The following is a 55,863-nucleotide window of genomic DNA, read 5'->3' as shown; positions in this document are numbered from 1 at the left end:
CGCCCCTGCGGTCCTTACGGCGGCCGCGCGTCCCGGCCCGCACCAGTTCGCTGGTCCTCAGCAGCAGCTCGCCGACCTCCTGCCGGTGGACACCCACGTCGAGGGCGGCCAGTTCCTCAGGCGTCCCACGGGTCAGCCGCTCGACGCGCTCCAGAGCCCGGCGCAGGTCGGCGTGGGCCGGGCGGGCCGCGGGAAACGTGAGCGCCTCGGTCAGGTGGCGGAGCAGTTCGTGCAGATGGCGGACGACCGGGAACACCTCGAACATGCGGCGGGCGCGCTCGGGCGGCCCCGCGCGCCAGTCCTGCCCGCCGAAGGTGACCTGCGAGACCTTCTGTCCGGCGCCGAAGCAGTCGTAGACCGTGCAGCCGGCGAAGCCCTTCTGCCGCAGCTTCGCGTGGATGCCGCACCGGTGGTCGTCCTGGAGGTTGCGGCAGGGCGTGCCGGCCTCCTTGCCGATGGCGAAGTCGGCCGAGCGGGCGAAGGGCAGGGCGACGCAGCACAGCCCGAAGCACTGTTCGCAGTCACCGCGCAGACCGGCCTGGTCGGTGGTGTCGTCTCGCATGCCGCCAGCCTACTGACCTGCCCCGGCCCGACCTGCGCGGACGAGCCGCCGGGCCGCCGCGCGGAGCTGTGTGCGGCGACCCGGCGCGGGTGGTCAGTACCGCTGGGCCTTGGCCAGCCGGGGGGTCAGGACCGGCTCGGCGGGCTTGCGGCTGATGGCGAGCGGCTGGGCCTGGTCACCGGGTGCGAGGTCCTCGGCGCCGACGTACCGGGTCTCCACCACCTTGCCCGCCGAGTCGAGGAAGTCGACCTGCACGGCGTACGAGGCCGTCTTGCCGGTCTTGTTGGTGATGGTGACGAGGACGGCGAGCAGTCCGCCGGTCGCCGACCGCGGTTTGCCGGTGATGGCCACCTCGGACGTGGCGTTGCCCTGTCCGGCGACCTTCCCGAGCTCCGTCTGCGCCGCCTTGTTGGCGCGGGCCGCCTCCGCCGACACGGAGGCCTCGAAGGAGGACGCGGCGGCCGAGGCGGAGGACGCGGCCGCCGAGAGCGAGGCACGCGCCGACGCGAGGGCCGAGGCGGCCTTCGACTTCAGGCCCGAGGGCGGCGTACCGGAGAAGGACGCCGTGTCGGGCGTGGCCGGCCGCGTGGTGGTGGACGGCGAGCCGCCGTTGTCGTCCGTGCTGCACGACAGCAGCGTGAGCGAGGCCGCCACGGCGGCCACGAGCAGTGTCGGGACGGCCGGCCGGGGCCGGCCCGCGCGTCCCCTCGGGCGGGGTGACGGCTGGTTCATCGGTGACGTCCCCTGTCTCCTGGACCGGCGGATCAACGAAATGAACCATATGTCGGGAAACAGGGCAGGGCATGCCGGCCCGGGCCACGCGGGTCAGCGGGCAGAGCGGGACTGGGACGGGCCGGGGCGTCTCCTCAGGCCTCGTCGCGGGTCAGGGCCAGCAGCCGGTCCAGGACGCGGGGGCCGCCGGCCCGTACGCCGTCGTGCTCGAACTCGTCGGTCACCCAGGTGCGCAGACCGCGGATCGCGCGGGCGGTCCGCAGGGAGTGGCCGGCGTCGACGTACATGTCGTCGTGGTACACGGCCGCCGCGACCGGGACCTCGTTGGCGGCCAGGCGCTCGGGGTCGTACAGGGGCTGCCAGTCGGTGCGGGCGGCCAGCAGTTCGGCCGTCTCTCGCAGCGGGCGCAGGGCCGGATCGCAGTCGAACATCCAGGGGTGCACCGACTCGCCGGTGAACAGCAGCGGGCCGTCGCCCGCGAGGGTCTTCGCCGCGTCGAACTGCGGGAACTCCGCACGGACGCGTTCGGCCGACCAGGCCGTGGGGCGCCCGTCCTGCGCGTAGACCGCCTCGTGCACGAGGGCGTACAGGGGGTGGCCCGCGTACGACAGGAGGCCCTGGACCTCCTCCTGGAACGCGTCGGACAGCGCGAGGCCGCCCGGGGTGCGGACGAAGGCGTGTTCCAGCAGGTGGTGGAGGCGATGGCTGCCGTCGCCGCCGCCCAGGACGATGCCCAGGGACTGGAAGGCCTCGGCCGTGAGACGGTAGCCGTTCGGCAGCACCGGTTCGTGCCGGAGAACGTGCTCGGCGATCTGCCGGGCGCGTTCGATGTCCTGCGGGTAGCGCGCGTAGTGCGCGGCGACCTTGCGTTCGATGCGCGGGTAGGCGGCCCGGTAGACGTCGTCGGCGTGCGCGTCGAGCGAGGGCAGGCCGCCGGTGACGACGGCGGCGGCGAGACCCTCCGGGGCGGTCGACAGGTAGTGCACCGCGCAGAAGCCGCCGAAGCTCTGGCCGAGCACGGTCCAGGGCGCGCCGCCGGTGACCTCGGGGCGGATGGTCTCGCAGTCCCGCACGATCGCGTCGGCGCGGAAACGGGCGAGGTAGTCGGCCTGTTCGGCGGGGCCGCCGCGCAGCGGGAGCGTCTGCCGGCCGGCGGGCGTGGAGTGGCCGGTGCCGCGCTGGTCCAGGAGCAGCACGCGGTACTCGTCGAGGGCGCGGTCGAGCCAGGACTGCCTGCCGACGAAGCGGGGGGCGCCGAAGCCGGGGCCGCCCTGGAGGTAGACCAGCCACGGGAGGTCCTGGCCGTGGCCCTGACGTGCCTTGTCGCTCGCGACGACCTCCCGGCCGTAGAGCTCGATCGTCTCGCCCGCCGGGTCGGTGTGGTCGAGGGGCACGGTGAAGCGGCGGTCGGTGAGCACGACGCCGGGCTGACGGTAGGTGAGACTCAACAGGGCTCCCGGGACGGACGGATTGCTGGCCGCATCCCAGTTCAGCACAGGTTCGTCCGGTGGCCGACCCCCGGGATCATGAAATCTTACTGAACCCGCGGTCAGCGCGCCGACAGGCTGGAGCGGCGTACGACGAGTTCGGGCTGGAGCACCACCCGCCGGTGCTCGTGCCCGCGCGCCCCGCTCTCCTCCTCCGTCTCGGTCTCCTCCAGCAGGAGTTCCGCGGCGAGGGCGCCCATGGTGACGGCGGGCTGCCGGACCGAGGTCAGCGGGACGGCCGCGGCGGCCGCGAACTCGATGTCGTCGTAGCCGACGATCGCGAGGTCGTCGGGAACCTTGACGCCGGCCGCGTACATGGCCTGCAGGACGCCGAGGGCGAGCAGGTCGTTGGCGCAGAACACCGCGGTCGGCCGGGCCGCGAGGCCCAGCAGCCGGGCTCCGGCGTCGCGGCCGGCTGCCACGTCGAGCCGCTCGGTGGGCAGCTCGCGCAGGGCGTCGGGGCCGAGGCCGGCCTCGGCGAGCGCGTTCAGGGCGCCGGTGCGCCGGTCGCGCACCTGGTTGAAGCCGGGCGGTCCGCTGACGTACGCGATCGAGCGGTGCCCGGCGTCGATCAGGTGCCGCACCGCGAGGGCGCCGCCCGCCACGTCGTCGACGGACACCGAGCACTCGGTGGTGCCCTCGGCGACCCGGTCGACGAGGACGAAGGGGATGTTGTGGCGCCGGAACGACTCGATGTTGCGGCCGGTGGCGTCGGCGGGGGTGAGCAGCACCCCGCGCACCCGCTGCTCGGCGAAGAGCGACAGGTACTCGGCCTCCTCGCCCGGGTTCTGCGCGCTGTTGCAGACCATCACGCCGAGGCCCGCGTCGCGCGCGGCCCGCTCGGCACCGCGCGCGACGTCCACGAAGAACGGGTTGCCCATGTCGAGGACCAGCAGGCCCATGATCCGGCTGCGGCCCGCGCGCAGTTGGCGCGCGGACTCGCTGCGGACGTAGCCGAGGCGGTCTATCGCGGACAGCACCCGGGCCCTTGTCTCGGTGGCGACCGTGTCCGGACGGTTGATCACGTTCGAGACCGTGCCGACGGAGACTCCGGCGACACGGGCGACGTCCTTGATACCCACCGACTGCGCCATCAGGCAGAGACCTCCGGGGCTGGTGAGGGGGGCAGGCAGGCGTTCACACTACCGGCATGCCGTCCCGCCGCGACCCCCCTCACGCGGGCAGTCCGAAGTCGACGACGTGCAGGGCCGAGGGCGTCGTGCCGCTGGACTTCTCCTGGTACATCACGGACAGCACGCCGTCCTGCGCGATCCGCGTCTCGTCGATGACGACCTCGCCGAACGCGTTCAGGCCGCTGCCGTCGTACAGCAGCTTCCAGTCGGTGTGGCCCGAGGACTTCGAGGCGCCGGCGATCCGGCCGAACGGCAGGACCGCGTAGGCGTTGTCGTACCGGTCGAGGACCAGCTTGGTGCGCTGGCTGGAGCCGGGCGCGACCGGTATCTCGGTCTTCAGCCAGCTGCCCGAGGCGTTCCTGCGCAGGTGGAAGGCGCGGCCGTTCGCGGTGCGGTCGGTGACGTAGTTCGTTGTGCACTGGCCGAAGCGGCCGGGCACGTAGCTGATGATCGCGTGCGGGAGGCCGGCGGAGTCGGTGAACTGGCTCTCCTGGTTCATCAGCGAGTGGTCGGGGTTGAGCGCGTCCACCACGAGTCCGCCGTCGGTGACCGCGACCTTGTCCGAGCCGCCGGTGGTGCCGACCACGGTGCCGGCGTCGTTGCGCCAGGTGCGGCCGCGGTCGTCGGAGTAGACGTATCCGGTGTCGTGGTTGGTGATGCCGCCGCCGTTGCACATCACGGCGGCGTTCTGCTCGCGCCAGGTGAAGAAGGAGTGCAGCCGGCCGGTGCGGTCGTAGTCGATGCCGTGCAGGTACATGTTGCGGGCCGTGCTGGATCCGTGCTCGCTGGTGTAGGTGCCGGTGGACGCGCTCCACTCGCCCAGGTCGCTCCACGCGGTGCCGTCGTACTCGGCCAGCGCGTTGCGTCCGTTCCCGGAGATCCCGGCGCGGTAGCTGAGCTGCAGCTTCCCCTCGGGCGTGGAGACGAACTGGGGGTAGGTGAACTGCGAGGTGAGCGCGAGCCCGTCCAGGGTGGACTGCGGGGCGCCGAAGCGGGCGGCGGTCCAGCTCAGCCCCGCGGGGTCGTCGAGGAGCCCGGCGACCGACTTGACGTAGGTGAAGCCGTCGCTGTGGGAGTCCATGTTGAGGTGCAGCCGGCCGTCCGTCTTCGAGACGCCCATGGAGATGACGTTGTGCGAGTCACCGGCCTTCAGCCTGTGGCCCACCTGGACCGTCGCCCAACTGCTCGCGCCGAGCGCCCGGCGGGCGACGACGGCGTTCTTGTCGGCGGTGTACCAGACGGCGTACTGGTGGCCCTTGTAGGTCAACAGCCCGTTCTTCTGGAACGAGTTGTTGTTGACCAGGCCGTCGTAGGAGACGAAGAAGACTGCCTGGGCGTCGAGTTGCGTGCCGCCGACCGGGGTGACGGACGGGCCGGGGGCGGCCGCCCGAGCCGTGCCGGCGGCGAGGGCGGAGGTGCCCGCCGCACCGAAGAGGGTGGCGGCCAGCAGTGTGCGTCGTCTCATCTCGGGGACTCCGTTGTCGGGCGAGGCGGAACGGGGCGGGGTGGCCCGGAAGAGAGGTTCCGGGGAGGGCGCCGGCCTCGGGGACGGGCCGGGTTCGGGGGAAGGGCAGGCCCCCAGGAGGGCCGGCCGGGGGTCAGGCGAGGTGGAAGACCTCGGTGAGCGGGGTCATCGCCTCGTCGGGGCGGGTGCCGTCGAGGGACTCGAAGAACGGGGCCATCTCGCTCTGCCAGCGGGCGTTGACCTCGGTGGCCTCCATGCCGGCCCGGGCCGCCTCGAAGTCCTCGGTCTCCAGGTAGCCGACGAGCAGACCGTCGTCGCGCAGGAAGAGGGAGTAGTTGTGCCAGCCGGTGGCCGAGAGCGCGGCGAGCATCTCGGGCCACACGGCGGCATGACGTTCGCGGTACTCGGCGAGCCGGTCCTGGCGGACCTTGAGCAGGAAACAGACGCGCTGCATGAAGTACCGCTCCTCCCAAGGGACTTACGTGCCTAGAAGTTGAACTGGTCGATGTTCTTCGCGTCGAAGACGGTCGGCTTGCCGAGGCTGATCACGCCGTCCTTGCCGATGGTGAACGAACCCATGTCACCGGCCTTGAACGTCTCGCCCTCCGCGCCGGTGATCTGCCCCGAGACCATCGCCACGGCCGTGCGCGCCGCGAGCTCGCCGAGCTTCGCCGGGTCCCACAGCTCGAAGCCCTCGACGGTGCCGTTCTTGACGTACTTGCGCATGTCGTTGGGGGTGCCGAGGCCGGTCAGCTTGACCTTGCCCTTGTACTTGGAGCCGGACAGGTACTGGGCGGCGGCCTTGATGCCGACGGTGGTCGGGGAGATGATCCCCTTGAGGTTCGGGTGCTCCTGGAGCAGGCCCTGGGTCTGCTGGAAGGACTGCTGGGCGTCGTCGTTGCCGTAGGCGACCTTGACCAGCTTGATGTCCTTGTACTTGGGGTCCTTCAGCTCGTCCTTCATGAAGCCGATCCAGGTGTTCTGGTTCGTCGCGGTCTGCGCGGCGGACAGGATCGCGATCTCGCCCTTGTAGCCGATCTGTTCGGCGAGCAGCTGCACCTCGGTGCGGCCCAGGTCCTCGGCGCTGGCCTGCGAGACGAAGGCGTTGCGGCACTCGGGCCTGGTGTCGGAGTCGTAGGTGACGACCTTGATCTTGTTGGTCATGGCCTGCTTGAGCGCGGTGCACAGGGCGCCCGGGTCCTGCGCGGAGACGGCCATCGCGTCAACCTGCTGCTGGGTGAGCGTGTTGACGTAGGAGACCTGGCCGGAGGTGTCGGTGGAGCTGCTGGGGCCGACCTCCTTGTAGCTGTTGCCCAGTGCTTTCAGCGCCGTCTCGCCGCCCTTGTCGGCGGAGGTGAAGTAGGGGTTGTTGACCGCCTTCGGCAGGAAGCCGACGGTCAGGCCCTTCTTGAGCGCGGCGTTCGGGTCGGCCTTGCCGCCCGTGGTGTGGGAGCCGCTCTCGCTCTTGACGTCCTCCTTGGTGGTGCCGCCGCAGGCGGTGACGGCCAGGGCGAGGGAGGTGACGGCGGCGAGGGCCGCACAGGTACGGCGGATGGACGACTTGCGCATGGCGGGGATTCCTTTACGAGGATGAGCGGAGCGGGTCACGAGGTCGGAGTCGAGGCGGCTCTGCGGCCCGCCCTCGCTACGGAGATCTGCCGTGCGACCCGGGGGCCGAGCACGGAGACGACGAGCAGAACGCCGGTGACGACGATCTGCGACTGTGCGGAGACGTTCAGCAGGCTCATCACGTTCTGCAGCGCGCCGAGCAGGAACACTCCCGCGACGGCGCCGCCGAGCGTGCCCTTGCCGCCGTCGAAGTCGATGCCGCCGAGCAGGACGGCCGCGACGACGGACAGTTCGAGTCCGGTGGCGTTGTCGTAGCGGGCGCTCGCGTAGTGGAACGCCCAGAAGACGCCGGTGAGCGAGGCCATGAAGCCGGTGGCGGTGAACAGGATCAGCTTCTGCCGCCGGACCCGGATGCCGGCGAACCGCGCGGCCTCCTCGCTGGCGCCGACCGCGAACGCCGAGCGCCCGAAGGGGGTGGCGTGCAGCACGACCACGGCGATGGCGAGCAGCACCAGGAAGGGCGGGAACACCTGGGGGATGAACGTGTCCCCGATCCGGCCGGCCGCGAAGTCCAGGTACTGGGTGGGGAAGTCGGTGACCGCGTCCGAGCCGAGGAGGATCTGGGCGATGCCCCGGTAGGCGGCCAGCGTGCCGATGGTGACGGCGAGGGACGGCAGGCCGAGCCGGGTCACCAGCAGGCCGTTGACCAGTCCGCACGCCACACCGAGGAGCAGGCAGACCGGGATGATCGTCTCGATCGTCATGCCGTGGTTCCACAGGACGCCCATCACCGAGCCCGACAGGCCGGCGGTGGAGGCGACCGACAGGTCGATCTCGCCGGCCACCACGAGCAGGGTCATCGGCAGCGCGATCAGCGCGATGGGCAGGGTGTTGCCGATCAGGAAGGACAGGTTGAGGGCATTGCCGAAGCCGTCCACGAACCCGAACGACAGCAGCAGCACGACGAGCAGGAGGACGCCGACGGCTGAATCCCACCTTTTCAGGGCGGACCAGCGGACGGCACGCGCGAGAGCGGAGTCAGCCATGGCGGGCGTTCCTCTTCTTCAGGGCGGCGGCCACGCGCAGCGCGACGACCCGGTCGACCGCGATGGCGAGGACCAGCAGGATCCCGTTGATGGCGAGCACCCAGACGGAGCTGACGCCGAGGGCGGGCAGGACGCTGTTGACGGAGGTCAGGAGCAGGGCGCCGAGGGCGGCGCCGTAGACACTGCCGGAGCCGCCGGTGAAGACGACGCCGCCGACCACGACCGCGCTGACGACGGTGAGTTCGTAGCCGTTGCCGGTGCCCGAGTCGACGTTGCCGAACCGGGCCAGGTAGAGGGCGCCGGCGAGTCCGGCGAGGGCCCCGCAGAAGGTGTAGGCGGCCAGGATGCGCTTGCGGACCGGGATGCCCGCGAGGCGGGCGGCCTCCGGGTTGGAGCCGAGCGCGTACAGCTCGCGTCCGCTGCCGAACTGCTTGAGGTAGTACGCCGTGGCGACCAGCACCGCGAGCGCGATCATCGCCAGCCACGGCACCGCCGAGACGCCGCCGGAGCCGAAGTTGATGAAGCCGTCCGGGAGGTTCGCCGCGGTGATCTGGCGGGAGCCGACCCAGATGGAGTCGATGCCGCGGATGATGTACAGGGTGCCGAGGGTGACGACGAGCGCGGGCACCTGGCCGAGGCTGACGAGCAGTCCGTTGACCAGTCCGCAGCCGATGCCGAGGAGAACGGCCAGCACGATCGCCACGACGGGGTTGCCGCCGCCCTGGAGGTAGACGCCGGCGGCGAAGGCGCTGACGCCGAGGGTGGAGCCGACCGACAGGTCGACGTTGCGGGTGATGACGACCAGCGACTGGCCGGTGGCGACCAGCACCAGGATGGTCGCGTTCAGCAGCAGGTCCTTGACGCCCTGTTCGGACAGGAACTCGCTGTTGCCGGCCTGGGTGATGCCGATCATCACCAGGAAGACGACCAGGATGGCGAGTTCGCGCATCCTGAAGACGCGGTCCACCAGCCGGGTGCCACTGGACCTGTGCACCTCGGCGGCGGGGGCGGGATTGGGTGCGGTCACCGTCATGCGGCGGCCCTCCGGGCGGGGTTCGTGGTCCTACGGGCTGTCATGCGGCGGCCCTCCCGGTGGCCGCGGCCATCACGGTCTCCTCGGTGGCCTCGGAGCGCGGGAGTTCGGCGGTCAGGCGCCCCTCGTGCATCACGAGCACCCGGTCGGCCATGCCGAGGATCTCGGGCAGGTCGGAGGAGATCATCAGTACGGCCACGCCGTCGGCGGCCAACTCGCTCAGCAGCCGGTGCACTTCGGCCTTGGTGCCGACGTCGATGCCACGGGTGGGCTCGTCCACGATCAGCACCTTGGGCCCGGTCGCCAGCCACTTGGCGAGGACGACCTTCTGCTGGTTGCCGCCGGACAGCGTGTTGACGGAGTCGGCGATACGGGCGTACTTGACCTGGAGTCTCACCGCCCAGTCGAGGGCGCGGCTGCGTTCGGCGCCGCGGTCGACCAGGCCGGCCCTCACCGTCGTGCGCAGGCCGGTCAGACCGATGTTGCGCTCGATGGACATGTCCATCACCAGGCCCTGGGCGCGCCGGTCCTCGGGGACGAGGGCGAGTCCGGCGGCCATCGCCGTGGAGGGGGCGCCGTTGGTCAGCCCGCGGCCCTCGACCTCCACCTCGCCGGCGTCCCAGCGGTCGATGCCGAAGACGGCCCGGGCCACCTCGGTGCGGCCGGCGCCGACGAGTCCGGCGAGACCGACGATCTCACCGTGCCGTACGTCGAAGGACACGTCGGTGAAGACGCCCTCGCGGGTCAGCCGCCGCACGCTGAGCGCGACCGCGCCGGGCTTGACGTCCTGCTTGGGGTAGAGCTCGTCGAGGTCGCGGCCCACCATGCGGCGGACCAGGTCGTCCTCCGTCATGCCGTCCAGTTCCTCGCTGGCGATCCAGGCGCCGTCGCGCAGGGTGGTGACGCGCCGGCAGATCTGGAAGATCTCCTCCAGCCGGTGGGAGATGAACAGGACGGCGGCGCCCTGGTCGCGCAGGGTGCGGACGACGCCGAAGAGGCGGGCCACCTCGCTGCCGGTGAGGGCGGCGGTGGGCTCGTCCATGATCAGGACGCGGGCGTCGAAGGAGAGGGCCTTGGCGATCTCGACGATCTGCTGGTCGGCGATCGACAGGCCGCGGGCGGGGCGGTCGGGGTCGAGTTCCACGCCGAGGCGCAGCATCAGGGCGGCGGTGGCCGCGTGGGTGGCCTTGTGGTCGATGCGGCCGAGAGCCCGCCGGGGCTGGCGGCCCATGAAGATGTTCTCGGCGATCGACAGGTCGGGGAAGAGCGTGGGTTCCTGGTAGATCACGGCGATGCCGGCGTCGCGTGCGTCGCCGGGGCCGTGGAAGACGACGGGCTCACCGTCGAGCAGCACCCGGCCGGCGTCCGGTCGGTGCACCCCCGCGAGGGTCTTGATGAGGGTCGACTTGCCCGCGCCGTTCTCGCCGGCGAGGGCGTGCACCTCGCCGGGGAACAGTTCCAGGGAGACGTCCCGCAGTGCGCGGACCGCGCCGAAGGACTTCGATACGTCCTCCAGCGACAGGACGGGGGCCGGACCCGTGTCGGACGGGTGGGTCATGGGAGCTCCTCGACGACGCCCGTCAGGCGGGCCTCACGGTGTCGTGAAAGGTTTCAACTTGGTTGCCGGGACGTTAGGCATGCGGCCCATGTCACGTCAATGGGTCCGTATCGAAAAACTTTCAATGCCCGTAGGTCACGGCCGGGTCACGAGCAACAGCCTGGGCCGGAGGGCTTGACACCCCTTCGGGAGGCTCATAGCTTCCCATCTTGAATCGTTTCACACGGAACGTGTTTCCCCGTCTTCCGACCCGACGTCACAGGAGCCCCGAAGTGACCGAGCTCGCCGCGGTGAAGACCGCACTCAGGACCCAGGCAGTCGAGACACCGTCATGGGCGTACGGGAACTCGGGGACCCGCTTCAAGGTGTTCGCGCAGCCCGGCGTACCGCGTACCCCGCGGGAGAAACTGGACGACGCCGCCCAGGTGCACGCCGTCACCGGGGTCGCGCCGACCGTGGCCCTGCACATCCCCTGGGACAGGGTCGAGGACTACGCCGCCCTCGCCAGGCACGCCGAGGAACGCGGCCTGAAGCTGGGCGCGATCAACTCCAACACCTTCCAGGACGACGACTACAAGCTGGGCAGCGTCTGCCACCCGGACGCGGCGGTACGGCGCAAGGCGGTCGGCCACCTCCTGGAGTGCGTCGACATCATGGACGCGACGGGCTCCCGGGACCTGAAGCTGTGGTTCGCGGACGGCACCAACTATCCCGGGCAGGACGACCTCCGTGACCGGCAGGACCGGCTGGCCGAGGCGCTGGCCACGGTGTACGACCGGCTCGGCGACGACCAGCGGATGCTGCTGGAGTACAAGTTCTTCGAGCCGGCCTTCTACGCCACCGACGTGCCGGACTGGGGCACGGCCTACGCGCACTGCCTCAAGCTGGGCCCGAAGGCGCAGGTCGTGGTCGACACCGGCCATCACGCGCCCGGTACCAACATCGAGTTCATCGTCGCCACGCTGCTGCGCGAGGGGAAGCTCGGCGCGTTCGACTTCAACTCGCGCTTCTACGCGGACGACGACCTGATGGTCGGCGCGGCGGACCCCTTCCAGCTGTTCCGGATCATGTACGAGGTCATCCGGGGCGGCGGGTTCACGCCGGAGGTCGCGTTCATGCTCGACCAGTGCCACAACATCGAGGCCAAGATCCCCGCGATCATCCGCTCCGTGATGAACGTGCAGGAGGCGACGGCCAAGGCGCTGCTGGTGGACCGGGACGCGCTGAGCGCCGCGCAGCGCGACGGGGACGTGCTGGCCGCCAACGCGGTGATCATGGACGCGTACAACACGGACGTACGTCCGCTGCTGCGCGAGCTGCGTGAGGAGTCGGGGCTGGACCCCGACCCGATGGCCGCCTACCGGCGCTCGGGATGGGCCGAGAAGATCGTCGCCGAGCGGGTCGGTGGGGAGCAGGCGGGGTGGGGGGCGTGAGCGTCCACGGGTCACGCGGTCCACGGTCCGCGCGCCGGATCTGAGCGTCCACCGGATCGCACGGACCACGGACCCGACCTGAGCGTCCACCGGATCGCACGGACCGCGGCCCGCGGGCCGCGGTCCGGACGCGGCTGATCGCGCCGTTCCCCGCGCCCCCTCGGGCGCTTCCCTCGTCTCTGTGCAAGAAAGTAGGAGAAGAACATGGCACCGCATCCCGAAGCCGCCGCTCTGCTGGCCCGCTCGCACCGGCTCGGCTCCGATCCCCGCAACACCAACTACGCCGGCGGCAACACCTCCGCGAAGGGCACCGACACCGACCCCGTCACCGGCGGTGACGTCGAGCTGATGTGGGTCAAGGGGTCCGGCGGCGACCTGGGCACCCTGGCCGAGGGGGGCCTGGCCGCGCTCAGGCTGGACCGGCTGCGCGCGCTCACCGGCGTCTATCCGGGCCTCGACCGCGAGGACGAGATGGTCGCCGCCTTCGACTACTGCCTGCACGGCAGGGGCGGCGCGGCCCCGTCCATCGACACGGCGATGCACGGACTCGTGGACGCCGCCCACGTCGACCACCTGCACCCCGACTCCGGGATCGCGCTCGCCTGCGCGGCCGACGGGGAGAAACTGACGGCCGAGTGCTTCGGCGACACCGTGGTGTGGGTGCCGTGGCGCCGGCCCGGTTTCCAGCTCGGGCTGGACATCGCGGCCGTCAAGGAGGCCAACCCGCGGGCCGTCGGCTGTGTCCTCGGCGGGCACGGCATCACGGCGTGGGGCGACACGTCCGAGGAGTGCGAACGCAACTCGCTGCACATCATCCGCACCGCCGAGGCGTTCCTCGCCGACCGCGGCAGGCCGGAGCCCTTCGGGCCGGTGATCGAGGGCTACGAGGCGCTGCCCGAGGCCGAGCGGCGGGAGCGCGCCGCCGCCCTCGCGCCGTACGTCCGCGGCCTCGCCTCGCGGGACCGGGCCCAGGTCGGCCACTTCACCGACTCCGACGCGGTCCTCGACTTCCTGGCCCGCGACGCGCACCCCCGGCTCGCCGCGCTCGGCACCTCCTGTCCCGACCACTTCCTCCGGACGAAGGTGCGGCCACTGGTTCTCGACGTGCCGCCGACCGCTCCCCTCGAGGAGGCGATCGCCCGGCTGGACGAGCTGCACACCGCCTACCGCGAGGAGTACGCCGCGTACTACCGGCGGCACGCCACTCCCGACTCCCCCGCGATGCGCGGCGCCGACCCGGCGATCGTCCTCATCCCCGGCGTGGGCATGTTCAGCTTCGGCAAGGACAAGCAGACCGCGCGGGTGGCCGGCGAGTTCTACGTCAACGCGATCAACGTGATGCGCGGGGCCGAGGCCGTCTCGACGTACGCGCCGATCGAGGAGTCGGAGAAGTTCCGCATCGAGTACTGGGCGCTGGAGGAGGCCAAGCTCCAGCGGATGCCGAAGCCGAAGGCGCTGGCCACGCGGGTGGCGCTGGTGACGGGCGCCGGCAGCGGGATCGGCAGGGCGATCGCCCACCGGCTGGTCGCCGAGGGCGCGTGCGTCGTCGTCGCCGACCTGGACGCGGAGAACGCCGCGCAGGTCGCCGAGGACCTCGGCGGGCCCGACAGGGCGGTCGCCGCGATCGTCGACGTGACGTCCGAGGAGCAGATCGCCGAGGCGTTCAGGACGGCGGCGCTGGCCTTCGGCGGGGTGGACCTGGTGGTCAACAACGCCGGCATCTCCATCTCCAGGCCGCTGCTCGAGACCTCCGCCGGGGACTGGGACCTCCAGCACGACATCATGGCCCGCGGCTCCTTCCTCGTCTCGCGCGAGGCGGCCCGCGTGATGATCGCCCAGAAGCTGGGCGGCGACATCGTCTACATCGCGTCGAAGAACGCGGTGTTCGCCGGCCCCAACAACATCGCCTACTCCGCCACCAAGGCCGACCAGGCCCACCAGGTGCGGCTGCTGGCCGCCGAACTCGGCGAGCACGGCATCCGCGTCAACGGCGTCAATCCCGACGGTGTGGTGCGGGGCTCCGGCATCTTCGCGGGCGGCTGGGGCGCGCAGCGGGCCGCCGTGTACGGCGTGGCGGAGGACAAGCTCGGCGAGTTCTACGCCCAGCGGACCATCCTCAAGCGGGAGGTGCTGCCCGAACACGTCGCGAACGCCGTCTTCGCGCTCACCGGCGGGGAGCTGACGCACACCACCGGGCTGCACGTCCCGGTCGACGCCGGCGTCGCGGCCGCGTTCCTGCGATGAGCACCGCCAACGACCCGGGCGTGCGGTCGTACGCCGCGGTCGACCTCGGCGCGTCCAGCGGACGCGTCATGGTCGGCCGCGTCGGCGCCGACGCGCTGGAGCTGACCGAGGCCCACCGCTTCCCCAACCGGCCGGTCCGCCTGCCCGAGGGACTGCGCTGGGACGTCCTCGCGCTGTACGCGGGCGTCCTGGAGGGGCTGCGCGCGGCGGGCGCGCGCCTCGGTGGGCGGCTCGACTCCGTCGGCATCGACAGCTGGGCCGTCGACTACGGCCTCCTCGACGCCGACGGGGCCCTGCTCGGCAACCCCGTGCACTACCGCGACACCCGCACGGACGGCGTCGCGGAGAAGGTCTGGGCGACCCTGCCCGCCGACGAGCTGTACGCGGCGACGGGACTGCAGTACGCCCCCTTCAACACGCTGTACCAGCTGACCGCGGCGCGCGGCTCCGCCCAACTGGAGCACGCCCGGCGCCTGTTGCTCATCCCCGACCTGCTGGCGTACTGGCTCACCGGGGAACAGGGCACCGAGCTGACCAACGCCTCGACCACCCAGCTCGTCGACCCCCGCACCCGTGACTGGTCGTACGACACCGCCGACCGGCTCGGCGTCGACCTCGGCCTGTTCGCGCCGCTGCGCCGGCCCGGCGACCCGGCGGGCGCGCTGCGGCCCGAGGTGCTGGAGGAGACCGGGCTCACCGGGCCGGTGCCGGTGACGGCGGTCGGCTCGCACGACACCGCGTCCGCGGTGGCGGCCGTCCCCGCGACGGGCGGGCGGTTCGCGTACATCTGCACCGGCACCTGGTCCCTGGCCGGACTGGAGCTGGACGCGCCCGTCCTCACCGAGGAGAGCCGGGCCGCGAACTTCACCAACGAACTCGGGCTGGACGGCACCGTCCGGTACCTGCGCAACATCATGGGCCTGTGGCTGCTCCAGGAGTGTCTGCGGGCCTGGGGCGACCCCGAACTCGGCGGGCTGCTGCTCGACGCGGCCGGGGTGCCGGCCCTGCGGTCGGTGGTGGACGCGGGCGACACCGCGTTCCTCGCGCCGGGCCGGATGCCGGAGCGGATCGCTCAGGCGTGCCGCGCCTCGGGGCAGCCGGTGCCGCGCTCCCGCGCCGAGACCACCCGCTGCATCCTCGACTCCCTCGCCCTCGCCCACCGCAGGGCCGTCGAGGACGCGCAGCGGCTCGCCGGTCATCCGGTCGACGTCGTGCACGTCGTCGGCGGGGGCACCCGCAACGCGCTGCTGTGCCAGCTGACCGCCGACGCCTGCGGGCTGCCGGTGGTCGCGGGCCCCACGGAGGCGGCGGCCCTCGGCAACGTCCTGGTACAGGCCCGCGCCCACGGGCTGGTCGGCGACCGTGCGGACATGCGTGAACTGCTGGTCCGCACCCAGCCGCTGACCCGGTACGAGCCGCGCGGGGACACGGCACGGTGGCGGGCCGCGCAGGACCGGCTCACCCGCGCGTGAGTGGTTGTTCCCCGGACCGCACCCCGGGCCGCCCAGCCCACTACGCTGTCACTCATCCGATGACCGACCACAAGGAGCCGCGATGCGTGTCGCCCTGTTCCTGACCTGCGTCAACGACACGCTGTATCCCGAAACCGGGCGGGCCGTGGTGAAACTGCTGACCAGACTGGGCGTCGAGGTCGACTTCCCGATGGCACAGACCTGCTGCGGACAGGCGCACTACAACACCGGCTACCGACACGAGGCGGAGCCGCTCGCCCGGCATTTCTCCGATGTCTTCGGGGAGTACGAGGCGATCGTGACGCCGTCCGGGTCATGCGGGGCGATGGTCCGCGAGCTGTATCCGCGGATGGGTGAGCGGGCCCGGGCGGAGGGGCGCGGGGACACTCTCGCGGCCACGCTGGCGCCCGTGGTGCCCAGGACCTACGAGCTGACGGAGTTCCTGGTGGACGTGCTCGGGGTGACGGACGTCGGCGCGTACTACCCGCACCGGGTGACCTACCACCCGACCTGCCACGGGTTGCGCGGCCTCGGCCTCGGTGAGCGTCCCCGGCGGCTGCTCCAGGCCGTGAAGGGCCTGGAGCTGGCCGAGTTGCCCGGCGCCGACGAGTGCTGCGGGTTCGGCGGCACGTTCGCGCTGAAGAACGCCGACGTCTCGGCGGCGATGGGCGCGGACAAGGTCCGCAACGCCGAGTCGACGGGCGCCGAGGTGCTGTGCGCGGCCGACAACTCGTGCCTGATGCACATCGGGGGCACGATGGCACGGCTGAGTACCGCGATGCGGCCGGTGCACATCGCGGAGATCCTGGCGAGCACGGAGGAGGACCCGGCGGCATGAGCGGAACCTTCGTCGGCATGCCGGCCTTCCCCGAGGCCGCGCGCGAAGCCGTCGGCAACCGGACCCTGCGCGGGAACCTGCGCCACGCCACCCACACCATCCGCACCAAGCGGGCCAGGGCCGTGGCGGAGGTGTCCGACTGGGCGGCCCTGCGGGAGGCCGGGAAACAGATCAAGGACCACACGCTCCGCCATCTCGACCGGTATCTCCTGCAGGTGGAGGAGGCGGTCACCGCGGCGGGCGGCACGGTCCACTGGGCCGCCGACGCCGACGAGGCCAACCGGATCGTGACCGACCTGGTCCGGGCCACCGGAGAGAGCGAGGTCGTCAAGGTCAAGTCCATGGCCACCCAGGAGATCGGGCTCAACGAGGCCCTGGAGGCGGCCGGCATCCACGCCTACGAGACCGATCTCGCCGAGCTGATCGTCCAGTTGGGCAAGGACCGGCCCTCGCACATCCTGGTCCCGGCCATCCACCGCAACCGGGGCGAGATCCGCGACATCTTCGCCCGCGAGATGAGCGAGTGGGGCCGCCCCGCACCGGAGGGCCTGACCGACACGCCCGCCGAACTCGCCGAGGCCGCCCGCCTCCACCTGCGGGAGAAGTTCCTGCGCGCCAAGGTCGGCGTCTCCGGCGCCAACTTCGTGATCGCCGAGACCGGCACGCTGGTCGTGGTGGAGTCCGAGGGCAACGGGCGGATGTGCCTGACCCTGCCCGAGACGCTGATCTCGGTCGTCGGCATCGAGAAGATCCTGCCGACCTGGCGGGACCTGGAGGTCTTCCTGCAGACCCTCCCCCGCTCCTCGACCGCCGAGCGGATGAACCCGTACACCTCGACCTGGACGGGCACCACCGACGAGGACGGGCCACGCGCCTTCCACCTGGTCCTCCTCGACAACGGCCGCACCGACACCCTCGCCGACGAGGTCGGCCGCCAGGCCCTGCGCTGCATCCGCTGCTCGGCGTGCCTCAACGTCTGCCCGGTGTACGAGCGGGCGGGCGGCCACGCCTACGGCTCGGTCTACCCGGGCCCGATCGGCGCCATCCTCAGTCCCCAACTCCGGGGCACCCGGAGCGAGATCGACGCCTCGCTGCCGTACGCCTCCTCGCTGTGCGGCGCCTGCTACGAGGTGTGCCCGGTCGCCATCGACATCCCCGAGGTGCTGGTGCACCTGCGGGAGCGGGTCGTCCAGGGCGGCCCGGCCACCCGGGAGGGCAACAAGGTGGTGCTGCGGCCGGCGAAGGGACACGCCGCCGAGCGGGCGGCGATGCGGGCGGCGCGCTGGGCGTTCAGCCACCCCGGCGCCCTGCGCACCGGCCAGCGGTTCGTCTCCCGCACCCGCCGGCTGCACCCGCGTTCGCTGCCCGGCCCCGGCAGGGCCTGGAGCGACACCCGCGACCTGCCGCCGGTGCCCCCGGAACCGTTCCGCGACTGGTGGCGGCGCACCGGCGGCGGGAAGGACGGAGCGAAGTGAACAGCAGGGAACGCATCCTGAGCCGGGTGCGGCGCGCCCTGGCGGACGTCCCCGCGGACGACCCGCCGTACGAGCAGGCCGTCCGGCGCGGCTACGTGCGCGAGCACGGCGAGCGGGGCACCGGGCAGACCGTCGACCTGCTCGCCGAGAACCTCGCCGACTACCGTGCGATCGTGCACCGTTGCGTAGCCGCCGACCTGCCGGACACGCTCGCCGGGATGCTCGCGGCGCGCGGCGCGCGGACGGTGCTCGTGCCGCCTGGCCTCGATCCCGGCTGGCTCGCGTCGGCCGACGCCGAGCAGGTGCCCGACCGGGCCGAGAGCACCCCGCACGAACTGGACCGCCTCGACAGCGTGGTCACCGCCTGCGCGGTGGCGATCGCCGAAACCGGCACGCTCGTCCTGGACGGCTCCCCGAACCAGGGCCGACGCCGCATCACCCTCGTCCCCGACCACCACGTCTGCGTGGTGCGCGTTCCGGACCAGGTCGTCTCCTCCGTCCCCCAGGCCCTCGAACGCCTGGACCCGGCCCGCCCGTTGACATGGATCTCCGGCCCGTCGGCGACCAGCGACATCGAACTCGACCGGGTCGAGGGGGTGCACGGCCCGCGCACGCTGGAGGTGGTGCTCGTCGAGGACGGGACGGCCAGGGAGGTCATGTCGGCCACGGAGGTCATGTCGTGACGGCCGGACGGGGCGGCAGCGGACGGGACGGCGGCGGGCCGGGGGGCGACGAGCGGGACGGCAGCCGGCGGGAGGCGAGGCCGCTCCGAGCGCGTGACAGAGGGGGTGAACAAGCGCTTAGATAGTACTCCGTACCACGGTCGGAGTCGGCCGCGCCGAGCTGGAGGCCCCGTTGCTGTTCACATCCGTCGACGACGTCTCCGCACGGCTCGCGGAGGCCGGCTACCTCGCCTCGCCCGCCGTCGCCACCACCGTCTTCCTCGCCGACCGCCTCGGCAAGCCGCTGCTGGTGGAGGGCCCCGCCGGCGTCGGCAAGACGGAACTCGCCAAGGCCGTAGCCCAGGTCGCGGGGGCCCGGCTGGTCCGGCTCCAGTGCTACGAGGGCGTCGACGAGTCCCGGGCGCTGTACGAGTGGAACCACGCCAAGCAGCTGCTGCGGATCAGCGCGGGCCGCGACGAGACCTGGGACGAGGCCCGCACCGACATCTTCAGCGAGGAGTTCCTGCTCCCCCGCCCGCTGCTCACCGCCATCCGCGGGGACGAGCCCAAGGTCCTGCTGATCGACGAGACCGACAAGGCGGACGTCGAGGTCGAGGGACTGCTGCTGGAAGTGCTCAGCGACTTCCAGGTCACGGTTCCCGAGCTGGGTACCATCACCGCGACCCGCCGCCCCTTCGTCGTCCTGACCTCCAACGCGAGCCGCGAGTTGTCGGAGGCCCTGCGCCGCCGCTGCCTCTTCCTGCACATCGGCTTCCCCGAGGAGGAGCTGGAGCGCCGGATCGTACGGCTGAAGGTGCCGGCCCTCGACGAGGCGCTGACCACGTCGGTGGTCCGCGTGGTCGGGGCGCTGCGCGCCCTGGACCTGCGCAAGGTGCCGTCGGTCGCCGAGACCGTCGACTGGGCGCGCACGCTGCTCGCGCTCGGCGCCGACACCCTGGACGAGACCGTCGTACGCGACAGTCTGGGCGTACTCCTCAAGCATCAGGACGACATCCTCAAGGCAGCCGCCAAGCTCGACCTGGACGCCCTGTGACCACACCCTCCTCGGAGTTGACCGCACGGCTGACCGGGTTCACGGCCGCGCTCCGCTCGCACGGCGTCCGCGTCGGCACCGGCGAGACCGTCGACGCGGCGCGGGCGGTGGCGGTCCTCGGGCTGGCCGACCGGGAGTTGCTGCGCGAGGGGCTGGCGGCGACCCTCCTGCACACGACGGAGCAGCGGTCGGTGTTCGACCCGGTCTTCGACCTGTACTTCCCGCAGCGCGTCGGCATCGACGGCGCAGGACCCGCCGACCGTGAGGACCTGCGGAACCGGCTCGCGGCGGCCCTCGTCGCCGACGACGCGGCCCTGCTGGGCCGGCTGGCCGTCGAGGCGGTCGACGGTTTCGGCGGCTACGGCTCCACCCCGGGATCGGACGGCTGGTCGTCGTACCAGGCGCTCGACCGGCTGCGGCCGCAGACCCTGCTGGCGCGCGTGCGCGACGGCGTCCGGGCGCGGGGCGGTGGTACGGGCTTCGCCGACCGGCTGCTGGAGGACGAGATCCGGCGGCGCATCGAGGCGTTCCGCGCGATGGTGGCCTCGGAGGCCAGGCGCCGGGTCGCCGAACGGCGCGGCCGTGAGGAGATCGCCCGGCGCGCGGTGGCACCCACGGCCGACCGGGTCGACTTCCTGTTCGCGGGCAAGGCCCAGCTGGCCGAGTTGCGCCGGACCGTGCAGCCGCTGGCACGCAAGCTCGCCACCCGGCTCGCGGCCCGCCGCCGCCGGGCCGCCCGCGGCAGCATCGACCTGCGGCGCACCCTGCGCGGTTCCCTGTCGACGGGTGGGGTGCCGATGCGCCCCGTGCTGCGCAGGCGGCGTCCCGTCCGCCCCGAACTGGTGCTGCTGTGCGACGTGTCGGGCTCCGTGTCCGGCTTCTCCGACTTCACGATGCTGCTGGTGCAGGCGCTGCACGACCAGTTCAGCAAGGTACGCGTGTTCGCCTTCGTCAACCGGATCGACGAGGTGACCCGGCTGCTCGTGCACGGCGCGGCGGACCCGGAGGGGCTCGGCGGGCGCATCCGGGCGGAGGCGACGCTCACCGGCTGGCACGGCAGCAGTGACTACGGCGTCGCGCTGGGCGAGTTCGCGGAGCGCTACGAGGCGGCGGTGGGCCCGCGCACCACCGTGTTCGTACTCGGCGACGCCCGTACGAACATGAGCGACCCGAACCTCCCGGCGCTGCGCCGCATCGCCGGACGGGCCCGCCGTGTCTACTGGTTGAACCCCGAACAGCGTGCGCAGTGGGGCACGGGTGACTCCGCCGCGCCCGTCTACGCCGACCTGGTCGAGATGTACGAGTGCCGCAACGCTCGGCAGCTCGGCGCGCTCGTCACGCGCCTGCTGCCGGTCTGAGCCGTACGCCCGCGGTGTTCGGTGGACGTGCGCCGAGCTTCGTATGCGATATTCCGTACACGGTATGCCGTATTGCGTACCCGGCATTTCGTACGCGGTATGCCGCACTCGGTATTCCGCACGCCACGCTCCGCGCCTGCGCGAAGCCGGTCATCGCACGCGCAACGCGGCGGGACCCCGCCGCCCCCGCGGTGCATGCACGGACGGGGGCGGCGGGCTCCGGCCGCCGGCTCCGGCCGCCAGTTTCAGCCGTCACCCCGCCTTCGCCGCCGGCCTCAGCCGTCGTCCGCCTTCGCGTAGTCCTGCGCCATGGCTCCCGCGAAGTCGTAGACCAGGCACTGCTCGTCGCCGACGACCCAGGCATCGTGACCCGGTGGGATCACGAAGACGTCGCCGGGGCCGAGTTCACCCTCGCCGCCGTCGTCCATGCGGACGTGCATACGTCCTTCCACCACGTAGCCGTTGTGGTGGATCGCGCAGCTGTCGGTCCCCGCGATGGGGCCCACCGACTCGCTCCAGCGCCAGCCGGGCTCGAAGGTGGCCACGGCGAAGTCCAGTCCGCTCATGTGGACCGCCTCGATGTGGCCCCGGGGGAAGTCCCGGCGTTCGTCCGGCTTGTCGAGCGTCTTCACCTCGAACATGACCGTTCTCCCTTCCGGCCGTGCAGGGCACGGCCGGGGCCGCCTCCGCCGCCCGGCCGCCCCGCACGGCAGGCGGCGCCCGGCCCCACCACTCCATCGTCCGCCTGTCCGCCCGGGACGGCCATTCGGGTGACGGGGACCGCGTCAGCCGCTGACGCTCCCGCGCCCCGCGCCCGCACGGCCGCCTCCGCCTGCGCCTGCGCCTGCGCCTCCACAGATGAGGGCGAACCGCTCCGCGTCGATGTTGCCGCCCGAAACGATCACGCCGACGCGTGGCGGGAGCGGGCCGGCCCGGCCGGTCAGCAGGGCCGCGAGCGGCGAGGCCCCGCTGGGTTCCACGACGATCTTCAGCCGCTCGAACACGAACCGCATCGCGTCCCTGATCTCGTCGTCGGACACCAGCACGATGTCGTCGACCAGCCGCCGGTTCACCGAGAAGGTGAGCTCTCCGGGGGTGTTTACGGCCTGTCCGTCGGCGATGGTGCGGGGCACGGGGACGCTGACCCGCCGCCCGGCCGCGAGGGACTGCCTGGTGTCGTCGCCGGCCTCCGGTTCGACCCCGGTCACCCGGATCCCGGGGTGCAGTCCCTTGGCCGCCGTGGCGCTCCCGGCGATCAGCCCACCGCCGCCGACGGGCACGAACAGAGCACCCAACTCTCCTGTTTCTTCGAGGAGTTCGAGTGCCGCGGTGCCCTGCCCGGCGATGACATCGGGGTGTTCGTAGGGCGGGATGAGTGCGAGGCCCCGTTCGGCGGCCAGCGCCTCGGCGACGGCGGCGCGGTCCTCGGTGTAGCGGTCGTACGTCACGATCTCGGCGCCGTAGCCCGCGGTGGCCTCACGTTTGGAACGCGGGGTGTCCTCGGGCATGACGATCACCGCGGTGGTGCCCAGCTCCCGGGCGGCCAGGGCGACGGCCTGGGCGTGGTTGCCCGAGGAGTAGGCGGCGATGCCGCGGGCGAGCTGCTCGGGCGTGAGGCGGGCGGCCGCGTGGTAGGCGCCGCGGAACTTGAAGGCGCCGACCCGCTGGAAGTTCTCGCACTTGAGGTGCACTTCGGCGCCGACGAGGGCGTCGAGGGTGCGGGAGCGCAGTACCGGGGTGCGGTGTGCGACCCCCTCGATGCGGGCGGCGGCCGCACGGATGTCGTCCAGGGTGACCGGTGGGGTGGTGGTCGTCACGCGGGTCCTCCGTCGGAGGTCGGGGCGCCGGTGGCGCGGGACTGGGCGAGGTAGCTGTAGGCGGAGGCGCGGGAGATGCCGAGCCGGGCGGCGACCTGCTCGACGGCGTGCCGGACGGCGAACACGCCGTGTTCGTCCAGACCGCGGAAGAGGTCGAGGCGCTGGGCGCGGTCGAGTGCCGCCCAGGTCTGGTTCTGCCGCCCGAGGTGGGCGTCGAGGAGGGCGTCCACCACGGAGTCGATGTCGTTGCCGAAGGTGGTGACCGGCGGTTCGGCGGGGCCGGGAGCGAGACCGGCCAGGGCGCCGAGCAGGGCGTGGGCCTCGGTGACCGCGCCGACGTCGAGGTTCACGCAGAGCGCGCCGAACACGGTGGACGTCGAGTCGCGCAGGACCATCGTGGACGACTTGACCAGCTTGCCGGAGCCGGTTCGGGTCAGGTAGTTGAGGTCGTCGTCCGCGTCGTCGCCGCGCCCGAGGATGCGCAGGCCGATCTCGCTCATCGCCCCGCCGACCGCCCGTCCGGTCACCGTGCCGCAGACGGCGACCACCGAGTTCTCGGGCCGCCGGTAGTCGTGGAGGACCACCTCGCACACCGGGCCGAACGTCGCCGCGATCCCCGCGGCGACGGGCGCCAGCGCGGCGAGGATCGCGTCCCGCTCGGCCTCCGTGCCCGCGTCACCCTCCGTGCCCGCGTCACCCTCCGCGCCCTCGTCCGCGCTCCGGTTCGCGTCCACCGCCACCGCCATCCCTGCGCTCCCTCCGGCCTCGAAGCATTCAGACTAGCAGTCCAGACGCTGGACCAGTAGTCCAAAACTTCTGTAGGCCCGCGGGTGCGGTACGAAACCTTGACGGGCGTGATGTTACCGGTAACATCACTGACGTCCGATCGAGGAAGAGGGAGGGAGTGTCCGCGTGGCGACGGAGAGACGGGCTGCCGACGACCGCCGACCGAGGTGGTCCTCCCCGAGGACATCCCCCGCACCGACCGGCCCGGCGTCGAACCCGCGGACCCCGGTCTTCAGTCCGGCGGCCGTCGTCGCCTCCTGTGCGGGCTTCGTGCTCATCGGCGCGCTCCAGGCCCTCTACGGTCCCGCCCTCCCCGCCCTACGCGCCGAGTTCGGCCTGTCCCCCTCGGCCGCCGGGCTCGGGCTGAGCGCGCACTTCGTCGGCGGGGTGGCCGGCGTGCTGCTCTTCGACCGGCTCCACGGCCACATCGGCAACCGGCGCATCCTCGGCACCTCGTACCTGCTCATGGCCGCCGGTGCGGCGGGTTTCGCGCTGGCGCCGAACTGGCCCGTCGCGCTGGCCACGGCCCTGCTGGCCGGGCTCGGCTTCGGCGGCATCGACTACGGCCTCAACCAGCTGTTCGCGACCGGCTTCGGGGACCGGTCGGCGGCGATGCTGAACATCCTCAACGCGCACTTCGGGGTGGGTGCGATCCTCGGCCCGGCGCTGATCGGCCTGGTCGGTGCCGGGCACTACCCGGCCGTGTTCCTCGCCTTCGCGGCCGCCAACCTGCCTCTGCTGCTGTGCCTGCGGGGCGTGCGGGACCGCGCGACGGTGCCGGAAGGGCAAACCGAGGCACCCTCACCCGGGTCCGATTCGGGCACCGGTTCCGGTTCCGGGCAGGCTCGCGGCCGCGCTCTGCGTTCGGTGCTCGCCGTGTTCGTCGCGCTGTACGTCCTGCACGTGGGCGTCGAGGCGGGCGTCGGCGGCTGGGAGCCCACCCATCTGGAGGCCGTCGGATACGGCTCCGGGATCGCCGCGACCGCCACCTCCGTCTACTGGCTGATGATGACCGCCGGCCGCTTCCTGGTCGCACCGCTCGCCCTGCGCTTCTCGGCGCAGGCGATCATCACCGTGTCCTGTGCGGGCATGACGGTCTGCCTGCTGCTCGCGTCGGTGCGCGAGCTGGCGCCGTACGCCTACGCGGGCGTCGGTCTGTTCATCGCCCCCGTCTTCCCCACCGGCCTGCCCTGGCTCAGCAGGGCCGCCCCGCGGACCCGGCGGGCCGGAGCCCTGGTGATCGCCGCGTCCAGGGTCGGGGGCGTGGCCGCGGGACCGCTGCTCGGCAGGGCGATCGAGAGTACCGGGGTCCGCGCGGTCCCGCTGCTGCTGTGCGGCGTCTCCGCGCTGTGTCTGGCCGCCACCCTCTGGCTGATCCGCAGCACCCGTCCGCACCGGCCGCCGCGACCCACGTCCCGCACGACCGGCTGAACGCCACCCGCCGGACCGGCCGTCCACCGCCTTCCCCTCCTGCCCCCCGCCACCCGCCGGACCAGCCGTCCACCATCTCCCCCCTCCTGCCGCCCCGCCGCCCCGCCGCCCCGCCACCCGCCGCATCCCACGCACGACGGCCGAGCACCTCCCGCCATCCGAAGGGAACTCCGCATGCCCGCTCTGACGACGACGTCCGACGGATTCCTCCTGCACGGTCAACCGTTCCGGATCATCTCGGGGGCCGTGCACTACTTCCGCGTCCACCCCGACCAGTGGGCGGACCGGCTGCGCAAGGCACGGCTGATGGGGCTCAACACGGTGGAGACGTACGTCCCCTGGAACCTCCACCAGCCGGCACCCGACGGCCCCCTCGTCCTTGACGGGTTCCTCGACCTGCCCCGCTTCCTGCGGCTGGCGCAGACCGAGGGACTCCATGTCCTGCTGCGGCCCGGGCCGTTCATCTGCGCCGAGTGGAACGACGGCGGGCTGCCCGCCTGGCTCGTGTCCGACCCCGGCATCCGGCTGCGCAGCAGCGACCCCCGCTTCACCGACGCCTTCGACCGCTATCTCGACCTGCTGCTGCCCCCACTGCGGCCGCAACTGGCCGCGTTCGGCGGCCCGGTGATCGCCGTACAGGTGGAGAACGAGTACGGGGCGTACGGCGACGACACCGCGTACCTCAAGCACGTCGAGCAGGCGCTGCGCGGCCGGGGCGTCGAGGAGCTGCTGTTCACCTGCGACCAGGCCAACTCCCGGCACCTGTCGGCGGGCAGCCTGCCCGGGGTGCTCGCCACCGCCACCTTCGGCAGCCGGGTCGAGGAGCATCTCGCCGCGCTGCGGGCGCACCGGGCCGAGGGGCCACTGATGTGCTCCGAGTTCTGGATCGGCTGGTTCGACCACTGGGGTGGCCCCCACCACACGCGGGACGCGGCCGACGCGGCGGCCGACCTGGACCGGCTGCTGTCCGCCGGTGCCTCGGTCAACATCTACATGTTCCACGGCGGCACCAACTTCGGTTTCACCAACGGCGCCAACCACCACCACGCCTACTCCCCCACCGTCACGTCTTACGACTACGACGCGGCGCTCACCGAGTGCGGCGACCCGGGCCCCAAGTACCACGCGTTCCGCGAGGTCATCGCCCGTCACGCCCCCGTGGCCGACGAGCCCGCCCCGGCTCCGAGCGCCAAACTCCCGCCGACGACGGTGGAGTTGACCCACCGGGTGCCCCTGCTGCCGTATCTCCGCGGCCTGGCCGGCTCCGGGCGCGGTGACGGTCCGGCGACGATGGACGAACTCGGTTTGCACAGTGGTCAGTTGCTCTACCGGACGACGCTGCCCGACGCCGGGGACGGCCTGCTGCACTTCGCGGGCGGGGTGGGCGACCGCGCCCAGGTGTTCGTGGACGGCGCGCCGGCCGGCGTACTGGAGCGCGAACGCCACGACGAGACCCTCCCCGTCCGGGTGCCGCACGCGGGTGCGGTGCTGGAGGTTCTCGTGGAGAACCTGGGCGGGGTCAACTACGGGCCGCGCGTCGGGGCGCCGAAGGGGCTGCTGGGCCCGGTCTCCTTCCGGGGCTCCGTGCTGCGCGACTGGGAGCACCGGCCCGTGCCCGCGGACGTGACGGCCCTGCCCTTCGTCCCCTCCTCCGCGACCACGGACGCCGAACCGGCCTTCCATCGGGGGACGTTCGAGGTCGAGATCCCCGCCGACACGTTCCTGTCCCTGCCCGGCTGGACCAAGGGACAGGCGTGGGTCAACGGCTTCCACCTCGGCCGCCACTGGAACCGCGGGCCGCAGCACACGCTGTACGTGCCCGCTCCCGTCCTGCGCTCCGGAGCCAACGACCTCGTCGTGCTGGAGCTGCACGCCACGACCCGCACGCGTGCACGGCTCACCGACGCCCCCGACCTCGGACCGGAGAACTCCTGATGCCGACGCACCCGCACCGTCTGCGCGTACCCAACCCCTCGGCTCCCCCGCTGACCGGGCACCTGCCCTTCGCCGACGCCCCCGGCGTGGCCGACCCGATCGAGGTCACCAGCCGGTGGCTGACGCGCGGCGGCCGCCCCTGGTTCCCGGTGTCCGGAGAGTTCCACTACTCCCGCCACCCGGCCGCGCGGTGGTCGGAGGAACTGCTGAAGATGAAGGCCGGCGGGGTGACCGCGGTCGCCAGTTACCTCATCTGGATCCACCACGAGGAGTCCGAGGGCCGCGTCCGCTTCGACGGCGACCGTGACCTGCGGCGCTTCGCCGAGCTGTGCAGGCGGCACGGCCTGGACTTCATCCCGCGCGTCGGTCCCTGGTCGCACGCGGAGGTGCGCAACGGCGGCCTGCCGGACTGGCTGCTCGCGCGCGACTGCACCCCGCGTACCGACGACCCCGCCTACCTGGAACCCGTACGCCGTTGGTTCACCGCCGTCGCCGGGCAACTGGCCGGCCTCGACCGGGCGCACGGCGGGCCGATCGTGGCGATCCAGATCGAGAACGAGCTCTACGACCAGCCCGGCCACCTGCTCACCCTCAAGCGGATGGCGCGGGAGGCCGGGCTCGACGCACCGCTGTGGACGTCGACCGCCTGGGGCGGGGTCCAGCTGCCGCAGGACGAACTGCTGCCGCTGTACGGCGGTTACCCGGAGGCGTTCTGGACCGAGGCGGACGGCGGCTGGCCGGACACCTGCCGCAAGCACTTCTTCTTCACGCACCAGCGCGACGACGAGGGCATCGGCTCCGACCTGCGGCCCACGACCGTGCGCGGGAGCGCCCCGGACGCGTACGCCGACCGGTTCCCCTGGGCGACCTGCGAACTCGGCGGCGGAATGGCGGTGGCCTATCACCGGCGGCCGCGGGTGGACGCCGCCGACATCGGCGCGCTCGGCCTCACGAAGATCGGCTGCGGCTCGGTCTGGCAGGGCTACTACATGTTCCACGGCGGCACGAACCCCGCCGGTGAGCTGACCACGCTCCAGGAGTCCCACGCCACGGGGTATCCCAATGACCTGCCCCTGCTGACGTACGACTTCCAGGCCCCGCTCGGCGAGTACGGCCAGTACCGGCCCTCCTACCACGAACTGCGCCTCCAGCACCTGCTGCTGGCGGACTTCGGGCATCGCATCGCGCCGATGGAGTCCGTGCTGCCCGAGCGGCGGCCGACGGCGCAGGACGACCGGGACACCCTGCGGTGGGCGGTGCGCAGCGACGGTGCCTCCGGCTTCCTGTTCGTCAACAACCACCAGCCGCACGAGCCGCTGCCGGACCACCCGGAGACGACGTTCACCGTCGAACTCACCGCTGGCGGCGACACGTTGACGCTTCCCAGCAGTCCGGTCACCGTCCCCACGGGTGCCTTCTTCTGCTGGCCGCTGCGGCTGGAGCTCGCGGGGCTGCGGCTGGAGTGGGCCACGGCCCAGCCGGTGTGCACGGTGGACGCCGGTGGACGTACCGTCCTGGTACTGGCCGCCACCGACGGCATCGCTCCCGAACTCGCCCTGGACGCGGCCACGGTGGCGTCCGCGCGCGTGCCGTCCGGTGACCTCACGTCCGTCGACGGCCGCGTCCTGGTGACCGGGCTGCGTCCCGGGACCGACGCCCTGGTGGAGGTCGGGACGGCGGACGGCGGGCGGGTCGGCCTGCTGGTCCTGGACGCGGCGACCGCCCGGACCGCCTACCGGGGTGTCGCCTGGGGAGCCGAGCGGCTGGTGCTGAGCCGCGACGGCGTGGTCTTCGACGAGGAGAGCGACGAGGTGCGGCTGCACGGCGGGGGCGCCCGGCCGTCCTTCGCGGTGCTGCCCGCCCCGGGCCGGCCGCCCGTGGTGGACGGTACGGCGGTGAGCGCGGCGGCGGACGGGGTGTTCACCCGGTACAGCGCGCGCACCGGCGAGGTGGGCGGACGGGCGGCCGCGCGGATCACGCCGGTCCGGCCCGCCGGGCAGGCACCCGACACCGTGAGGGGTGTGCTGGGCCGGGCGAGCACACCGGCGGACAAGTACTTCGACACCGTGGCCGCCGAGTACCGCGTCGACGTGCCGGACGACCTGCCGGCGGGCACCCTGCTGCGGATCCACTGGACGGGGGACGTGGGCCGGGCGTACCTGGGCGACACCCTGGTCGCCGACCAGTTCTTCTCGGGGCACGTGTGGGACATCGGCATCGACGCCCTCCCCGCGGGCGTCCCACGCGCGGGCGGCCTGCGGCTCAGCGTGCTGCCCCTGCCGGCCGGCGCCCCCGTGTACGTGCCTCGTAGCGCGTCCGGCACCGGCCGAACGGCCGCCGTCACCCACGCGGAGTGGATCACCACGCGAACCTGGACCGCCCGGACGGGATGACCGGACCGCCCGGACGAGGTGGCCCACCGGGGGACCCTCCGGCCGGGGGCGTGTCCCGTGCGGGGCCGCAGGCGGCGCGTCGGGAGGGGGCCGGGGCGCGTCGGGAGGGGGCCGGGGCGCGTCGGGAGGGGGCCGGGGGCACCGGGCCGGCGGTCCCGTCGGCGCCGCCGCCCGCGCGCCTATGCTGTGGTCCTGCCCGGCGGGACCGCGGGCCGCCGTGACGGAGCGTAACGACATCGAGGATCCGAGGGACCAGTCACCATGACCGCAAGCGCCGCCGGCGGAGCCGTCCCGAAGGGGCGCAGCAGACGGAACTTCGCGGGCTCGCGTCCGGTGATGGACGACGTGGCCCGGCTGGCCGGTGTCTCCAAGCAGACCGTCTCGCGCGTGCTCAACGATCATCCGTCCGTCCGCGCCGAGACGCGCGCGGCCGTCCTGGAGGCGATGAGCACCCTCGGCTACCGCCCGAGCCGCAGTGCCCGCTCACTGGCCAGCGGCCGGACCCGGATGCTCGGGGTCATCTCCTTCGACGCCGCCCGCTACGGGCCCGCCGCCGTCCTCACCGCGATCAACACCGCGGCGCAGGAGGCCGGTTACCTGATCAGCTCGATCGCCCTCGACACGGCCGACCACGACACGGTCGTCGAGGCCGTGAACCGGCTGTCCGCCGAGGGCGCCGACGGAGTGATCGCCATCGCCCCGCAGCTGTGGGTGGGCAGAGCCCTCGCGGACACCCACCTCGACACCCCGCTGGTCGTGCTGGAGAACGGCCTCGACGACAGCTCGTCCCTGGCCGCGCTGGTCACCGGCGACTCCCGAATCGGCGCCCGCAAGGCCACCGAGCACCTGCTCGGCCTCGGCCACCGGACCGTCCGGCACCTCGCCGGACCGACCGGCTGGACCTCCGCCGACCAGCGGCTGGCGAGCTGGCGCCGCACGCTGGAGGCGGCCGGGGCCCGGGTGCACGAGCCGCTCACCGGCGACTGGAGCGCCGACTCGGGATACGACCTCGGCCGCAGGCTGGCCCGGAACCCGGACGTCACGGCGGTGTTCGCCTCCAACGACCAGATGGCCCTCGGCGTACTGCACGCCCTGCACGAGGCGGGCCGTCCGGTCCCCGGCGACGTCAGCGTGGTCGGCTACGACGACATCCCCGAGGCCGCCCATCTGTTTCCCCCGCTGACCACCGTCCGCACCGACTTCGCCGAGATCGGCACCCGCTCGCTGCGGCTCCTGCTGGACCGGATCGACGGCGCCGCCGAGCCACCGCGGGCCGAGTCGCTGGTCCCGGTGGAACTCGTGGTACGGAGCAGCAGCGGTCCACCGCCCGCCTCCACGCGCTGAACCCGTGCCCCCTGACCTGCCCGGACAGACGGGGCCGCCCGGTGGCCGTCAGCCCGTCGTGGCGGCCTTCCTGATGGCCTCGCGGATGCGGGAGTAGGTTCCGCAGCGGCAGACGTTCTCGATGCGGTCGATGTCGTCGTCCGTGGGGTCGGGGGTCCGTTCGAGGAGGGCTGCCGCCGCCATGATCTGGCCCGGCTGGCAGAACCCGCACTGGGCCACGTCGCAGTCGAGCCAGGCCTGCTGCACGGGGTGCAGGGTGTCGCCGTCGGCCAGGCCCTCGATGGTGGTCACCGCCCGGCCCGCGCAGTCGGCGACCGGGACGACGCAGGGCTGGATCTCCGCGCCGTCGAGATGGCTGGTGCAGGCGCGGCACACGCCCACCCCGCAGCCGTACTTGGGGCCGGTGACGTGCAGCAGGTCGCGCAGCACCCACAGCAGGGGCATGTCGGCCGGCGCCTCGACGGTGACGGACTTCCCGTTGAGGACGAAGGAGTAGGAGGGCATCGGTACCTTCTCGGGCGGTGACCAGAGGTCGGTCGGATGGTCAGAAGTCGATCGGGAATCGGCGGGGTGTGGTGCCGGTGGCGCGGGCGTACGCGTTGGCGACGGCGCCCGCCGCGGCCGGGACGCCGAGTTCACCGGCCCCGCCCGGGGCCCGCCGCGAGGGCATGATGTGCGCCTCGAAACGCAGCGGGGCGTGCCGTTGGCGGGCGTAGCGGAAGTCGGTGAAGCTGCTCTCGCGCACCGCGCCCCGGTCGATGTGCAGCCCGGCCCGCAGCACGGTGGAGATGCCGTCGACGGCGGTGCCCATGAGCTGGGCCTCGAGTCCCCGCGGGTTGACGGCCGTTCCGACGTCGGCCGCCATCACCACGCGGGTGACGCGGGGGTTCTTCGGGTCCTCGGCGTCGATCTCGACCAGGCAGGCGACGCAGGAGTCGTACTCCTCGTGGACGGCCACCCCCTGGGCGTGGCCGTCGGGCATGGTCCGGCCCCACTGCCCGGCGGTGGCGGCCTTGTCGAGCACGGCTTTGACGGCCTTGCTGCGGAGCGTGGCGCGCCGGAAGGCGACGGGGTCCCTGCCGAGGCTCTCCGCGATCTCGTCCACGACGATCTCCTCGGCGGTGCGGGTCGTCCCGGAGTCGACCGACCGCCATGCGCCGAGGGGCATCGCCAGTTCCACGGAGCCCCAGTCGCCGGACAGGCGGCCGAAGTTGTACAGGCCGCTGTCGCTGGGCAGCGGCCGCGCGGAGGCACGCACCCCGCCCTGGGCGGACGCGGCCGCCCCTTCGTACGACTCGCTCACCGAGGCTGTCGCGTGGGCGAAGGCCACCACTCGGCCGCGGGACAGGCTGGCGCGGATCCGGTGGTGGGAGGCGGGCCGCATCCGGCCGTGCCGCAGGTCGTCGGCGCGGCTCCACATCAGCTTGACCGGTTGCTTCGCCGCCCGGGATATCAGCGCCGCTTCGAGCGCCGCGTCGTGGTTCAGCCGCCGCCCGAACGAGCCGCCGCCCCGCACGACATGGACCCGCACCTTCGACTCCGGCAGTCCGATCGCGCCGGCGATGGCGGCGCGGGCGTCCATCGGGGCCTGCGAGGAGAACCAGATCTCGGCGCGGTCGGCGCGTACGTCCGCCACCGCGGTCAGCACCTCCATCGGGGCGTGGCTGACGAAGGCGAACGCGAACTCGCCGCCGACCTGCGTCGATCCGCTCGGTGGCGGGCCCAGCGGGGGCAGGGCGGCCAACAGCCGGTAGCGGACGGCGACGTCGGACAGTCCGGCCAGCGGGCCCGGCGCCCAGGTGACGCGCAGGGCGTCTCTCGCCTTGAACGCGTGGTGGAAGGTCTCCGCCACGACGGCGACCCCGCCGTCCACCGTGACGACGGCGTGCACTCCGGGCATCGCGCGGGCGGCCCGGTCGTCGACCGAGACGACCTTCCCGCCGAGCGTCGGCGGCCGGGCCACCACGGTCGGCCTGGCGCCCGCGACCGTGAGGTCCCCGGTGTAGCGGGCGGTGCCGGTGACGATGTCCCGGGCGTCGATCCGGGTCGCCGGCCGTCCGATCACCCGGTGCCGGGAGGCCGGTTTGGGCTTGCTCGACACGTCCGGCCGGCGGATCCGGGCGGCGGCGGCCGTGAGGGAGCCGAAGGTGGCCGTGCGCCCGTCCGGGGCGATCACCCGGGTGTCCCGGGTCCGCAGCCCCGAGGCGGGCAGGTGCCAGCGGCGGGCGGCCGCGGTCACCAGGCGGGCGCGGGCGGTGGCGGCGAGCCGGCGTGCCGGGCCGTAGAGCGAACTCACCGAACTGGAACCGCCGGTGTACTGGTTGCCCTTCTTGCGGGCCTCGGCGAGCGGCACGTCCACGTCGGCGAGCCGGGCGTCCAGTTCCTCGGCGATCATCATGGCGACGGCGGTGGTGACGCCCTGGCCGACCTCGACCCGCGGCAGCCGTACGACGATCCTGTTGGCCTCGGTGACCTCCAGGACCAGCATCTCCTCGTCGGTGCCGGTCACCAGGACGTCCGACGGGTCCGCGTCCGGCGCCTGCTCGGCGCCCGCCGCCGTCGACGTGTCACAGCCGAGCGGCGCCGCGACGGTCAGGGTGGTCGCGGCGAGGGAGTAGACCACGAACTTCCGGCGGGACAGCTGGGATGCCAACGGACGCTCCTTCGCGAACACGCGGTCGATTCGACTGATAGGAGGTTTCGGCGCCGCCCGGGGTTGCCTCGGCGGGCCCGCGCGTCCAGGGTCGTGTCGTTGCCCTCCGCCGCTGTACGGCACACGGATGATCGCCAGCACACGCCCGCCGCACCCCGACCTCCTACGGAGAACCATGGCCGACGCCCGCCCCCAGGCCACCGCCGCCGTACTGCTGCGCCGGCCCAGACTGTGGCTGCTGCCCACGATCCTGACCGGGCTGCTCGCCCTGCTGCTGTCGCTGCTGTACATGGGCGGCATCGTCAACCCGCAGCGCGATCTGCACGACCTGCCGATCGCCCTGGTCAACTCCGACACGGGCGCGCCACCCGCGGGTCAGCGGCAGAACCTCGGCACGCAGATCGTGCGGGCCGTCACCGCCCGTACCGCGGGCGGCAAGGCCGAGTGGCGCACCCTCACCCTCGCGCAGGCGCAGGACGAACTGGACTCCGGCAAGGTCTACGGCGCCCTGGTCGTCCCCCCGGACTTCACCGACTCCGTCACCGCGCTCACCACGACCGGGGCGACGGCCCGCCCAACCCTCACCGTGCTCACCAACCCCGGCAAGGGGAGCCTCGGTTCGTCCCTCGCCAGTCAGATCACCACGCAGGCGGCCCGGCAGGCCTCCCAGGACATCGGCCGGCAGCTCACCTCGGCGGCCGGCCGGGCGAACGCGACCACGAAGGTGCTGCTCGCCGACCCGGTGTCCGTCACCACCCGGCCCGGCCACCCGCTCGGCGACCACAGCGGCCTGGGGCTGACCGCGTTCTACTACACCCTGCTGCTCGTGCTGGCCGGCTTCCTCGGCGGCAACGTCATCAACAACGGCGTGGACACGTCGCTCGGTTACGCCGACAACGAGATCGGCCCCTGGCACACCCGGCTGCCCACCGTGCCGATCAACAGGAGGCAGACGCTGCTGCTGAAGATGGCGATGACCGCCGGGATCACCCTGCTCAGCGCGTCCCTGATCATGTTCGCCTGCGTCGTGCTGCTCGGGATGGACGCGACCCGTCTGCCGCTGCTGTGGATCTACTCCTACTGCGCGGCCCTCGCGGTGGGCCTCGGGGTGCAGGCGATCAACGCCGCCTTCGGCGGGATCGGCCAGCTGGTGTCCATGTTCGTGTTCATCGTGCTGGGGCTGCCGTCCTCGGGTGCCACCGTCCCGCTCCAGGCGGTCCCCGGGTTCTACCGCTTCCTCTCCCACTTCGAGCCGATGCGCCAGCTCAGCGACGGGGTGCGCGCCATCCTCTACTTCGACGCGCGCGGCGACGCCGGTCTCACCCGCGCCTGGACCATGATCGCGGTCGGCGCCGCCCTCGCCCTGCTCTTCGGCTTCGGGATGACCGCCTACTACGACCGCCGGGGCCACCGGCGCCTGACGCCGCAGCCCCTCTGAGCGGCCGCCCGTACCCGCGCGGAAGGGGTCAGCGCACCCGTCCCCGCGGTTTCAGCGCCCCCGCGGGAAGCGGCGGGGCGGGCAGCGGAGCGCCGTCGTAGCCCTTGACCTCGCCGAAGCGCGATCCCGTCATCCAGTCCTCACGGGCCTGTTCGATCTCCTGCTGGGTGCGGCCGATCCAGTTCCAGAACATGATCAGTTCCTCCTCGAACGGCTCACCGCCCAGCAGCATCAGGCCCGCGTCCGACGCGGCGCGCAGCGGGAGTTCGGCGCGGCCGCAGCCGAGGTAGAGCATCGAGCCCGGCAGCAGCGGCACCCCGTCGACGTGCGCCTCGCCGGACATCGACAGCACGGCGTACTCGAAGTCCGGCTCCAGCGGCAGGCGTACGTCCGTGCCGTGGGCGAGGGCCAGGTCGGCGCCGACGATCGGGGTGTACGCCGTGCCGGGCGAGGTCGCCCCGTCGAGGTCGCCGAGGATCAGTGTGGCGGTGAGACCGGGCGAGGTGATCAGCGGCAGCTCGGCGTGGTGCTCGAAACGCGGTGCGGCGTGCCGGTGGGCGTCCGGGAGGGCGACCCACAGCTGGGCGCCGTGCAGGAGCCGGGCGTGCGGCCTGGGGCTCTCCTCGGAGTGACTGATCGCCCGGCCGGAGGTCATCAGGCCCAGCTCGCGCGGGCGGATCGTCTGGAGGCTGCCGGTGGAGTCGCGGTGCAGCACCTCGCCCTCGTGCAGCCAGCTGACCGTCTGCAGGCCCATGTGGGGGTGCGGCGGAACCTGCATCCCGGGCTCGTCGGCGATGTCGTCGGGGCCGTAGTGGTCGACGAAGCACCAGGCGCCCACCATGCGGCGGCCCAGGTTGGGCAGCAGACGGCGGACCACACTGGACTCGCCCAGTCTGACGCTGCGCGGGCTGAGGAGTTCGCGTACGGGTTCCGCCACCACGAAGCCGCGTCCGCCGCACAGGGCGGGGACCGCCTCGCGATCAAGATTGCTCATGCGGCCCAACCTAGTCCCGCCCGGCGCTTCGCGTCAGTCCAGCCCCCTGTCCGCAGCCCGGGCGGGGGGCTCCGCGGCCGGCAGCGCCCCCAGCCAGGTAGTGGAATGTTTAACAAACCGCCGGGGTTGTAGGCCGTCGAAGGAGGTCAGCAGTGGACACGACGTACTACGACCACGGAACGCCGGCCGAGCGCTGGGAGCGCGGGCGGATGTTCTTCGAGGCCAGGGACTACGCCGCCGCGGCGCGCGTACTGGACGGGCTGGTCGAGGAGGTGCCGGAGCAGACCGGACCGCGGCTGCTGCTGGCCCGCTCCTACTACCACTCCGCCCAACTGCGCCGGGCCGAGGCCGAATTGCGCATCCTCGTCGAGCGCGACCCGGTGGAGCACTACGCCCGGCTGATGCTCGGCCGCACCCTGGAACGGCAGGGCCGGCCCGAGGAGGCCGAGTCGCACCTGCGGATCGCCTCGGCGCTCGCGGGCGACTTCGAGCGGATCTAACGCCGCGACAGACGACGTCCGCCCCGTCGCGACGCCCCCTGACGGGCAGACGCTCCCCGGCGCGGCACTCGCGCCGCGCCGCACACCCCCGTTCGCCCCGTCGCGCGCCCGGCGCCCGGCGGGGCGAACCCCTGTCCGTGACGGACTGCGGCGGGGTCGCCGCGCGCGGATCAGGAACAGGGTGACCACCGAGTTCGAGTTCGCCGAGGACATCGCCGATCACCGCCGTGACGACGGCGACCGCGCTGAGCAGCCGGGTGGTCGTGCGCGGGTGCAGCCGCGGTGCGGCGAGCCCGGCGACCGGCCACGCGGTCAGCGGCAGGACGAGCGGCAGGAGGACGAAGACGCCCAGTGGCGTCAGTCTTCCCTACCGCCGCGGGCCGCGGGCGGGATGTCCCGAGTGTTCACCGGGGTTTGGGGGGGCTCCGCCCGCGCCGCCTCCAGCAGTGCGCGCAGCATCTGCTCGTCGTCCGGCGGCAGGGCGGTGACGAAGCTGGCGAGGACGGCCTCCCGGTCGCGTTCGCCGTCCAGGAGCCGGCGCATCCGCAGGGCGGCGAGGCGGGCCACGTCCGCGGTCGGGGTCCACAGGAAGGACCGGCCCTGCCGCCGGCGGGAGACGACGTCCTTGGCGAGCAGCCGGGTCAGGATGGTGACGACGGTGGTGTGGGCGAGGTCGCCGCCGATGCGTTGCCGCACCCAGGCCGCGGTGACCGGCTCGTCCGCCTCGCGGAGCGCGCCGAGGACCTGGCCCTCCAGTTCGCCCTGTCCGCGCCGCCGGGTCTCCCGGCCGTCCTGCGCCATGTCCCCGTCCCCCTCCGGCGTCGGCGGTGTCGCACCACGCTACTTCACGCGGTCACCGCCTCCGCCGGGTCAGCTCGCGGCGGCGCCGCTGTCCCGTGGCCACCGTCCCCGCCGGTGGGCGATCTCGCCGAGGGTCACGTCGGCGACGACGAAGGCGGCCAACGGGATGCCGAGCAGCGGCACGAAGTAGCCGAGGACGACGACCGCCGCCACGCACGGCAGCAGGACGTACGGGGAGACGTGCTGCCAGGCCCCGCGCGGGACGGGCCGGCCGAAGGAGGAGCCGCGGCCGCGCTGCCACCACATGCGGTAGCCCCACAGGATCAGCAGGACCAGAGACAGCGCGAGGAGCATCAGCGCGATCTGGTTGGCCAGGCCGAACAGCACTCCGGTGTGCAGGTCGATGCCCCAGCGGGTCAGCTTGGCGAGCAGCGGGTGATCCGCGAACCGCAGGACGTCGGTCACCTCGCCGGTGGCCGGGTCGACCGCGACGGCGTCCTGCTTCTCGGGCCAGCTGCGCTGCACCTGCCGCACCACGTACGCGGACGACTCGTCGGCAGGCGGGACGATCTCGACCGGGTCGCCGAGCCCCTCGGCGCGGGCGGCGGCCAGCACCCTGTCGAGGCCGACGCCGTGGCCGGCGTCCCCGGCGGAGGCGGACGCGCCGTGCCCGGCGTGCTCGCCGCCGGCCGTCGCCGTCACCGACGGGGTGGCCTGGCCGAGCGAGGTCCGCAGCTCGTCGATGTTCGCCCCGGCGTACGTCGACCAGGTCAGGCCGGTCGCCGAGAGGAAGACGAGCCCGGCGGCGGCCCACACGCCGACCGTGCCGTGCAGGCCGAGGGTGCGGCGTCGGCCGCTCGTGCCCCGCACCTTGCGCAGCGCGCGGCGGCGGGAGAACCACAGCACCAGACCGCCGCCCGCGATCACCCACAGCCAGCTCGCGGCGAACTCGCTGTAGAGGCGGCCGGTGTCGCCGAGGTGCAGGTCGCGGTGGAACTCGTCGATCCAGGTGCGCAGCGGCAACGCCCCGGTGGAGCCGTACTGTTCGAGAGCGCCGCGCACCTCGCCGGTGTAAGGGTCGACGAAGACGGCGAGGGTGTGGCCGGGATCGACGCCCTCGACGCCGGACAGCATGACCCTGGTGGTCGCGCCGGCCTCCGGGGAGGGCCGTACGGCGGAGACCGTGCCCTCGGGGTGGGCCTCGCGGGCGGCGGCGACCTGCCGGGTCAGGGGGAGTTCGGTGTCGCCGGCGGGCACCGTCGTCTCGTGCGCGTACACGAGTTTCTCGGCCTGGAACGCGCCGGCGTACAGGAAACCGGTGACGGCGGCGACGAGCAGGAACGGCGCGACGAACACACCGGCGTAGAAGTGCAGACGCAGCACGAGCGGGCGCAGGGGCGCCCAGGGGCCGGGGGCCGGCGCCGGGGCGGCCGGCGGGGCCTCGTCCGTGGTGGTCGGGGGTGCGGTGGACATCGGCGGCTTCTCCGGGGGACGGGAACGGGTGCGGGACCGGCGTACGGCGACCGGGCACGGCACCGCGTCGGCGGGCCGTGGTGGTCCAGTAGTCGGGGGACGACGACGTCGGGTTCCCGCGGCCGTGAGTGGTCCGCGTCACACGGGATGCTCCCGGGGGCCGTGCGCCACCGTGGCATCCTGGCGCGATGGCAACCCCACATGATCACGCGTCCCTGGCCGAGCGGGTGGAGGAACTCCTCGCCACCGACGGCCCGTTGACCATCGTCGCGGCCGGCGAGCCGGTCCTGCGGCGCGGGGCCGAGCCCTTCGACGGCCAGCTGGACGACGCGCTGCTGACCCGCTTCGTCGAGGCGCTGCGCGTGACGATGCACGCGGCGCCGGGCGTGGGCCTCGCCGCGCCGCAGGTGGGGGTGGCGCTGCGGATCGCGGTCGTCGAGGACCCGGCTCCGGTGCCGGAGGAGGTACGGCTGGCGCGCGGGCGGGTGCCCCAGCCGTTCCGGGTGCTGGTCAATCCGTCGTACGAGCCCGTCGGCGGCGGGCGGGCCGCGTTCTTCGAGGGCTGCCTGAGCGTGCCGGGCTGGCAGGCGGTGGTGGCCCGACCCGCCGAGGTGCGGCTGACGTGCCGGGACGAGCACGGCCGCGCGGTCGACGAGGTGTTCACGGGCTGGCCCGCGCGCATCGTGCAGCACGAGACGGACCATCTCGACGGCACCCTCTACCTCGACCGCGCGGAGCTGCGCTCACTCTCCTCGAACCAGGCCATGGCGGAGCGGTGGGCGCAGGCGACGCCGGAACGGGCCGCGCGGGCGCTCGGCTTCGAGCTGCCTCGCTGACCGTCCGGCGCCACCGCCCCCGGACGCGGGGTCAGTTGTCCCGGTACGCCTCCAGCAGCCGCAGCCACACCTCGCTGATCGTCGGGTAGGCGGGCACCGCGTGCCACAGCCTGCTGATCGGCACCTGTCCGGCGACCGCGACGGTCGCCGAGTGGATCAGCTCGCCGACGCCCGGGCCGACGAAGGTCACGCCGAGCAGGATCTCCCGCTCCAGGTCGACGACCATGCGGGCGCGGCCCCGGTAGCCGTCGCCGTACAGACCGGCGCCGGCGACCGCGGCGAGGTCCTGGTCGACGGCCCGGACCCGGTGCCCGGCCTGTTCCGCCTCCGCGAGGGACAGGCCCACGGCGGCGGCCTCCGGGTCGGTGAACACGACCTGGGGCACGGCGGCGTGGTCGGCGGTCGCCGCGTGGGCGCCCCAGGGATCGGACTCCAGGCGGGGGGCGCCAGAGGCGCGGGCGGCGATGGCGGCGCCCGCGATCCGGGCCTGGTACTTGCCCTGATGGGTGAGCAGCGCGCGGTGGTTGACGTCCCCGACGCCGTAGAGCCAGTCGCTTCCGGTCACCCGCAGGCTGTCGTCGACGCTCAGCCAGGAGCCCGGTTCCAGTCCGACGGTCTCCAGGCCGATGTCGTCGGTGCGCGGGGCGCGGCCGGTGGCGAAGAGGATCTCGTCGGCCTCGATCCGGTCGCCGGAGCCGGTGACGACGACGACCGTGCCGTCCTGGCGGGTCACGGACTCGACCGAGGTGCCGGTGCGCACGTCGACGCCCGCCTCGGCGAGGGCCTCGGCGACCAGTTCACCGGCGAAGGGCTCCATGCGGTTGAGCAGGCCCTTGCCGCGGACGAGCAGGGTGACCTGGGAGCCTAGGGCCCGCCAGGCCGTCGCCATCTCGGTGGCGACGACGCCGCCGCCGACCACGACCAGCCGGCCCGGCACCGCCTTCGCGCTGGTCGCCTCGCGGCTGGTCCACGGGCGGACGTCCGCGAGCCCGGGCAGGTCGGGCAGGACCGCGCCGGTGCCGGTGCACACGGCGACGGCGTGCCGGGCGGTCAGGACCTTCTGTTCGCCGCCGGGGCCGGTCACCGTGATGGTGCGCTCGCCGGTGAGGCGGCCGTGTCCGCGGTACAGGTCGGCGGCTATACCGTCGAGCCACGCGACCTGGCCGTCGTCCTTCCATTGGGAGGTGTACTCGTCGCGGTGGGCGAGGACCTCGGCCGCGTCGAGGGGGCCCTGCACCGACCCGCGCAGGCCGGGTACGCGGCGGGCGTCGGCGCGGGCGATGACCGGGCGCAGCAGGGCCTTGCTGGGCATGCAGGCCCAGTACGAACACTCGCCGCCGACGAGCTCGCTCTCCACGACCGCGGTGGAGAGGCCGGCCGCGCGGGTGCGGTCGGCCACGTTCTCCCCCACGGGTCCGGCACCGAGCACCACGACGTCGTACTGGATGGTTTCCGTTTCCGTCATGGGGCCAGTCTGGTGGGTGGTGTGCGCGGAGGCCACACGGGTACCAGCGCCGGATACCGAGCGGAATACGAGGCCCGCCCGCCGTGTTGTCGCGACGGCTTGTCACCGACACGAGGAAGAGGGAACCACGCATGAGCCGCACCGTGGAGCTGACCAAGGAGAACTTCGACGAGACGGTCACGGACAACGACTTCGTCCTGATCGACTTCTGGGCGTCCTGGTGCGGGCCGTGCCGTCAGTTCGCGCCGGTCTACGAGAAGGCGGCGGAGGAGAACCCGGACCTCGTGTTCGGCAAGGTGGACACCGAGGCGCAGCCCGAACTGGCCGCCGCCTTCGGCATCCAGTCGATTCCCACGCTGATGATCGTCCGTGACCGCGTCGCCGTGTTCGCGCAGCCGGGCGCCCTGCCCGAGGCCGCCCTGACGGACGTCATCGGACAGGCCCGCAAGCTCGACATGGACGAGGTCCGCAAGTCGGTCGAGGAGCAGCAGGGTCAGGCCGGGCAGACCGAAGGCTGAGCCGCACCGGCTCCGCGCCACGGCGGCGGGGTGGGTGAGGAGCGGGTCAGCTGGAGTCGCGGTGCACCACCGACGCGCCCAGCACCTCGTGTGTCTCGGGCGGGGCGTCCGGGTCACGCACCGCCCGGTCCACCAGTTCGGCGAGATCACGACCGGCCGGCAGCTCGATGTGGACCGTGCTCAACCGGGGCCGCAGCAGCCGGCCGAGCATCAGGTCGTCGGCGCCGACGACGGCCGCCTCCCGCGGGACGTCGACGCCCTCGTCCTGGAGGGCGCGCATCAGGAGCATCGCGTACTCGTCGTTGTACGCGAACACGGCGTCCAGGCCCAGGGAGCGCCAGCGGGCGGCGAGTCGCGTGGCGGCCTCCTCCTCGTAGGGCAGCGGCAGTTCGGTGAGGGTGGCGTCCGTGTCGCGCAGCGCGCGGCGCGCCCCCGCGAGACGGGGCCGCGAAAACATCTCGAGACCGGCTCCGGCGGGCAGCACGACGCCGATCCGGCGGCGGCCGCGGGCGTACAGGTGGGCCGCGGCGCAGCGGCCGACGCCCTCGTGGTCCATGAGCAGCGCGTGGGCTCCTTCGACCGGTTCGGGGCCGAGGGTGAGCACGGCGCGGGCGCCGGAGCGCCTGAGGACCGCCACCCCCCGCGGGCCGAGGCCCGAGCCGGGCACCAGCACGGCCACCGGCCGCAGTTCGGCCCAGGCGCGGGCGGCCTCGTCCCCGTGCAGGCCGGCCGTGCCGTACTGGACGACGGTGTAGTCGAGGCGGCCGAGCGCCCCCTGGAGTTCGCTGATGAACCGGCCGTACAGCGGGCCGGCCGGGACCGAGGGCGCCGGCATGAGGACCATACGGCTGTGTCCGGCGCGCAGGCTGCGGGCGGCCGCGTGCGGGACGTACCCCAGTTCTTCGGCGGCGGCGTGCACCCGGCGGCGGGTGGGCTCGCTGATCCGGACGGCGCCGGTGTTGTTGAGGACGTAGGAGACGGTCGCGCGCGAGACGCCGGCCAGGCGGGCCACATCGGCGCTCGTGGGCACGGAGCGCGGCGCGGGGGGCGGGGGCGCGGGCGTGTTCGGTATCTGCACCATGACGTACGGCATCCTGGCAGAGGCCGGGGGCAGCGAGCCGAGCGGGGACCCGGCGGGTGCGCACGGGAACGGATCCCCGCCGCCCGCGTTCAGCTCAGCGGGTCACCCGTGCGACCAGGTCGCTCCAGCCCGCCTCCAGCCGCTCCAGCGGCATCCCGCACTCGGCGGTCAGGAAGTGGATGGCGGACGGGTCGAGGTAGGCCATGAGCGTCATGGCGAGGAGTTCGCAGTCCGCGTCCGGTACCGCCTGCCGCAGCAGCAGGATGACGTGGCCGCGCAGCAGCCGCCGTGGGGGGTTGGAGAAGCGGCGGTGGCCGCTCGGCTCGGCGGCCAGCTGCAGTTCCAGTTCGTCCACCGACCGGCGCAGCAGGGCCCGGCCGAAGGCGTCCAGGCGCTCTGTGGGAGGCGCTCCCGGGCCCAGCGGCGGGGGGCCCCCGACGAACGCGGCCTGGAACTTCCTCTCGGAGTGGTCGAGCAGCGCCATCAGCAGCCCGTTGCGGTCGCCGAAGCGGCGGAAGACCGTGCCCTTGCCCACGGAGGCCGCCGCGGCCACCGCCTCCATGGTCACGCCGGCCGCCCCGTGCTCCGCCACCAGCCGGGCCGCGGCCTCCAGCAGCCGGGCCCGGTTGCGGGCCGCGTCGGCGCGCAGGCAGGGGTTGTCCTCGTCGCCCGAGCCCAGCTGGAGCAACTCGGTCTGTTCGAAGGGCTCCTGGGGCGTCGGGAAGGGCGGCAGGGCGGCGGACATGAAGACAGCGTAAAGCATCGGGAAGAAAACTGGACCGCGGTCCGGTTAGAGTGCTACAACATTAAACGGACCTCGGTCCGGTTCGTAACGGCAGTGTTTCCGCACTTTGGAGTTCCCATGTCTGTTCGCATCCTCGCGCTCGTCGGCAGCCTGCGCGCCGGTTCGCACAACCGCCAGCTCGCCGAGGCGGCCGCCAAGCACGCCCCCGAGGGTGCCGAGGTGGTCATCTTCGAGGGCCTGGCCGACATCCCCTTCTACAACGAGGACATCGACGTCGAGGGCGCCGTTCCGGCCGCCGCCGCCAAGCTGCGCACGGCCGCCGGCGAGGCCGACGCGTTCCTGCTCTTCTCCCCCGAGTACAACGGCAGCATCCCCGGTGTCCTGAAGAACGCCATCGACTGGCTGTCGCGTCCCTACGGCGCCGGCGGTTTCGGCGGCAAGCCCGTCGCCGTGATCGGCACCGCCTACGGCCAGTTCGGCGGCGTCTGGGCGCAGGACGAGGCCCGCAAGGCCGTGGGCATCGCCGGCGGCAAGGTGATCGAGGACCTCAAGCTCGCCATCCCCGGTTCCGTGACCCGCTTCGCCGAGACCCACCCGGCCGACGACGCCGAGGTCGTCGAGCAGGTGACCGAGGTCGTCAGCCGCCTGCACGGTCACGCCGGCGAGACCGTCGCCGCCTGACCCGCACACCGTCCGAGGTCCCGTGAAGGGGGCGGAGCCCAGGGGCTCCGCCCCCTTCACCGTGCCGGGCGGCCCTCCCGCGGCCGTCGTGGCGTCCCCTCGCGGCGTGCCGCGACCGGCCACGGGGGGCCCGCGCCCGTCCGGCCGCTGTCACCCGCCGGACGGCGGGCAGGTTCCGCCGGACGGCGGCGCCCCCGCCGGTCGCCGGTGCGCGGATCATGAGGTCACGCGTCCGGCCCGCGCACCTGGACGGTCCGCCGCTCGCCGGCCGGCTCGGGGTGGGTCCGGCCGTCCCCGTGCTGGAGCTGCCGCGTTCCTGGGCCGCCGCCCGCACCGCCCTCAGATTCACCGCGGACGGCACCGCCCAGGACCCCGGCCGGCCCGTCGTGCACGCCGACGAACTCGGCGACCTCGCGCTCCTCGCCGGCCTCGTCGCCCCGGGCGCCGACCCGCCGCCCGACGTACGGGCACTCGAAGCGGCCGCCGCCACCACGCCCTGGCTGCTGACCACCCTGCACGCGGTGGCCACCACGGCGAGCCTGCGCGCGGCCGCCAGGGAGATCAACGTCCATCACTCCACGCTCCAGGACCGGTTGACGCACGCCGAGCACCTGCTCGGCTGGCCGGTACGCACGCCCCAGGGCCGGCTCAGGCTTCATCTCGCCCTGACCATGCGGCACTTGGCCCGCCCGTAGCCGGACCGGGCCACGGTCGAGGGGTTTTGGATCACGGGCTTCCGGCATGCGTCACCGCCGACCGGGAGGGGCAATGTCCTCAAGGACGCGTCGCCCAGGGCGCGTCGCGCATCCCGAAGGAGAACGGAGACCCCTCGTGACGACGGACCACGTTGCCCCGACGGCACAGCCCGCCCCCGCGGCGCGGATGTCCCCCGCGCAGATGGAGCGGCTCGACAACGTGATCATCACGCTCCTCGCCCGGCGCCGCGCGATGGCCCGGGAGCTGCCTCCCCCGGCCCGCGCCCGCGCCGTCGACCCCGACTTCGTGGAGACCGTCCGGGAGGTCACGGACCGCTACCGCGAGGAACTCGGCGGCGCCGGCGAACTCGTCGCCCGCGCGGTCATGGTGCTGTGCCACCCGGACCGGCAGCCCTGAGCGCCCCCGCCACGGCCGCCCCGGCCCCCGGCCGAACCGGGCCCGACGCGGCCGGGACTGCCCGCCGCGGACCGGTGAGACGCAGGTGACGGACGGGGGCGGCGTTGACAGGGCTCCGGAGACGGCCGTAGAAATGGGCCGCATGAGCCTGCCGCAGCCACCCCTGTCCGGCATCACGGTGGTCAGCCTGGAACAGGCCGTGGCCGCGCCCTACGCCACCCGGCAGCTCGCCGACCTCGGGGCCCGCGTGATCAAGGTGGAACGGCCGGGCGACGGCGACTTCGCCCGCCGCTACGACACGACGGTGCACGGCCACTCCAGTTATTTCGTCTGGCTCAACCGGTCCAAGGAGTCCCTGACCCTGGACCTGAAGGACCCGCGAGGACGCGAGATCCTCCACCAACTCCTCGACGGCGCCGACGTGTTCGTGCAGAACCTCGCCCCCGGGGCCACCGGCCGCCTGGGCCTGGGCACCGACGCCCTCACCCGCCGCTACCCCCGGCTCGTCCCCTGCACCATCTCCGGCTACGGCACCTCGGGCCCCTGGGCCGACCGCAAGTCGTACGACCTGCTCGTGCAGTGCCAGACCGGGCTGGTGTCCCTGACCGGGACCCCCGAGGAGCCGGCCCGGGTCGGGATCTCGGTCGCCGACATCGCCGCCGGGATGTACGCCTACAGCGGCGTCCTCACCGCGCTGTTCACCCGCGCCACCACGGGCCGCGTCCACCCCGTGGAGGTGTCGCTGTTCGAGGCGCTGGCGGAGTGGATGGGACAGCCCGCCAACTACACGCGCTACGGCGGCACGCAGCCCCCGCGCCTGGGCACCCAGCACCCCACGATCGCGCCCTACGGCGCCTTCACCGCGGCCGACGGCAAGGACGTCCTCTTCTCCATCCAGAACGAACGGGAGTGGGCCGCTCTGTGCGCCCGCTTCCTCGGCCGGCCGGAGCTGACCTCCGATCCGCGGTTCGCCACCGGCTCCGACCGCGTCGCCCACCGCGAGGAGATCAACGCGGTCGTCGCCGAACGCGTCGCCCGTTCCGACGCCGAGGAGGTCCTCAAGGACCTGGAGGACATCGGCGTCGCGTGCGCCGGGGTCAACGACGTCACCGCGTTCCTCGACCACCCGGTGCTGGCCGGCCGCGACCGCTGGCGCGAGGTGGCCGTACCCGGCGCGACGGTCCGGGCCCTGCTGCCGCCCGCCGATCTCGCGGGCGTGCCGGCCCGCATGGACCCCGTGCCGGCCGTGGGCGAGCACACGGACGCCATCCTCGGGGAACTCGGCCGCAGCCGCGCCGACATCGCCTCGCTGCGCGCCGACGCCGTCGTCTGAACCGGCCGCTCCCGTCCAGCGGGACGAACCGCGCGCCGACGCGCTCGGCGGCCTCACCTCAGCCCGCCGTGGAGCGCGCGACGCGGAAGCCCACGTCGTCCACCCGGAAGGTGGGGTGACTGCGGCGCCGCACCGACGCCCGGCAGCTCCAGTGCTCGTCGAACCAGCCGCCGCCGCGCAGCACCCGGTAGGAGCCGTAGACCTCGGCGTCGTAGAGGTCCCAGCACCACTCCCACACGTTGCCCAGGGTGTCGCCGAAGCCCCAGGCGTTCGGGTGGCGGCCGCCCACCTCGTGGAGCCGCTCCCCGGAGTTGCCCCGGTACCAGGCGATCTCGTCCAGGGGCCCGTAGCGCGGTCCGGTGGTGCCGGCGCGGCAGGCGTGTTCCCACTCCGCCTCGTCCGGCAGCCGGTAACCGTCGGCGGCCGTGTCCCGCTCGACGCCCTCCCCGTCGTCCGCCACCTGGTAGACGGGCGTGAGCCTCTCCCGCGCGGACAGGGCGTTGCAGAACCGGACGGCGTCCCACCAGGAGACTCCCTCGACGGGCAGGCGGTCTCCCTCGGCGGTGCTCGGGCGGCGGCCGGTCACGTGCGCGTAGAGCTCCTGGGTGACCGGGTGCGCCGCCAGTTCACAGGGCGCGACCTCGACCTCCCAGCGGCGCCGGGTCCGCCGGTCCGACAGCGTGACCCGGCCCGGCGGAACGGCGATCATCGTGAGCGGGGCACTCGCATCCATGCCCGGATGATCTCATCCCGGCCGGCGCTGGACACCTCGTCGTCACGGCTCCTCAAGTGGTGCTGCAGGCACTGCCGTTGAGGTCGGGCCCGGACGGTACGGGGTTGCCGACGCCGGCAGCTCACGGAGGCGGAACTGCGCTGGTTCGAGGCGTGGCCGCCGCACCAGCCGGCCCCGCGTCTGCCGGTGGCGTAAGGGCGTCGGGCCCGTACCCTGTGACCATGGACGATGCGTCGATGGTGGGACTCGTGGGACGGGTCACCGGAACGGTCGGGCCCGGGCTGGTCGGCGAGGTGATCGTCCGCGTGCGCGGCGGCGCCGAGCACTTCCTCGCCTACGGGGCTCCCGGCACCGGCCGCATCGAGTCCGGCACCGTCGTGATGGTGGTGGAGTACCTCCCGCCCAGAACGGTCTACGTGACGGCCGCATACGACAGTTGAGCGCGCTTCTGCGCAGGTGACGCCGTATGTATCAAGATTTCGACAAGGATGGGCCGGTGCCTGTTCCGCGCTGCCGGGCAGGAGCACACTCCCTTCGTTCGGTGCCGAAAGGGCACCATCCAAAGGGGGCGTATGCCGATGATTGTCGGCGTCGTTGCGGGGGTGGCGCTTGTCGCCGTCCTCGTTCTCATCGGACTGTTCAAGTTGATGTGGCGGGTCGCGGAACCCAACGAGGCACTCATCATCTCCGGTTCCACGCACAAGACGGAGGGCCTCGGGGAGGGCATGGGGTTCCGCATCGTCACGGGGCGCGGAACGCTGGTACTGCCGGGCGTGCAGGCGGTGCGCAAGCTGTCGCTCGACCTGAACGAGACCGAGTTGCACGTGGACTGCGTGACCCACCAGGGCATTCCGCTCAAGGTGCGGGGCGTGGTCATCTTCAAGGTGGGCGACGACCTCGTGTCGATCGCCAACGCGGGACGGCGTTTCCTCGACCAGCAGAAGCTGATGTCGGAGCGGGTGCACAACGTCTTCGCCGGTCATCTGCGGTCGATCGTCGGCGGGTTGACGGTCGAGGACATGATCCGCGACCGGGAGAAGCTCACCGGGCAGACCCGGGCGGCCTGCGGCACGGAGATGGAGAAGCTCGGCCTGATCGTCGACTCGCTGCAGATCCACGAGATCGAGGACCCGACCGGGTACATCCAGAACCTCGCCATGCCGCACGCGGCGGCCGTGCAGCGGGACGCGCGGATCGCGCAGGCCGAGGCCAACCGGCTGGCCACCGAGGCGGAGCAGCAGTCCTTCGCCCGGATGGCGCAGGCCACCCGGGACAGCGAGATCCTCCAGGCGGGCTACCAGGCCGAACGCGACAAGGCGGGCGCCAAGGCCCGGCAGGCCGGTCCGCTCGCCGACGCCGCCGCCCGGCAGGAGGTCGTCGTCCAGGAGACACGGGTCGCCGAACTGGAGGCCCAGCGGCGGGAACAGCAGCTCCAGGCGGACGTCCGCAAGCCGGCGGACGCCAAGGCCTACGAGAAGCGCACCCTGGCCGAGGCCGAGCGGGACGTGCGGATCTCGGGCGCGCAGGCCAAGGCCCAGGAGACGGAGCTGGCGGCGGCCGCGGAGGCGACCCGGGTGAAGACGGCCGCGGGCGCGGAGGCACAGGCGACCGAGGCGCGGGGTGCCGCGGCCGCCACGGCGACGCGGGCCACCGGCGAGGCCGAGGCCGCCGCCGCGCAGGCCAGGGGTCTGGCGGCGGCCGAGGCGACCAGGGCCCAGGGGCTCGCGGAGGCCGAGGCCATCAAGGCCCGTGCCGCCGCCCTGGCGGAGAACCAGGAAGCCGTCGTGGCGCAGCAACTGGCCGAGAACTGGCCCGAGATCGTGCGGGCCGGCGCGTCGGCCTTCGGCAACGTCGACAACATGGTCCTGCTCAACGGGGCCGACGGCATGGCCGACGTGTTCGCCAAGGCCCTCACCATGGGCGGCACCGGACTGGGGCTGGCCCGCCAGCTCCTGGCGTCGATGAACCAGAACGGGCAGACGCCGGCGGTGGGTTCGCCGCTGAACGGGTCCGGGACGCCTCCGGCGCAGCGGGTGCCGGTGGAGCAGGACGAGGACAGGCCCAGGACCCCTTCCCAGGGGTGAGGTGAGCGGTCGCGGGGGTCAGGCTCTACCGTGACCCCCGTGACCGCGTTTACCGATGAAGACGTTCCGGGCCGCTCAGGTCCCACCGCGACCGTGCAGGCCGACCCCCGCGAGGTGGGCCGGGTGCGGACGGAGTACTCGCCCGCCCACGACGGGGACCCGGACCCGGGTGAGATCGTCTGGACCTGGGTGCCCTTCGAGGAGAACGACGGCCGCGGCAAGGACCGCCCCGTGCTCGTCGTCGCCCGGGAGGCCGCCGGTACCCTGCTCGCCGTCCAGCTGTCGAGCAAGCGGCACGACGGGGACCGGGAGTGGGTGCCGATCGGAAGCGGCCCGTGGGACACGTCGGGGCGCGACTCGTGGGTGGACGTGGAGCGCGTGCTGCGGCTGCACGAGGACGGGATGCGCCGGGAGGCGTGCGCCCTCGACCGGATGCGGTTCAACCTGGTCAGGCAGCGGCTGGCGGAACGCTACGGCTGGAGGTGACTCCGGCAGGGCCGACCCGGGCCGCACAGGTGCCGCCACCCGCGACGGCATCCGGACGGCCGCACGGGCAGGCACCCGCGACGGCACTGGGACGCCCCACCCGCACGGGCAGGCACCCGCGCCGGATCACGCCCGGATCCGGCCCTCCGGAAACGCCCGCAGGAACGCCTCCCGGGTCGTGCCGCCCGGTGTGCGGTCCAGGATGCCGAACACCACGTGCGCGAAGGTGCCGGCGAACCGCCCCCCGGGGCCGAGCAGCGCCCGGAACGCGCCGGCCACCTGGGCGGGGTCGTTCCGGAACACCCCGCAGCCCCAGGCGCCGAGCACCAGGCGCCGGTACCCGTGGGCCGCGGCCGTCTCCAGGACCCGCTCGGCCCGGACGGCGAGGGCCCGCGGCAGTTCGGACCGGCGCTCCGGGGCCGTCCTCAGCACCACTCCGGCGTTCGGCGCGGCCGCGGTCAGGAAGCCGGCCGCGTACGGCTCGTCCAGCAGCCGGCCGCGGTCGTCGCGGAAGACGGGCACGCCGGGTGAGTGGATGACCCGGTCCGTGTAGAACGGGTCGCGGTGGGCGCGGTGATGGTCGTAGAACGCGCGGACCGCGACCAGACAGGCGTACAGCGCGGAGGCCCGGCACAGGGCCTCCTCCTGGGCCTGGGCGCCGTTGAGCCAGCCGCCGCCGGGATTGCGGGCCGAGGAGAAGTTCAGGACGGCCACCGGACCCGCGGCCGCGAGCCGGCGGGCCGCCTCCAGGCTGCTCTCGCCGGTGACCTCGAACGACGTGCCGAGGGGCTCGCCGGGCGCGGCCGCCGGGGTCTGCACCGGCCCCGGCCCGTGCATCCGGGTGGCCTCGCGGGCCGCCCGCACGGCCGCCGCGAGGGACACCCGGCGCCCGCCCGGGGCGTCGTAGGCCCCCGCGGCCACGATCTGTTCCGTCTCCCTCGCGATCGCGCGCAGCCGCGTGCTCATGGCGCCACCCCCGTGGGCGCCATGAGCACGCGCCGCGCGTTCTCCCCCGTCGTGCTCATGAACGCATCGTGAGCGATGCTGGTCATGCGGTGCAACAGAGTTTCCCGGTCCCGAGTTCCCTACGGGCCCGCCCCGGCACTCGTGCCGGACAGGCCCGGAAGCACCCCGGAAAGCGAGATCATCGGCCCCGATTACGGTGATTTGCCCCCTTGTGCCGAGCGGCGCGAGCCGCTTGGGTGGGACGAGTGCCGTCGACCCGGCCCACCCGGCCGGGAGCCGGTGGCATGGTGGATTCTCAGGAGGATTCCGACATGTCCGACACACCAGGCGCCTGTCAGGCGAGCGACTGTAGGGAGCCCCGCACCGCCCTCACCGAAGCAGAGGTGGAGGCACTGGTCCGGGGCATCTGTTTCAAGACCGGCCCGCCCCGCACCGTCGGGGTGGAAGTGGAATGGCTCGTCCACGAGCTGCGCGCACCGCAGCTCCCCGTCACCCGTGACCGACTCGAAGCGGCCTACGCCGCTCTGCGGACCGTGCCGCTGAAGTCGGCACTCACCGTCGAACCCGGCGGCCAGCTGGAACTGAGCTCGCCGCCCGCAGCCTCCCTGATGGAGTGCGTCGACACCGTCTCCGCCGACCTCGCCGCCGTCCGCGCGGTCCTGGCCGAGGACGGTCTCGGTCTCGTAGGCCTCGGCCAGGACCCGTGGCACTCGCCCCGCAGATTCCTGCGCGAACCCCGCTACGACGCCATGGAGGCCTGCCTGGACCGCACCGGTCCGGCCGGCCGCGCCATGATGTGCACCTCCGCCTCCGTCCAGGTGTGCCTGGACGCCGGGTACGAGGAGCCGGGGCCGCTCGGGCACGGGCGGCGCTGGTGGCTGGCACACCAGCTGGGCGCGGTGCTGGTGGCGGCCTTCGCCAACTCCCCCGTCGCGGCGCACGAGCCCACCGGCTGGCTCTCCACCCGCCAGCTGCTGTGGACGGAGATCGGCCCCGGCCGCGCGGGTGCGCCCCCGCTGGAGGGGGACCCCCGCGAGAACTGGGCCCGGCACGTGCTCGACGCGCCGGTGATGTGCGTACGGCAGGACGACCGGCCGTGGGACATCCCCGACGGGCTGACCTTCCGGGAGTGGACCAGGTCGAAGACGCCCAGGCCACCGACCCGGGCCGACCTCGACTACCACATGACGACCCTGTTCCCGCCGGTCAGGCCGCGCGGTCATCTGGAGTTCCGGATGATGGACGCGCAGCCCGGCGACGACGGGTGGATCGTGCCGCTCGCCGTCACCATGGCGCTGTTCGACGACCCGCAGGCCGCCGAGACCGCCTACCGGACGGTGAAACCGCTGGTCGAGCGAGGACTGTCGATGCCGGCGCCGCACAATCCGCTGTGGATCGACGCGGCGCGGCACGGTCTGGGCGACCCCGAACTGCGGGAGGTGGCCGTCACCTGCTTCACGTCGGCCGTCGAGGCCCTGCCGCGGCTCGGCGCCACCGACGAGGTCACGGACGCCGTCAGGACGTACCTGGACCGCTATGTCAGCCGCGGCCGCTGCCCCGCCGACGATCTGCTGGACCGGATGCACGGCGCGAGCCGTCGTCCGCACGGGAAGGACATCCGCACATGACCGACCCCGCCCTCGACGCGGAGACGTTCCGGGAGCGGGCACTGAGCACGCTCGTCACCGCCCGGGACCGCACGACCCTGCTGACGAGCTGCGTGGAGGAACCCGACCTCACCGCGCAGCACTCGCCGCTGATGTCGCCCCTGGTGTGGGACCTGGCGCACATCGGCAACCAGGAGGAGCAGTGGCTGCTGCGGGCCGTCGCCGGCCAGGAGGCGATCCGCCCGGAGATCGACGGCCTCTACGACGCCTTCGAGCACCCGCGCTCCGAACGCCCCTCCCTGCCCCTGCTGCCGCCCGCCGAGGCGCGCCGGTACGCGGCGGACGTACGCGGACGGGTGCTGGACGTGCTGGAGCGCACCGCGTTCCACGGGACGCGGCTGACCGAGGCCGGCTTCGCCTTCGGGATGATCGCGCAGCACGAACAGCAGCACGACGAGACGATGCTGATCACCCATCAGCTGCGGCGGGGTCCCCAGGCGCTGACCGCTCCCGACCCGACGCCCGGGCCGGCGTTCACCGGACCGCCCGAAGTCCTCGTGCCGGGCGGCCCGTTCACGATGGGCACCTCCACGGAACCGTGGTCTCTGGACAACGAACGCCCCGCGCACCGGCGCGAGGTGGCCGCCTTCCACATCGACACGACACCGGTGACCAACGCCGCCTACCAGGCGTTCATCGAGGACGGCGGCTACGGCGACGAGCGGTGGTGGACACCGGACGGCTGGTCCCACATCCGCCGCCACTCCATCGAGGCGCCGCAGTTCTGGCGCCGCGAGGGACGGCAGTGGCTGCGGCGCCGGTTCGGCGTCACCGAGGTCGTGCCGCCCGACGAGCCCGTCCTGCACGTGTGCTGGTACGAGGCCGACGCCTACGCCCGCTGGGCCGGACGCCGGCTGCCCACCGAGCCCGAGTGGGAGAAGGCCGCCCGGTACGACCCGGTGGGCGACCGCTCCAGGCGCTACCCGTGGGGCGACGCCGACCCGGGCCCCGAACACGCCAACCTCGGCCAGCGCCACCTGCGCCCGGCCCCGGCCGGCAGCTACCCGGCGGGCCAGTCACCGCTCGGCGTACGGCAGTTGATCGGTGACGTGTGGGAGTGGACGTCGAGCGACCTCACGCCCTACCCGGGGTTCAACGCGTTCCCGTACAAGGAGTACTCGGAGGTGTTCTTCGGCCCCGAGCACAAGGTGCTGCGCGGTGGTTCGTTCGCCGTGGACCCGGTGGCCTGCCGGGGCACCTTCCGCAACTGGGACCTGCCGATCCGGCGGCAGATCTTCTCCGGGTTCCGTACCGCCCGCTCGGCGGCCGCCTGATGTGCCGTCACCTGGCCTATCTGGGGCCCGAGGAGCCGCTGGGCCGGCTGCTGCTCCAGCCGCCGCACAGCCTGTACCGCCAGTCCTGGGCGCCCCGCCGGCAGCGTCACGGCACGGTCAACGCCGACGGTTTCGGCGTCGGCTGGTACGCGCAGGGAGACCCGGTGCCGGCCCGGTACCGGCGGGCCGGCCCCATCTGGGCCGACCAGTCCCTCGCCGACCTGGCCCGCGTCGTGCGCTCGGAGGCGGTGCTCGCCGCGGTGCGGGACGCCACCCTGTCGGGCGCCGACGCCGAGGCCGCGGCGGCGCCGTTCGCCTCCGGCCCCTGGCTGTTCAGCCACAACGGCGCCGTCAAGGGCTGGCCCGGCTCCCTCGCACCCCTCGTGCAGGGCCTGCCGGCCGCCGACGTCCTGTCCCTGGAGGCCCGCAACGACTCGGCGCTCGTGTGGGCGCTGGTCCTCGCCCGGCTGCGCGGCGGCGACGAGGAGGGGCAGGCACTGGCCGACACGGTCCTGGAGGTCGCCGCGGCGGCCCCCGCCTCCCGGCTCAACCTGCTGCTCACCAACGGCGAGGCCATCGCCGCGACCGCCTGGGGCGACACCCTCTGGTACCTCTCCCGGCCCGGCGGCGGCACCGTCGTGGCCTCCGAACCCTACGACGACGACCCGCACTGGCAGGAGGTCCCCGACCGCACCCTGCTCGCCGCGAGCCGCACGGACGTACTGCTCACCCCGCTCAAGGAGCCCGACGACACCCTGACGCCCGCACCGCAGGCATCGCCCGCTTCCGCGAAGGAGCCCCGTACGTGAGCCCGTTCCTTCTCACCCGCACCCTGCCCGAGGACGCCACGGAGGCCGCGCTGCGCGCCGACGTCCACCAGGGCCTCACCCGCACCCCCAAGACGCTGCCGCCGAAGTGGTTCTACGACGCCCACGGCAGCGAACTGTTCGAGCGGATCACCGAGTTGCCCGAGTACTACCCGACGCGCGCCGAGCGGGAGATCCTGATCGCCCGGGCCGGCGAGGCGGCCGCCGCGACCGGTGCCCGCACCCTGGTCGAACTGGGTTCCGGCTCCTCGGAGAAGACCCGGCACCTGCTCGACGCGCTCACCGGGCTGCACACCTACGTCCCGGTCGACGTCAGCGAGAGCGCGCTCACCCAGGCGGGCCAGGCGCTCGGCGCGGAGCGCCCGGAACTGAACGTGCACGCGCTGATCGCCGACTTCACCGCCGGGCTGACGCTGCCGGAGACACCGGGTCCCCGGCTGGTGGCGTTCCTCGGCGGCACCATCGGCAATCTGCTGCCGGCCGAGCGGGCCACGTTCCTGGCTCTGGTCCGCTCGCTGCTCTCGCCGGGCGACGCGCTGCTGCTCGGCACGGACCTGGTCAAGGACGAACAGGTCCTGGTCAGGGCCTACGACGACGCGGCCGGGGTGACGGCCGCGTTCAACAAGAACGTGCTGAGCGTCGTCAACCGGGAACTGGGCGCCGACTTCGATCCCGGCGCCTTCGACCACGTGGCGCTGTGGGACGCCGGGAACGAGTGGATCGAGATGCGGCTGCGTTCCCGTGCCGCGCAGACCGTGAAGATCCCGGCGCTCGACCTCGCCGTGGACTTCGCGGCCGGCGAGGAGCTGCGCACCGAGATCTCCGCGAAGTTCCGCGAGCACGGTGTGCGCGCCGAACTGTCCACGGCAGGGCTGGAGTTGAGCCACTGGTGGACGGACCGGGCGGGCCGGTTCGCCCTGTCGCTCAGCGTGGCGCGGTAAGGGGGTGCGGCAGCGGGTGCGCCGGGCCGTCTCGCGCTCCGCCGTGGCGTGGGGCACGGTGGAATCACCCGTGACGCCTGTGTCGCGGCGGAGAGGAGCACCCGCATGTCGGACCACACCTACCGGGTCACCGAGATCGTCGGCACCTCGCACGAGGGCGTCGACCAGGCCATCCGCAACGCGGTCACCCGTGCCTCGCAGACCCTGCGCAACCTGGACTGGTTCGAGGTGACCCAGGTCAGGGGCCAGATCGAGAACGGTGAGATCGAGCACTACCAGGTCGGTCTGAAGGTCGGTTTCCGCATCGAGGACTCGGACTGACGCTCCGCCGCCCGAGTCCGCCGGCCCGGGGGGGGGGGGGGGGGGGGGGGGGGGGGGGGGGGGGGGGGGGGGGGGAACGACCGACCCCTGCCTCCCCCCGCTGCCG

Annotated in this window: 50 protein-coding genes and 1 pseudogene (1 of these 51 only partly in view); 28 read left to right on the top strand and 23 right to left on the bottom strand. The window is 73.2% G+C overall.

The genetic code is table 11. From position 1 onward, the window contains the following. The 10 genes from AC07AZ_RS16355 to AC07AZ_RS16310 all read right to left on the bottom strand — a co-directional run. Positions 1-562: the 5' portion of a pentapeptide repeat-containing protein gene (locus tag AC07AZ_RS16355; RefSeq protein WP_478848096.1), read on the bottom strand. 263 nt of this gene lie to the left of the window's left edge; only the first 562 of its 825 coding nucleotides appear in the window; the start codon lies at positions 560-562; its stop codon lies off the left edge, out of view. Positions 563-655: 93 nt separating this feature from the next. Continuing rightward, positions 656-1,294: an FxLYD domain-containing protein gene (locus tag AC07AZ_RS16350; protein WP_478848094.1), complete on the bottom strand. Its 639-nt coding sequence runs from the start codon at positions 1,292-1,294 to the stop codon at positions 656-658. A 134-nt stretch (positions 1,295-1,428) separates the two neighbouring features. Beyond that, positions 1,429-2,742: an alpha/beta fold hydrolase gene (locus tag AC07AZ_RS16345; protein WP_478848092.1), complete on the bottom strand. Its 1,314-nt coding sequence runs from the start codon at positions 2,740-2,742 to the stop codon at positions 1,429-1,431. 101 nt (positions 2,743-2,843) lie between these two features. Continuing rightward, a complete protein-coding gene (locus AC07AZ_RS16340) occupies positions 2,844-3,875 on the bottom strand; it encodes a LacI family DNA-binding transcriptional regulator (RefSeq protein WP_478848090.1) in 1,032 nt (343 codons plus the stop codon). Positions 3,876-3,954: 79 nt separating this feature from the next. After that, positions 3,955-5,379 (bottom strand): BNR repeat-containing protein, encoded by a 1,425-nt coding sequence (locus AC07AZ_RS16335; RefSeq protein WP_478848088.1) that lies wholly within the window; start codon positions 5,377-5,379, stop codon positions 3,955-3,957. 133 nt (positions 5,380-5,512) lie between these two features. Continuing rightward, positions 5,513-5,833 (bottom strand): L-rhamnose mutarotase, encoded by a 321-nt coding sequence (locus AC07AZ_RS16330; protein ID WP_478848086.1) that lies wholly within the window; start codon positions 5,831-5,833, stop codon positions 5,513-5,515. A 32-nt stretch (positions 5,834-5,865) separates the two neighbouring features. After that, positions 5,866-6,948 (bottom strand): rhamnose ABC transporter substrate-binding protein, encoded by a 1,083-nt coding sequence (gene rhaS, locus AC07AZ_RS16325; RefSeq protein WP_478848084.1) that lies wholly within the window; start codon positions 6,946-6,948, stop codon positions 5,866-5,868. 35 nt (positions 6,949-6,983) lie between these two features. Further along, positions 6,984-7,994: an ABC transporter permease gene (locus tag AC07AZ_RS16320; RefSeq protein WP_478848082.1), complete on the bottom strand. Its 1,011-nt coding sequence runs from the start codon at positions 7,992-7,994 to the stop codon at positions 6,984-6,986. Then, positions 7,987-9,027: an ABC transporter permease gene (locus AC07AZ_RS16315; protein WP_478848080.1), complete on the bottom strand. Its 1,041-nt coding sequence runs from the start codon at positions 9,025-9,027 to the stop codon at positions 7,987-7,989. Before AC07AZ_RS16315 ends, AC07AZ_RS16320 begins: the two co-directional genes overlap by 8 nt. A 40-nt stretch (positions 9,028-9,067) precedes the next feature. Next, complete coding sequence (locus AC07AZ_RS16310; RefSeq protein WP_478848078.1) at positions 9,068-10,585, bottom strand: sugar ABC transporter ATP-binding protein; 1,518 nt, start codon at positions 10,583-10,585, stop codon at positions 9,068-9,070. 272 nt (positions 10,586-10,857) lie between these two features. On the opposite strand from AC07AZ_RS16310, the gene rhaI reads away from it, so the two are divergent. The 8 genes from rhaI (at position 10,858) to AC07AZ_RS16270 (ending at position 21,121) form a co-directional block, all read left to right on the top strand. Next, entirely contained in the window at positions 10,858-12,018 is a 1,161-nt protein-coding gene (rhaI, locus tag AC07AZ_RS16305) for an L-rhamnose isomerase (protein ID WP_478848076.1), read from the top strand. Positions 12,019-12,222: 204 nt separating this feature from the next. Beyond that, on the top strand, positions 12,223-14,262 hold the full coding sequence (locus AC07AZ_RS16300) for a bifunctional aldolase/short-chain dehydrogenase (RefSeq protein ID WP_478848074.1): 2,040 nt from the start codon (positions 12,223-12,225) through the stop codon (positions 14,260-14,262). Continuing rightward, positions 14,259-15,734 (top strand): rhamnulokinase, encoded by a 1,476-nt coding sequence (locus tag AC07AZ_RS16295; protein ID WP_478848072.1) that lies wholly within the window; start codon positions 14,259-14,261, stop codon positions 15,732-15,734. Before AC07AZ_RS16300 ends, AC07AZ_RS16295 begins: the two co-directional genes overlap by 4 nt. Before the next feature lie 82 nt (positions 15,735-15,816). Further along, positions 15,817-16,572, top strand: coding sequence for a (Fe-S)-binding protein (locus AC07AZ_RS16290; protein WP_478848070.1), 756 nt, complete (start codon positions 15,817-15,819; stop codon positions 16,570-16,572). Next, entirely contained in the window at positions 16,569-18,047 is a 1,479-nt protein-coding gene (locus tag AC07AZ_RS16285) for a LutB/LldF family L-lactate oxidation iron-sulfur protein (RefSeq protein ID WP_478848068.1), read from the top strand. Before AC07AZ_RS16290 ends, AC07AZ_RS16285 begins: the two co-directional genes overlap by 4 nt. Continuing rightward, on the top strand, positions 18,044-18,730 hold the full coding sequence (locus tag AC07AZ_RS16280; protein WP_478848066.1) for a LutC/YkgG family protein: 687 nt from the start codon (positions 18,044-18,046) through the stop codon (positions 18,728-18,730). The genes AC07AZ_RS16285 and AC07AZ_RS16280 overlap by 4 nt, the downstream gene beginning before the upstream one ends. Before the next feature lie 175 nt (positions 18,731-18,905). Beyond that, positions 18,906-19,763, top strand: coding sequence for an AAA family ATPase (locus AC07AZ_RS16275; RefSeq protein ID WP_478848276.1), 858 nt, complete (start codon positions 18,906-18,908; stop codon positions 19,761-19,763). After that, positions 19,760-21,121: a vWA domain-containing protein gene (locus tag AC07AZ_RS16270; protein WP_478848065.1), complete on the top strand. Its 1,362-nt coding sequence runs from the start codon at positions 19,760-19,762 to the stop codon at positions 21,119-21,121. The genes AC07AZ_RS16275 and AC07AZ_RS16270 overlap by 4 nt, the downstream gene beginning before the upstream one ends. Before the next feature lie 275 nt (positions 21,122-21,396). Here AC07AZ_RS16270 and AC07AZ_RS16265 read toward each other — a convergent pair whose 3' ends face one another. From AC07AZ_RS16265 to AC07AZ_RS16255, 3 genes are all read right to left on the bottom strand, one after another. After that, positions 21,397-21,762 carry a cupin domain-containing protein gene (locus tag AC07AZ_RS16265; RefSeq protein WP_478848063.1) on the bottom strand — a complete coding sequence of 122 codons (366 nt, stop codon included), beginning with the start codon at positions 21,760-21,762 and terminating at the stop codon, positions 21,397-21,399. Between the two features lie 144 nt (positions 21,763-21,906). Continuing rightward, positions 21,907-22,938: a pyridoxal-phosphate dependent enzyme gene (locus AC07AZ_RS16260; protein ID WP_478848061.1), complete on the bottom strand. Its 1,032-nt coding sequence runs from the start codon at positions 22,936-22,938 to the stop codon at positions 21,907-21,909. After that, positions 22,935-23,684 carry a helix-turn-helix transcriptional regulator gene (locus tag AC07AZ_RS16255; RefSeq protein WP_478848059.1) on the bottom strand — a complete coding sequence of 250 codons (750 nt, stop codon included), beginning with the start codon at positions 23,682-23,684 and terminating at the stop codon, positions 22,935-22,937. The genes AC07AZ_RS16260 and AC07AZ_RS16255 overlap by 4 nt, the downstream gene beginning before the upstream one ends. Positions 23,685-23,994: 310 nt before the next feature. Between AC07AZ_RS16255 and AC07AZ_RS16250 the strand changes: the two genes are divergently transcribed. From AC07AZ_RS16250 to AC07AZ_RS16235, 4 genes are all read left to right on the top strand, one after another. Continuing rightward, entirely contained in the window at positions 23,995-25,155 is a 1,161-nt protein-coding gene (locus AC07AZ_RS16250) for an MFS transporter (protein WP_478848274.1), read from the top strand. A 174-nt stretch (positions 25,156-25,329) separates the two neighbouring features. Continuing rightward, entirely contained in the window at positions 25,330-27,090 is a 1,761-nt protein-coding gene (locus tag AC07AZ_RS16245; RefSeq protein ID WP_478848057.1) for a beta-galactosidase, read from the top strand. Next, a complete protein-coding gene (locus tag AC07AZ_RS16240) occupies positions 27,090-29,483 on the top strand; it encodes a beta-galactosidase (RefSeq protein ID WP_478848055.1) in 2,394 nt (797 codons plus the stop codon). The genes AC07AZ_RS16245 and AC07AZ_RS16240 overlap by 1 nt, the downstream gene beginning before the upstream one ends. Before the next feature lie 261 nt (positions 29,484-29,744). Continuing rightward, positions 29,745-30,827, top strand: coding sequence for a LacI family DNA-binding transcriptional regulator (locus tag AC07AZ_RS16235; protein ID WP_478848053.1), 1,083 nt, complete (start codon positions 29,745-29,747; stop codon positions 30,825-30,827). 48 nt (positions 30,828-30,875) lie between these two features. Here AC07AZ_RS16235 and AC07AZ_RS16230 read toward each other — a convergent pair whose 3' ends face one another. Both AC07AZ_RS16230 and AC07AZ_RS16225 read right to left on the bottom strand, forming a co-directional pair. Further along, positions 30,876-31,331: a (2Fe-2S)-binding protein gene (locus AC07AZ_RS16230; RefSeq protein ID WP_478848051.1), complete on the bottom strand. Its 456-nt coding sequence runs from the start codon at positions 31,329-31,331 to the stop codon at positions 30,876-30,878. A 40-nt stretch (positions 31,332-31,371) separates the two neighbouring features. Next, the gene (locus AC07AZ_RS16225; RefSeq protein WP_478848272.1) at positions 31,372-33,450 is read right to left on the bottom strand and encodes a xanthine dehydrogenase family protein molybdopterin-binding subunit; all 2,079 of its coding nucleotides are present in this window, start codon (positions 33,448-33,450) and stop codon (positions 31,372-31,374) included. A gap of 205 nt (positions 33,451-33,655) precedes the next feature. Between AC07AZ_RS16225 and AC07AZ_RS16220 the strand changes: the two genes are divergently transcribed. After that, positions 33,656-34,918, top strand: a complete 1,263-nt coding sequence (locus tag AC07AZ_RS16220) for a YhgE/Pip domain-containing protein (protein ID WP_478848049.1) — start codon at positions 33,656-33,658, stop codon at positions 34,916-34,918. Between the two features lie 28 nt (positions 34,919-34,946). Here AC07AZ_RS16220 and AC07AZ_RS16215 read toward each other — a convergent pair whose 3' ends face one another. Further along, a complete protein-coding gene (locus AC07AZ_RS16215) occupies positions 34,947-35,912 on the bottom strand; it encodes a pirin family protein (protein WP_478848047.1) in 966 nt (321 codons plus the stop codon). Positions 35,913-36,064: 152 nt separating this feature from the next. Here AC07AZ_RS16215 and AC07AZ_RS16210 point away from each other — a divergent pair, with 152 nt between their 5' ends. Further along, positions 36,065-36,412 carry a tetratricopeptide repeat protein gene (locus AC07AZ_RS16210; RefSeq protein WP_478848045.1) on the top strand — a complete coding sequence of 116 codons (348 nt, stop codon included), beginning with the start codon at positions 36,065-36,067 and terminating at the stop codon, positions 36,410-36,412. A gap of 357 nt (positions 36,413-36,769) precedes the next feature. On the opposite strand, the gene AC07AZ_RS16205 is transcribed toward AC07AZ_RS16210, so the two are convergent. Together AC07AZ_RS16205 and AC07AZ_RS16200 are read right to left on the bottom strand one after the other, a co-directional pair. Continuing rightward, positions 36,770-37,213 carry a BlaI/MecI/CopY family transcriptional regulator gene (locus AC07AZ_RS16205; RefSeq protein WP_478848043.1) on the bottom strand — a complete coding sequence of 148 codons (444 nt, stop codon included), beginning with the start codon at positions 37,211-37,213 and terminating at the stop codon, positions 36,770-36,772. 69 nt (positions 37,214-37,282) lie between these two features. Next, positions 37,283-38,686, bottom strand: coding sequence for a PepSY-associated TM helix domain-containing protein (locus AC07AZ_RS16200; RefSeq protein ID WP_478848041.1), 1,404 nt, complete (start codon positions 38,684-38,686; stop codon positions 37,283-37,285). Between the two features lie 188 nt (positions 38,687-38,874). Between AC07AZ_RS16200 and AC07AZ_RS16195 the strand changes: the two genes are divergently transcribed. Beyond that, a complete protein-coding gene (locus tag AC07AZ_RS16195) occupies positions 38,875-39,522 on the top strand; it encodes a peptide deformylase (protein ID WP_478848039.1) in 648 nt (215 codons plus the stop codon). A gap of 31 nt (positions 39,523-39,553) precedes the next feature. Here AC07AZ_RS16195 and AC07AZ_RS16190 read toward each other — a convergent pair whose 3' ends face one another. After that, entirely contained in the window at positions 39,554-40,987 is a 1,434-nt protein-coding gene (locus tag AC07AZ_RS16190) for a dihydrolipoyl dehydrogenase family protein (protein ID WP_478848037.1), read from the bottom strand. Between the two features lie 131 nt (positions 40,988-41,118). On the opposite strand from AC07AZ_RS16190, the gene trxA reads away from it, so the two are divergent. Continuing rightward, positions 41,119-41,505 carry a thioredoxin gene (gene trxA / locus AC07AZ_RS16185; protein WP_478848035.1) on the top strand — a complete coding sequence of 129 codons (387 nt, stop codon included), beginning with the start codon at positions 41,119-41,121 and terminating at the stop codon, positions 41,503-41,505. A 46-nt stretch (positions 41,506-41,551) separates the two neighbouring features. Here the strand turns inward: trxA and AC07AZ_RS16180 are convergent, their stop codons facing one another. Beyond that, positions 41,552-42,586 (bottom strand): LacI family DNA-binding transcriptional regulator, encoded by a 1,035-nt coding sequence (locus AC07AZ_RS16180; protein WP_478848033.1) that lies wholly within the window; start codon positions 42,584-42,586, stop codon positions 41,552-41,554. Positions 42,587-42,680: 94 nt separating this feature from the next. Beyond that, entirely contained in the window at positions 42,681-43,331 is a 651-nt protein-coding gene (locus AC07AZ_RS16175; RefSeq protein WP_478848031.1) for a TetR/AcrR family transcriptional regulator, read from the bottom strand. 117 nt (positions 43,332-43,448) lie between these two features. Between AC07AZ_RS16175 and AC07AZ_RS16170 the strand changes: the two genes are divergently transcribed. The 4 genes and pseudogenes from AC07AZ_RS16170 (at position 43,449) to AC07AZ_RS16155 (ending at position 46,458) form a co-directional block, all read left to right on the top strand. Continuing rightward, positions 43,449-44,012, top strand: coding sequence for an NAD(P)H-dependent oxidoreductase (locus AC07AZ_RS16170; protein WP_478848029.1), 564 nt, complete (start codon positions 43,449-43,451; stop codon positions 44,010-44,012). Positions 44,013-44,038: 26 nt separating this feature from the next. Then, positions 44,039-44,707 (top strand): annotated as a pseudogene (locus AC07AZ_RS16165) (helix-turn-helix domain-containing protein); the annotation flags it as partial. Between the two features lie 136 nt (positions 44,708-44,843). Next, positions 44,844-45,125: a hypothetical protein gene (locus tag AC07AZ_RS16160; RefSeq protein ID WP_478848027.1), complete on the top strand. Its 282-nt coding sequence runs from the start codon at positions 44,844-44,846 to the stop codon at positions 45,123-45,125. A 142-nt stretch (positions 45,126-45,267) separates the two neighbouring features. Next, on the top strand, positions 45,268-46,458 hold the full coding sequence (locus AC07AZ_RS16155; protein WP_478848025.1) for a CaiB/BaiF CoA transferase family protein: 1,191 nt from the start codon (positions 45,268-45,270) through the stop codon (positions 46,456-46,458). A gap of 58 nt (positions 46,459-46,516) precedes the next feature. On the opposite strand, the gene AC07AZ_RS16150 is transcribed toward AC07AZ_RS16155, so the two are convergent. Then, positions 46,517-47,191: a formylglycine-generating enzyme family protein gene (locus tag AC07AZ_RS16150; protein WP_478848023.1), complete on the bottom strand. Its 675-nt coding sequence runs from the start codon at positions 47,189-47,191 to the stop codon at positions 46,517-46,519. 221 nt (positions 47,192-47,412) lie between these two features. Here AC07AZ_RS16150 and AC07AZ_RS16145 point away from each other — a divergent pair, with 221 nt between their 5' ends. From AC07AZ_RS16145 to AC07AZ_RS16135, 3 genes are all read left to right on the top strand, one after another. Beyond that, entirely contained in the window at positions 47,413-47,631 is a 219-nt protein-coding gene (locus tag AC07AZ_RS16145) for a hypothetical protein (RefSeq protein WP_478848021.1), read from the top strand. A 132-nt stretch (positions 47,632-47,763) separates the two neighbouring features. Then, positions 47,764-49,275, top strand: a complete 1,512-nt coding sequence (locus AC07AZ_RS16140) for an SPFH domain-containing protein (RefSeq protein WP_478848018.1) — start codon at positions 47,764-47,766, stop codon at positions 49,273-49,275. A gap of 39 nt (positions 49,276-49,314) precedes the next feature. Continuing rightward, positions 49,315-49,761: a type II toxin-antitoxin system PemK/MazF family toxin gene (locus tag AC07AZ_RS16135; protein WP_478848016.1), complete on the top strand. Its 447-nt coding sequence runs from the start codon at positions 49,315-49,317 to the stop codon at positions 49,759-49,761. A 126-nt stretch (positions 49,762-49,887) separates the two neighbouring features. Here the strand turns inward: AC07AZ_RS16135 and AC07AZ_RS16130 are convergent, their stop codons facing one another. Continuing rightward, the gene (locus AC07AZ_RS16130) at positions 49,888-50,727 is read right to left on the bottom strand and encodes a TIGR02452 family protein (protein ID WP_478848014.1); all 840 of its coding nucleotides are present in this window, start codon (positions 50,725-50,727) and stop codon (positions 49,888-49,890) included. A 311-nt stretch (positions 50,728-51,038) separates the two neighbouring features. Here AC07AZ_RS16130 and egtA point away from each other — a divergent pair, with 311 nt between their 5' ends. From egtA to AC07AZ_RS16105, 5 genes are all read left to right on the top strand, one after another. Then, the gene (gene egtA / locus AC07AZ_RS16125) at positions 51,039-52,355 is read left to right on the top strand and encodes an ergothioneine biosynthesis glutamate--cysteine ligase EgtA (protein WP_478848012.1); all 1,317 of its coding nucleotides are present in this window, start codon (positions 51,039-51,041) and stop codon (positions 52,353-52,355) included. Beyond that, positions 52,352-53,668: an ergothioneine biosynthesis protein EgtB gene (gene egtB / locus AC07AZ_RS16120; RefSeq protein WP_478848010.1), complete on the top strand. Its 1,317-nt coding sequence runs from the start codon at positions 52,352-52,354 to the stop codon at positions 53,666-53,668. The genes egtA and egtB overlap by 4 nt, the downstream gene beginning before the upstream one ends. After that, a complete protein-coding gene (gene egtC / locus AC07AZ_RS16115) occupies positions 53,668-54,477 on the top strand; it encodes an ergothioneine biosynthesis protein EgtC (RefSeq protein ID WP_478848008.1) in 810 nt (269 codons plus the stop codon). Before egtB ends, egtC begins: the two co-directional genes overlap by 1 nt. Next, positions 54,474-55,436: an L-histidine N(alpha)-methyltransferase gene (egtD, locus tag AC07AZ_RS16110; protein WP_478848006.1), complete on the top strand. Its 963-nt coding sequence runs from the start codon at positions 54,474-54,476 to the stop codon at positions 55,434-55,436. Before egtC ends, egtD begins: the two co-directional genes overlap by 4 nt. Before the next feature lie 105 nt (positions 55,437-55,541). Beyond that, positions 55,542-55,757, top strand: a complete 216-nt coding sequence (locus AC07AZ_RS16105) for a dodecin (RefSeq protein WP_478848004.1) — start codon at positions 55,542-55,544, stop codon at positions 55,755-55,757. The last annotated feature ends 106 nt before the right edge of the window (positions 55,758-55,863 follow it).

It is taken from the genome of Streptomyces sp. NPDC043878 (genome assembly GCF_056435735.1).
Note: the sequence above shows the minus strand (reverse complement) of the source record. Positions and strands in the feature narration are given on the sequence as shown.

What these genes read in the sequence shown, in the direction of transcription:
- AC07AZ_RS16190 (WP_478848037.1), bottom strand. Translation starts at nt 40,987, where the DNA reads ATGACGGAAACGGAAACCATCCAGTACGACGTCGTGGTGCTCGGTGCC.
- rhaS (WP_478848084.1), bottom strand. Translation starts at nt 6,948, where the DNA reads ATGCGCAAGTCGTCCATCCGCCGTACCTGTGCGGCCCTCGCCGCCGTC.
- AC07AZ_RS16105 (WP_478848004.1), top strand. Translation starts at nt 55,542, where the DNA reads ATGTCGGACCACACCTACCGGGTCACCGAGATCGTCGGCACCTCGCAC.
- AC07AZ_RS16230 (WP_478848051.1), bottom strand. Translation starts at nt 31,331, where the DNA reads ATGCCCTCCTACTCCTTCGTCCTCAACGGGAAGTCCGTCACCGTCGAG.
- AC07AZ_RS16300 (WP_478848074.1), top strand. Translation starts at nt 12,223, where the DNA reads ATGGCACCGCATCCCGAAGCCGCCGCTCTGCTGGCCCGCTCGCACCGG.
- AC07AZ_RS16130 (WP_478848014.1), bottom strand. Translation starts at nt 50,727, where the DNA reads ATGAGCACGCGGCTGCGCGCGATCGCGAGGGAGACGGAACAGATCGTG.
- egtC (WP_478848008.1), top strand. Translation starts at nt 53,668, where the DNA reads ATGTGCCGTCACCTGGCCTATCTGGGGCCCGAGGAGCCGCTGGGCCGG.
- AC07AZ_RS16295 (WP_478848072.1), top strand. Translation starts at nt 14,259, where the DNA reads ATGAGCACCGCCAACGACCCGGGCGTGCGGTCGTACGCCGCGGTCGAC.
- AC07AZ_RS16335 (WP_478848088.1), bottom strand. Translation starts at nt 5,379, where the DNA reads ATGAGACGACGCACACTGCTGGCCGCCACCCTCTTCGGTGCGGCGGGC.
- AC07AZ_RS16195 (WP_478848039.1), top strand. Translation starts at nt 38,875, where the DNA reads ATGGCAACCCCACATGATCACGCGTCCCTGGCCGAGCGGGTGGAGGAA.
- egtA (WP_478848012.1), top strand. Translation starts at nt 51,039, where the DNA reads ATGTCCGACACACCAGGCGCCTGTCAGGCGAGCGACTGTAGGGAGCCC.
- AC07AZ_RS16340 (WP_478848090.1), bottom strand. Translation starts at nt 3,875, where the DNA reads ATGGCGCAGTCGGTGGGTATCAAGGACGTCGCCCGTGTCGCCGGAGTC.
- AC07AZ_RS16330 (WP_478848086.1), bottom strand. Translation starts at nt 5,833, where the DNA reads ATGCAGCGCGTCTGTTTCCTGCTCAAGGTCCGCCAGGACCGGCTCGCC.
- AC07AZ_RS16150 (WP_478848023.1), bottom strand. Translation starts at nt 47,191, where the DNA reads ATGGATGCGAGTGCCCCGCTCACGATGATCGCCGTTCCGCCGGGCCGG.
- AC07AZ_RS16180 (WP_478848033.1), bottom strand. Translation starts at nt 42,586, where the DNA reads ATGGTGCAGATACCGAACACGCCCGCGCCCCCGCCCCCCGCGCCGCGC.
- AC07AZ_RS16285 (WP_478848068.1), top strand. Translation starts at nt 16,569, where the DNA reads ATGAGCGGAACCTTCGTCGGCATGCCGGCCTTCCCCGAGGCCGCGCGC.
- AC07AZ_RS16350 (WP_478848094.1), bottom strand. Translation starts at nt 1,294, where the DNA reads ATGAACCAGCCGTCACCCCGCCCGAGGGGACGCGCGGGCCGGCCCCGG.
- AC07AZ_RS16170 (WP_478848029.1), top strand. Translation starts at nt 43,449, where the DNA reads ATGTCTGTTCGCATCCTCGCGCTCGTCGGCAGCCTGCGCGCCGGTTCG.
- AC07AZ_RS16310 (WP_478848078.1), bottom strand. Translation starts at nt 10,585, where the DNA reads ATGACCCACCCGTCCGACACGGGTCCGGCCCCCGTCCTGTCGCTGGAG.
- AC07AZ_RS16175 (WP_478848031.1), bottom strand. Translation starts at nt 43,331, where the DNA reads ATGTCCGCCGCCCTGCCGCCCTTCCCGACGCCCCAGGAGCCCTTCGAA.
- AC07AZ_RS16205 (WP_478848043.1), bottom strand. Translation starts at nt 37,213, where the DNA reads ATGGCGCAGGACGGCCGGGAGACCCGGCGGCGCGGACAGGGCGAACTG.
- trxA (WP_478848035.1), top strand. Translation starts at nt 41,119, where the DNA reads ATGAGCCGCACCGTGGAGCTGACCAAGGAGAACTTCGACGAGACGGTC.
- AC07AZ_RS16245 (WP_478848057.1), top strand. Translation starts at nt 25,330, where the DNA reads ATGCCCGCTCTGACGACGACGTCCGACGGATTCCTCCTGCACGGTCAA.
- AC07AZ_RS16240 (WP_478848055.1), top strand. Translation starts at nt 27,090, where the DNA reads ATGCCGACGCACCCGCACCGTCTGCGCGTACCCAACCCCTCGGCTCCC.
- AC07AZ_RS16200 (WP_478848041.1), bottom strand. Translation starts at nt 38,686, where the DNA reads ATGTCCACCGCACCCCCGACCACCACGGACGAGGCCCCGCCGGCCGCC.
- AC07AZ_RS16290 (WP_478848070.1), top strand. Translation starts at nt 15,817, where the DNA reads ATGCGTGTCGCCCTGTTCCTGACCTGCGTCAACGACACGCTGTATCCC.
- AC07AZ_RS16215 (WP_478848047.1), bottom strand. Translation starts at nt 35,912, where the DNA reads ATGAGCAATCTTGATCGCGAGGCGGTCCCCGCCCTGTGCGGCGGACGC.
- AC07AZ_RS16235 (WP_478848053.1), top strand. Translation starts at nt 29,745, where the DNA reads ATGACCGCAAGCGCCGCCGGCGGAGCCGTCCCGAAGGGGCGCAGCAGA.
- AC07AZ_RS16265 (WP_478848063.1), bottom strand. Translation starts at nt 21,762, where the DNA reads ATGTTCGAGGTGAAGACGCTCGACAAGCCGGACGAACGCCGGGACTTC.
- AC07AZ_RS16255 (WP_478848059.1), bottom strand. Translation starts at nt 23,684, where the DNA reads ATGGCGGTGGCGGTGGACGCGAACCGGAGCGCGGACGAGGGCGCGGAG.
- AC07AZ_RS16140 (WP_478848018.1), top strand. Translation starts at nt 47,764, where the DNA reads ATGCCGATGATTGTCGGCGTCGTTGCGGGGGTGGCGCTTGTCGCCGTC.
- AC07AZ_RS16155 (WP_478848025.1), top strand. Translation starts at nt 45,268, where the DNA reads ATGAGCCTGCCGCAGCCACCCCTGTCCGGCATCACGGTGGTCAGCCTG.
- AC07AZ_RS16320 (WP_478848082.1), bottom strand. Translation starts at nt 7,994, where the DNA reads ATGGCTGACTCCGCTCTCGCGCGTGCCGTCCGCTGGTCCGCCCTGAAA.
- AC07AZ_RS16220 (WP_478848049.1), top strand. Translation starts at nt 33,656, where the DNA reads ATGGCCGACGCCCGCCCCCAGGCCACCGCCGCCGTACTGCTGCGCCGG.
- AC07AZ_RS16145 (WP_478848021.1), top strand. Translation starts at nt 47,413, where the DNA reads ATGGACGATGCGTCGATGGTGGGACTCGTGGGACGGGTCACCGGAACG.
- egtB (WP_478848010.1), top strand. Translation starts at nt 52,352, where the DNA reads ATGACCGACCCCGCCCTCGACGCGGAGACGTTCCGGGAGCGGGCACTG.
- AC07AZ_RS16315 (WP_478848080.1), bottom strand. Translation starts at nt 9,027, where the DNA reads ATGACGGTGACCGCACCCAATCCCGCCCCCGCCGCCGAGGTGCACAGG.